Origin of the sequence: Brevibacterium jeotgali, assembly GCF_900169175.1 — a bacterium.
In the GTDB taxonomy this organism is placed as follows: Bacteria; Actinomycetota; Actinomycetes; order Actinomycetales; family Brevibacteriaceae; genus Brevibacterium; species Brevibacterium jeotgali.
In genome coordinates this window covers 57,672-112,994 of record NZ_FXZM01000011.1, presented here as the reverse complement: position 1 = coordinate 112,994, position 55,323 = coordinate 57,672, and the positions used below count along the sequence as shown (strand labels likewise).

Genomic DNA, 55,323 nt, shown 5'->3' with positions numbered 1-55,323 from the left:
GCCGTGGACCACGCGGGCGCCGGCGGCGACGGTGAGGGTCCGACAGAGTCCGTGGCCTTCGCAGAGGGGTCCTTCGACCTCGTCACGCTGAACCCGCCGTTCCACGACGGGACGAGCATGACGACCGACATCGCCCACGACCTCATCGATGCTGCGGCTGATCTGCTCAGACCCGGCGGACGCCTGGTCATCGTGTACAACTCGCATCTGCGGTACCGCTCGCACCTCCAGCACCGTTTCAGCGATGTGGAGCAGTGGGCGAGGGACCGTCGCTTCACGGTCGTGTCCGCGACGAGACCCGGGAGTGCGCGTGGGGAGACTCGAACTCCCACGTCCTGAGACACTGGAACCTAAATCCAGCGCGTCTACCGATTCCGCCACACGCGCGCTCCGGTGATTCTACAGCGGTGGCGACGGTCAGCCGTCGTCGATGCCCAGCTGCTTGCGGATGCGGGCCACATGACCCTTCGCGCGGACGTTGTACTGCGCGAGTTCGACCGTCCCCTCCGCGTCGATGACGATCGTCGAGCGGATGACGCCCTGGACGACCTTGCCGTAGTTCTTCTTCTCACCGAACGCGCCCCACGCGGTCATGACCGCCCTGTCCGCGTCGGACAGCAGGGGGAAGGTGAGTCCGTCGCGTTCGGCGAACTGTGCGAGCTTCTCCGGCTTGTCGGGGGACACACCCAGGACGGTGATCCCCTGGGCGGTGAGCGCGCCCAGAGAGTCGCGGAAGTCGCACGCCTGGGTGGTGCAGCCGGGCGTCATCGCCGCGGGGTAGAAGTACACGACGACGCGGGATCCGCGGAAATCGGACAGGCTCACGTCGTTCCCCTGCGCATCCGGCAGTGTGAAATCGGGTGCGGTGTCGCCGGGCTCGAAGCGCGTCATGGGAATGGTCTCCTCTGAAGAGTGGGTGTGTCGGTGTGCTCCCCACCCTACTGGGAGCGGCGGACGCGGTAGGCTCGGTTCTCGAAGGCGCACGACGCGCCGCGAACACCATCGCCTGTGAGGAAGTGAGCGCATGTCCAGCAACGTGTACACCTCTGAAGTGACCGTCGACAATGCCTCGCGCGACCAGCTCTCCGAATCGATCCGGCTGCGCGAACAGCGCCTTGCGGCCGGCATCGACGAGCTCGTCGGGCGACTGCACCCGAAGGCGCTCACGGCGAGCGCAGCGGATTCCGTGAAGTCCGTGGTCATCGACGAAGAGGGCCGCCCCAAGGTGGATCGTCTGGCGCTGGCCGGCGGAGTCCTGCTCGTCACGGTCGCGACGATCGGGATCTTCGCGTCCCGTGGCAAGCGTGGCTGATCCGACCGACGCCGCGTCAGACAGCAGCCCGGTGCCCGACACCGCACCGGACGTGCGGATACGGATGCTCCACGATCGCCTCCTGGTCCAGCCGGACAGGGACACGGGGGAGCGGAAGTCGTCTGCAGGCATCGTCATCCCGGCGACCGCCGCCGTCGGCAGGAGGCTCGCCTGGGGCGTCGTCGCAGCTGCGGGACCGCTCGTGCGGCAGGTCGAGATCGGGGATTCGATCCTGTTCGATCCGGAAGAGCTCGCAGAAGTGGAGATCGACGCCACCGCCTACCTGCTGCTGCGTGAACGCGACGTCCACGCGATCGCGGAGCCCGACGATGACCAGTCGACGGGCATGTACCTCTAGCGGCAGCCGCCGGATGTGACTCGCGCAGGCCCATGGCAAAGGCCCGTCACCAGGTCTGGAACCTGGTGACGGGCCTTCTTCTGTACACCCCCCGGGACTCGAACCCGGAACCCACTGATTAAGAGTCAGTTGCTCTACCAATTGAGCTAGAGGTGCGCAACGAGAGATAACTATACATATCCCGTGAGCCAGTTCCAACTCGGATCCCGGTCATCCGCGGAAGAGTGGCGGGCATCACCGGAGGGCGTGGTTTCGGATGCCCGCAGAGGTTCGCTCGAGACCGTGGTACTGTGTTCGTTTGTGAGCCGACTCTCAGCCGGTTCACAGTTCGGATGATGGCTGCGGCGCGGTGAAGAAGGCCGCGACAGCATGAGTCGGAGAGCTCCAGGCGGTGACGCGCTGTAGAGCCACGCCACTGGCGCCGACCCCGCACCACAGAGACCAGGGCGGTCGTGTGTCTTCTCACAGCGGCCCCGCCCTGCCCTCGAGCCGTCGAGCATCTCCGAGCCGGAAGCAGTCGAACACGAGAGCGTGAAGGGAAGTGATTGATCGAGCGAGGGGCATGTGCGCGTCGCTAGATGACCTTCCGCGGATCTTCGCCCCCGCGGGACGGGACGTGCAGGACCTGACCGCAGCCGGGAACCCCCGGTTGCGCAAGATTCTCACCCAACGTCGAAAGGGAGGTGGCGCATGAATGACTCTTCTGCAGTACAGTTCGGCGCCGTAACCATCGTACTGCTGCTCGTCGTCTTCTACGGAGGCACCTACGCGATCTCGCGGGTGATCCGGAAGAAGAAGGAGAACGCCGACGAGTACATGACAGCCGGCAATAAGATCGGCTTCGGCATCTCTGCCGCGAGTATGACTGCAACGTGGATCTGGGCCTCGTCGATGTACGCGTCAGCGTCATCAGGCTACGAATACGGGGTGTCCGGCCCCATCCACTACGGGCTCTGGGGTGCCCTGATGATTCTCTTCATCTACCCCTTCGGCAAGCGCATCCGCAGTGTCGCCCCCAAGGCGCACAGCATCGCGGAGGTCATGTACGCGCGCCACGGCCGCTCGAGCCAGCTCATGCTCGCGGGATCCAACGTGGTCGGCAGCGTCATCAGCCTCATGTCGAACTTCATCGCAGGCGGCGTGCTGATCTCCATGCTGTCGCCGTTCAATTTCATCCAGGGCGTCCTCGCAGTGGCCGCCGGTGTGCTCCTCTACACCCTGTGGTCGGGCTTCCGCGCGTCCGTGCTGACCGACTTCATCCAGGTCATGGCGATGCTCGGAGCGGTGGCGGTCATCGTGCCGTTCATCTTCTTCGCCGCAGGATTCCCCGCCGCATTCGAGACGGGTGCGCAGAACCTCACCCCTGCACAGGGCAGCTTCTTCTCCAGTGAGGCGTTCCTCGGACAGGGCGCTCCCTACATCGCGGCGGTGCTCGCATACGCGATCGGCAACCAGACGATCGCGCAGCGACTCTTCGCAGTGCGCGAAGACCTCATCAAGCCCACGTTCCTCACCGCGACGATCGGGTACGGCGCCATGGTGATCGGCGTCGGCATGATCGGTGTGCTCGCGCTGTACCTGGGCTTCGAACCCTCGAACGGCGATGTCAACAACATCATTCCGGAGATGGCCGCAAGCTATCTCCCGGGCATCCTGCTCGCAGTGTTCTTCGTCATGATCATCGGCGCGCTGTCGTCGACGGCGGATTCGGACCTCGCGGCCCTGTCCTCGATCATGATGGCCGACGTCTACGGCCAGAACGTCGCGGGCAAGGAGAAGGCGAACCCCAAGACGATGCTCTTCATCGGTCGTCTGACGATGATCCTGGCCTCCGCGGTCGCGGTCGCGTTCGCCAGCCTGCAGCTCAATATCCTCGACCTGCTGGTGTTCGTCGGTGCGCTGTGGGGAGCACTCGTGTTCCCCGTGCTCGCCAGCTTCTACTGGGGCAAGGTCACGAACAAGGCGTTCACGACTGCAGTGATCGCGGCACTCGTGATCTTCATCCCGGTGCGGTTCGAGCTGGTTCCGCTCGTCGGTCCGCTCGGGATCCTCGTCGACATCCTGTCGGCGGTCGGCATCGCCGTCATCCTGGGTCTCATGTCGTTCGGATTCTTCGGCCTGCGTGTGGCGAAGATCGTCGCGGGAGCGGCACTCCTGCTGTCGGCGCCGTTCGTCATCGGATTCCTGCACGACTACGCGACTCTCAGCGCATCGCTCGTCGCCTACGCGGTGAGCACGCTGGTCTGCTACTTCATGTCCTTCCGTCAGAAGGATGACTTCGACTTCTCGCTCATCCGCAAGCGCACGGGTGACTTCGACGAGTCGGAGGACGAGGACACAGTCGTGGCAGAGGCTGCAGACGCGCCCGGAGCAGCAGACCGCTCCGCTGTCGCGATCGACGACTCCCCGCGGAGCAGTGGGGGATCCGCATCCGTTCCCAAGAAGGAGGACAACTGATATGAGCGTAGGAATAGTGACACTCACCGCGTACAGCCTCGTGTGGCCCGTCCTGGTGGCCGTCGTGATGACCATCATCGGGCGCTCCTTCTTCAAGGAGTGGAAGGAAGCCCACGACGAGGGGATCTCCCTCGTCTGACCTGGTCTGATCACAGATGAGAGCGGGGCGCCACAGATCTCTGTGGCGCCCCGCTCTCATGTGCTGGGACTGTTCAGCGCGGCTCAGACGAGAGTCGCCCCCTTCGCGACGAGTTCGTCCAGTGCGGCGAGGGATGAGTCCTCTCCCACCCCGGCGATGAGGTCCGTGAGGACGCGGACCTCCGCGACGTGGTCGAGGGCGTCCAGACCTGACGCGCGCACGCAGTGGTCGGTGGCGAGGCCGACGATATCGAGCTGCTCGACGCCGACGAGGAGCTCCGCCAGACGCGTTCCGTCCTCCGTGACACCGTCGAACGCGGAGTATCCGTGCGCGCCCTGCCCCTTCTTCACGTGATGGGTCAGAGGAGCTGTGTCGAGTTCCGGATCGTACTCCGCCCCTGCTGTTCCCGCGACGCAGTGCACCGGCCAGTTCGTGACGAAGTCCGGCTCGCCGGTCGCGAAGTGCCCGTCGTTGTCGCCGTCGGCATCGTGCCAGTCACGGGAGGCGACGATCAGCTCGTAGTCGGCTCCGCTGTCGCGGAGCAGGACGGTCACGCCGGCGGCGACCGCATCGCCACCGCTCACGCCGAGAGCACCGCCCTCGGTGAAGTCGTTCTGCACGTCCACGATGAGCAGCGCCGTGCGAGTGGTCATGCCTCGACCTCTCCCGGCATCCTCTCGACGGGGAAGTGCAGTGCACGCTTCTCCGCTATGGCAGTCCGGAAGCGTGCGAGCAGTTCCTCGTCGGGTGCCGCTTCGTCCTGATCGCTGTAGGCGAAGTGGATCGGGGCCGCCGCGGTCAGATAGAAGGTCCGATATCCCGACGCTTTGCCGATGATCACGTGGAACGTCACGCGCACACCACGGCCGTGGTCGAATTCGTCGAACAGTGCGACTTCGAGTGTCCTGGCCTCATGCGCGGGGAAACTCAGTGCGAGTGAATTCTCCTTGTCGAGGCCGTAGACGAACGTACCCTTTGCGGTCATAGCGTCCCCTTCCGGGCGGTGGCGCCGACTGTGCGGCGGCTGAATGGACGGGAGCGCGGATCCGGCTCCCTCACCTCACACGGTACGGGACATCCGGGGGTCAGTCCTTGCGGCGTCGACCCGCCACGAAGAGTATGAAGCCGATCGCGGCCGCCCCGATCGCAACAACAACTCCGATCTGCCACGGCACGCCGTCGCGGCCGTCCCCGTCGTCGGAGGAATCGGTTGCGAGATCGTCGGAGTCCTGTTCGTCGTCTCCGGCCTGCGGCTCCGCACTCTCCTCGTCGTCCGGGGTGATCGAGTCGTCGTCGTCCGCACCCGGGGGCTGTGGGACCGGATCGGAGTAGTCAGGACGCTGCGGGCCCGTCGGCACCCAATCATCGTCCCCGCTCGGCACTTCTTCGCGGGAGTCGTCGCTGTCGCCGTCATCCGATCCGTTGCCGGTCGATGGATCGTCCAGGATGTCATCACCCCGGTCGTCCTCGGAGTCCTCCTCGTCCGATCCATCGCCGTCGCCCTCGTCCACAGGGTCGTCGCCGTCATCAGGGTCATCCGTCGGCGGAGGCGGAGAGGACGGCTCATCGGTGGGATCCGGGTCGTCGGGAGGACTCGGTGTGGGGTCCTGCGTGGGGTCCGGAGTGGGAGGCGGTGTGGGAGACGGTTCGGGGGGCGGGCCCGGCTCTGGACTTTCGGACTCCTGGGGCTCGTCCGGCTCGTCCGGAGTGGTCTCGGAGACCTCTCCTATCGTCCCGTCGTCGGCGACATCGAAGGCGAATGTCCTCTCGCCCTCCTCGTTGGCATTCGGGCGAAACCGTTCCCCCTCTGGGTGATCGGGGGTGACGAGATCGAGCGCAGCGCGGTTCTCCGTCAGAACGAAGTCGCGCTCTTCCCCCTGGGGGTCCGGGAGTGGGATGTGTATGTCGGAGTGATCGAAGTCCTCGTCCTCAGCGTCGAAGAGATCCCCGCTGCCGTCGTAGAGCGCGAAGGTGTCTCGGTCGGAGGCGCTGCGAACACCGAACGAGCCGTCCGGCAGCACTGATTCGTCCTCGTCCTGACCGGGCGACTCATCGCCTTCCGGTTCGTTCTGAGGCTCCTCCGACTGGTCGTCGTCGGGGGCGCCGCTGGGTTCGGGGGACGCGGAAGGCTCATCCGTCGGGGTCGCTGTGGCGATCGGCACCGCTGCAGTCGTACCCAGCACACTGATTCCGCTGCCCGCCACGGACCCGGAAGCGGGTGCGCCGATCATCGCGGGCGCGCTGACGAGCGCTGCCGTGACGGCAGCGGAGAGCGCCGTGCGAGCGAGCATGGGTGAAGACACGTGGGAGAACCTTCTGTGGCGGATGGGCCGGAGCGACCTCGTCATCCTATCCAGCGGGTGCGCGTCGGTGCGATCAGCGCGTGGACAATTCTTACACATCGCGTTGCAGGTGGCGACAAGCACATCGCGGGTGGTGCGGAATGGGGGCCAGGCAGAGCGACCGGAGGCACCGCACGGCGTGGATTCGGGTCATCCTGCAGGGTACGCGGTGATCCGGTCGGCACCCGTACGAGTGATGGCGAACCGCGAGTCGTCCGTGACGGCGAGGAGGTCTGCGTTGGTGGAGAATGCTGTCGGCGCGTCGGACTGGAGCCCTCCTGCGATGACCGGCTCGCCGTTCAGGGTGCCGGGCACGAGGTTGCCGCGGGGCTCTCCGAACTGCATGCCGGAATCCGTTCCGTCCAGAATGAGCAGCCCGGTGTCGAGGTCGTAGAGGTAGGGGCCGACCGATGCGAGCGAATACCCCTGACCTCGAGTCCACCCTGCTTCGCCGATGTCCGCGCTGGAGACTTCGTTGATGGAGGCGACCGCGCCGTCGTCCAGGCTGTGGACGACGAGCTGCAGTCGGTGGCCGCTGTTCGTGCTGGCGCCGGGGTCGCCCCACACGCTGATCGCGAGGCCGTGCCCGGCGGACTTCCACTCCTTGATCTCCAGGCCTTCCCCTGGGCTCTCCAGCTCGACCTCGGCCTTCTCGCCGGTGTCGATGTCTGTTCGCGAGAGGGGGCCGTTGAACGGTGAGCTGATGAGCTCGTCTCCGTCCAGGGCCATGGGGGTGGAGCCCGGTGCGGGTGTCGGAACGGACACGAGGCCCTCTTCGCCCAGAGTGCTGAGGGCGTTCCCGTCGCGGATCAGCACGGAGGTGCCCGCCGACGAGAGCCGGGCCTCAGGGGTCAGCTCGTATTCGATGGGTTGCGATTCTCCGTCGAGGAGGGCCTGCACGGTCTCGTCGTGCTGCCAGACGAGGGCCGGCTGACCGTCCACGGTGGTGTCTGCGGCGAAGGTCACGGACCCGTCGTACGACTCCTGGTGTCGCTCAGAGCCGTCTGCCGGATCGATGATCGTGACCTCGTCGCCGTCGACGACCAGCACGCCGCGGGAGGTCGCTGTCACGGACGCATTCTGCGGGACCCTGGTCTCCCATGCTGCGTCGGAGGCGAATCCGGGTACTGGAGTGGAGGCGTCCGCCTGTGTGAGAGGGGCGCGGGTGGGTGCCTGTGAGTTCTGCGCCGAATCCGAGTCGTCGGGCGTGGGAGTTCCGATGAAGTTCGGCAGGAAGAAGAGGACGGCGGCCAGGACCAGAAGCGCGATCAGCACGATGCTCGGTACGGTGAGTCGGGTACTGCTCCGCCTCCGACGAGCGGATGCGCTGCGCGGCGCAGTGGCCCGGCGAGTCACGGCACGTCGGGTGCCGGCGCTCCGTTCCGAGCCCATCGGTCCCGAACTCGTTCCGTTCGTGCCGTCAGCCGGAGTCGACTCCGCGTCCGCGGCGGAGGAAGCGCGTGCATGGTCCCCTGCCGGTGCCCGATCGATGCGCCGAGTGGACGGAGTGGGCTGGGGGGCTGCCGGTCCTGAGTAGGCAGTGCCGATCGGGTAGGCGGGGCCTTCAGCGTCGGTCGGCACGGACGACTCCGCCAGCGAGGTGGTCGACGCTGGGTCCGCGGCTGTCGGAGAGTCGCTGGGCGGTGACTGCGGCGACTGCGGCGACTGCGGTGCCGTGAGCGGCTGCGTCGGGACGTCGTCGTCCGGCTCCTCCAGGATATGCGGATGGCTGCGCGGTGGGGCGGCGGGATCCGTCTGCGGCCGTGGCGGCGCTGGCGACGGATCCTCGGGAGGCGCTGTGGGGGAGAGGGGGGCCGGTGAGCCTGCCTGTACCTGCCCGGTCGCAGCGATCGTGAGCGAACTGAGCGTCGTTCCGTCCGAGATGGCCACAGCGATGTCGTGGGAGGTCTCGCGGGCCCAGTGGGTCAGCTGCGTCATCGCCGACCCCAGATCCGGATGCTCCGTGCTCTGGCCGGCGATCGTCACCTGGGCGCTGCGGTCCGGCGCCACGGTGATGCTCGCATGATGCATGACAGTCGGGACCCTCTGACTCCAAAGTCGTAGTGGTGCGTTCTCCGGTGGCGCGGCCTGAGAACGGTAGTTCAGTTCGTGCGCGCCCGCGTCGGCAGCGCAGTCCAGTGTATGAGCGCAGATCCCTCGGAACAGCACTCGTGGGCGCACTGAGTCCGAAAAGTTACAGGCCCAGATGAGAGGGGTGGGGTGTGTGCCGCTGGGCGGACCGAAGGTGATGCACATCATCATCAGGGCGTCGCACGTCCCCGGGCGGGTTCGGCCCACCCTGCTGCCGGGCCCGCCCGGCCGACGAGCCCGCCCGGCCGACGAGCCCGCCCGGCCGACGAGCCCGCACCACGGGGCGGGGTCGGTCGAATCGAGACGAGTCGCACCGGAACCGGGAGCGCTTGTCCCTCGATTGGCGAACGGTGCGCAGAAGGTCTAAACTCTTCTCTGTCGCCTGCGTGCAAGCGACGATGGTGGCTATAGCTCAGTCGGTAGAGCACCGCGTTGTGGTCGCGGGGGCCGCGGGTTCAAGTCCCGTTAGCCACCCCATTTGTCCTGAGTCGCGACATCGTTGACAGACGATGTCGCGACTCAGGCTTTTTTGTGCCGTTTCGCCGGGGCGGCTCCCGCCGTTCCCGCCCCGGCTGGCGGGCGCCTCAGGTGAGCAGCAGGACTGCGCTGCAGGCGAGGAGGGCTGCTGCCAGGACGGCCGCCGCGATGAACCCGCCGCGAACAGGGCGTGCCTGCGACGGGAGAGGCGCATCCGCCGAGGTCGGACGCGCGCGACCTGAGTCGATGGCGTGCCGAGGTGGTGCGGGCGGTGCGTCATCGGTGACGGTGCGCCGATGGGCCGCTTCTCTCTGGTGTGGCCGGACGCGGTCGTCCGGAGGTGTCAGCGGCGGCGCCGGGTCGCAGTGCGCCGTGAACGTCCGGCGATGGTCGGCGGAGGCTCTCGACGGGACGGCGCTGGCGAAGCCGGCCGGCGTGGCCGGATCTTCCGGGGTCGCGGGGAGTGCTCGGGTGGGGGTCGAGGCGTCGGACCGTGCGCGTGTAGGCGCGTCTGTGAGTGCTGGCGCGTCCGGGGGTGTGTGCAGGCGACCTCCCGCGTCGATGACGAGGGTCAGTCGTGTGCCGGCGTCGTCGACCTCTACATGGATGCCGGTCTCGCACATGCGCGCCTGTGCGCAGAGGCGTGTGAGCGCATAGCCGATCGACGGCTCCATGATGCGGCGGCCGTCGATGTGGGCTTCGGGGAAGCGTCCCTCGGAGACGGAGATCGTCGCTCTCTGCATGCTGCTGCACTCCTGCTCGGGCGGTCAGGGGGCCGCCGGTTCGCTGGTGGCTCGGACTGTGCGCCGTGCGTGTCCGGCACGCGATCAGTGCGTGACGTGCATCACGCGATGTCGTTAGGGTTGAGGCATGACACGCACCTCACTGACCCGATCAGCCACGAAGCGCCTCGACACGCTCCACTCCGCCTCCTACTTCGCTCCCACCATGACGAAGGCGCTCGAGGGCGCCGGCGTCCCGGTGGAAGCGCACTACCTCGCGCAGAGGTCCGCGCCTCTGGGCGCGCCTTCGGCAGAGCTCGTCGTCGCGACGTTCTTCAACTACGCACCCGCCTATGTCGCCACCCAGGTCCCCGCCTGCTGGGAGGCGGTTCGCCCGGCGGAGGTCACGACGGCGCGGATCGCCGGAGTCGAGGCGATGAGCGCCGAGATCCTCGCTTCCGACGCAGCTGCGACGGCCGGTCTGGATCGGGCCGGCTTCGACGCGCTGGTGGAGCGGATCCTCGAGCGCCTGCAGCCTGTCCTGGACGCACAGTCGCTGAGCGGTCGCCCACTCTACGCGGCTCACGTCCGCGCCGTGGCCGAGGCTCGTGCTGAGGACCCGGGCCTGCAGTCCGCAGTCGATCTGTGGACGGCGGTCACCCTCCTGCGCGAGCACCGGGGCGACGCGCACATCGCGGCCCTCGTGACGGTGGGACTCAGCGGACTCGAGGCGATCGTGCTCGACAGCGCGTCGGGACGCTCCTTCTACCCGTGGTCGATGCGGAAGACTCGCGGATGGACAGAGGAGGAATGGCGGGAGACTGCGAAGGCGCTCGCCGCACGTGGTCTGCTCACCTCCGCCGGTGACGATGCTCACCTGACGGACGCCGGTGCGGCTCTCAAGGAAGACGCTGAGAACCGCACGGACGCTGCGGTCGCCGCTGCCTGGGACGTTCTCGATGACGACGCGCTGTCCGCGCTCGCAGATGATGCGAAGGTCGTGGCGAAGCTCGTCCTGGGCTCCGGCATCCTCCCGTCCAAGCTGTTCGGCCATGGGAGCGACTCGAAGCGCTGAGCGCCGAATCCGATACGGGCCGGCCCAGTCGGTGACCCGCCGCGCCGGCCCTGCCCGGAGTGGCAGGGCCGGCCCGTCGGACCACGTCCGAGTCCGGCCCGGTCAGTCCTGCTCGGACGCATAGGCGGCGACGACCTCGCCGGCGATGGCCCGGGCCTCGGCGGACGAGGGCTCCGTCTCCCGGAAGACCGCCCGACGATAGTAGGCGAGCTCCCGGATCGAGTCCTGGATGTCGCCCAGCGCGCGGTGGCCGCCCGTCTTCTCCGGGGACTGGAAGTACGCGCGGGGGTGCCACCGGCGCGCCAGTTCCTTGACGGAGGAGACGTCGAGGATCCGATAGTGCAGGTGATCGACCACCTCCGGCATCTGCTTGACCAGGAACGCCTTGTCCGTGCCGACGGAGTTGCCGCCCAGCGGCGCCTTCCCCGCCGTCGGGACGTGTGCGCGGATGTAGGCGAGCACCTGCGCCTGCGCATCCTCCACCGTCGTGCCGCCGTCCAGCTCCGTGATGAGCCCCGAGGTCGTGTGCATCGTGGTGACGAAGTCGCCCATGTTCTCGAGCGCCCGGTCGGAGGGGCGGATGACGATGTCGATGCCGTCGTCCTGCGGATTGAGGTCGAAGTCCGTGACGATCACGGCGACTTCGACGAGTTCGTCGACGTCCAGGTCCAGACCGGTCATCTCACAGTCGATCCAGACGATTCTCTCTGCAGCCATGAGCTGATCCTATGCCGTCGCCCCGGGTGCTTCGGGAGCGGCTGTGGTCGACGGCACCTCCTGACCGGATCGCGAAAGCTTCCTGACCGGCAGGTTCGAGTCCCGCGTCCGTGCGGTTCGCTAGACTCGGACTGTTCCAGGGAAGACTCTGACTGAGCTTCCGACGCCGACGAAGGGGACCAGCGTGCGCTACGTGCTGCCTGCCGTGATCGTCGTGATCGGGTTGATCACGGGGATGTTCGGTGTCCTGCAGAAGACGGTTTGGGCACCCGACGACACGAGGACCGCCTCCGTGCAGCTCGACGGACCGGGTCCCGTCGTCGTGGTCGAACCCGGGGTGCTCAACCTCTACGACACCCCCGCGACGCTCACAGCGACCGCGACCGCAGCGGACCAGGAGATCACGATCTCTCGGACCACGAAGGAGAATGCGGACTTCTGGGTGGGGGCATCGGACGCCACGCGGATCGTGGGGCTGGCGGAGGAGGACTCGCTCGAGTCGCGCACCTTCACCGGCGGCGAAGGTGCTCCCGAGGCCGGCCCGACTGATGTTCCCGCTGACGAGGCGGCCGAAGACGAGGCGGCCGAAGACGAGGCCGCAGAGCCGGACCCCGAAGAGCTCGCCACCGTCCCCGCCCCGGGCGGAGCGGACCTGTGGGAGGCCACGGAGTCCGGCGAGGGCACCGTGTCCTGGGATTTCGACGAGGACGCGGGCCGCACAGCATTCGTCATCGGCACGGACGGCGAGCAGCCCGCCGCCTCAGACGTCTCGATCACGTGGCCGAACGACACGGCGACCCCGTGGGCCATCCCGCTCATGATCGGCGGCGGTGTGATCGTGCTGATCGGACTGGGGGTGGGCTTCATGTCCCTCCGCAGCGCCAAGCGCGACAAGGAGCGCAGGACTGCGCGCCAGGAGCGTCGCCGCAAGCTCGCGGAGACGGGCTCCGCCTTCGCGATCGTCCCCGTCATCGCTCTGGCGGGCTGCGGACCCGCGGAGCTGCCTCAGCCGGACCCGGATCCCGCGCCCACCGACGCGGGTCCCGCAGTGACGGATGATCAGATCGCGTCCATCCTCGACAAGGCGCGGAGCACGGTCGCCGGGGCGGACGAAGAATTGGACGAGGACGCACTCGCGGAGCGCGCATCCGGGCCCTTCCTGGCGCAGCGGTCCGCCGCATACGACGTCAAGGACGCGTCCGAGGACTTCGAACTGCCACCGGGCGTCGCGGACGGCGACGTGGAGGTCAACTTCACCGCGGCGACCGACACGTGGCCCCGTGCGACGTCCGTGATCGTCGAGGACACGGAGATCGAGCAGAGCCGGCTGCTGGTCCTCGCGCAGTCCGATGCCCGCGCCGACTACACGGTGTGGTCGCAGACGGTGCTCCAGCCGGGTGCGGAGATCCCGGAGATCTCCGACCCCCGCGAGGGCTCCGCACTACTCGACCCGGAGGCCGGCGGCTACCGACTGCTCCCGAACGAAGTGCCCGCGGCCTATGCCGACGTCCTGTCCGAGGGCGACGAATCCGACAGCGCGGAGGCGTTCGAGGAGGACGCATTCGCCAGCCAGGTGCGGTCCAACCAGGCCTCGCAGAGTGACGAGCTGGAGGCCGGCGGGGCGGAAGTCACCTTCTCCTATGCAGGCGATGACTCGCAGCTCACCGCGATGGAGGCGGCGGACGGCAGTGCCGTGGTCACCGGAGTGGTCGAGGCCGAATCCACGATCTCGCCGGACAGCACCGAATCGACCACCGGCACTCTCACCATCCCCTCGCCAGCGGCGGACGTCATCGGAGAGACTGAGACATCGGAGGACCTCACGCAGACCAGTACGGTCATCGCGACGTGGGTGGTTCCGGCCGGCGCACAGGAACCGATCCGACTGGTGGGCGTGAATGAGACCTTCACAGGCGCGTCGGTGGGCACCGAGTGACGGCAGGAATGCCCCAGCCCCGCGCCTGAACGACGACCAGTCCGTCTCACGACCAGTTCAGAGGAGAGACACGTGACACAGTCACCGCACGACAGCCCAGCACACGCAGCACACGCAGGACACGCAGCGCAGCCCGGTCAGCCGGGTCAGCCCGGGCAGGAGGGCCTCGACCTCTCCGCTGTCCGGTCACGGAACACGCCCTCCGCGGAGTCGACCTCCGGAGCGGGCGCGGCACCCGCCGGAGGGTCGCTCCCGCCGAACGCAGTGAGGGTGTCGGGACTCGTCTTCGACAGCGACGAAGCACAGTTCGAGGACCTCGTCGCGCTGTCGAACGATGTGCCGGTCATCATCGACCTCTGGGCCGAATGGTGCGAACCGTGCAAGCAGCTGAGCCCGATCCTCGAACGCGTCGTCGAATCGTACGGGGGCAGGGTGGTGCTCGCGAAGATCGACGTCGACGCGAACCCGCGCATCCAGCAGGCCTTCCAGGTGCAGTCGATCCCCACCGTCGTCGCACTCCTCAAGGGCCAGCCCGCACCGCTGTTCCAGGGCGCGCAGCCGGAGCAGCAGATCCGCCAGGTGTTCGACCAGGTCATCGAGGTCGCAGGACAGCAGGGCATGACGAAGACCGCCGTCCCGCTGGACGACGCGGAGGCGCCGGAACCGGGTCCTGCTCATCCCGAGGCACTCGCCGCGCTCGAATCCGGAGACTTCGACGGTGCAGAGGCGATCTTCCGCGCCGCGCTCGCAGAGGCGCCGGCGGATGCAGAGGCGAAGCTGGGACTCGTGCGCGTCGCGATGCTCAAGCGGACGCAGGACCTGGATCCTGCAGCTGTCCTCGCCGCGGCGTCCGCCGCACCCAAGGACATCGACGCTGCGCTGCAGGCAGCCGACGTCGAACTGGTCCAGGGTGACCCGGCAGCTGCGTTCTCCCGCCTGCTGGGCCTCCTGCCGACGGCCGCACCTGACGACAAGGAGCGTCTGCGGCTGCGTCTGCTGGACCTGTTCGAGGTGGTGGGCGCTGAAGATCCCCGGGTCGTCAAGGCACGTGGCCGGCTGATGCGGGCACTGTTCTGAGGCGACCGCGATGATCCGTGTGGCCATCGGCCTGATCTGCGCTGTGGGTGGACTCGTCCTCGCGGCGCTGTCCGCATCCGCCTTGTCCGTCGTCGGCACCGCAGAGGTCACGGAGACGGAACCGTTCGCGGTGGAGGACGAGGCGTACGCCCTCCTGCTCGACCAGGCGATCGTGCCGTTCGAGAAGACCGAGGCGACACTCACGGTCGAATCCGATCAGGAGCTGTTCATCGGCACGGCGAACGGCGTGGATGCCGATGACTACCTCACGGGCGTCGCTCATGAGGAGATCACGGACGTCGACTTCCCGGATACCGCGGTCCACCGGACCGTCGCCGGGGAGCCGGCCCCCGTGAGCGCACCGGACTCCCGTGACTGGTGGACGCACACGGACACCGGCACGACTGTGAGCCACACCTTCGATCTCGAGGCTGAACCGCAGGTGATCGTGGTCGCTCCCGCTGCAGAGGACGGCAACCTCGCAGGTGCCCAGGTGACACTGTCGATGGACGTGCACGAGGTCCTGGGCCTCTCGATCGCCGGCTTCGCCGGTGCGGTCGCTCTGCTGGGACTCGGCGCGTTCTATCTGCTGCGCTGGTGGTTCGGCCGCTTCCGTCCCCGCCCCAGGCCGCGCCAGCGCCGTGGGGGAGCGGGCCGTGACCGTGCAGGCGTCGGTGCTGGCGCCGACGCCGCAGCCCGTGGTGCGACTGGAGGTGCGGTGTGAGGGCGTACGACATGAAAGGACCGCGATCCATGGGCCGACTCCTGCGCCGCCGTGGAATGAAACGGTTCGGGGCCCTTCTCTCCGGCGGCCTGGTGACCGGACTGGCGCTGAGTGCCTGCGCCGACATCCCCCAGCCCGCTCGGCCGCAGCTGACCCCGTACGAGCGACCCGCCGTGCGTTCCGGCGACGCCGGCAGCTTCCTCACGACCTATGCGGAGAGCCTCGACCAGGCGCTGGGTGAGGAGCCCAGCGCGCTCGAGCCGCTGCAGACGGGTCCGCTGCTCGAGCGGACGCGGGCGGAGATGCTCATCGCTGAGCAGTCCGGCACGACGCTCGGTGCATCGAGCTACACGGACGTGGTCGCGGGCGGGCCCCTGTTCAGCGAGTACCCGATGTGGTTCATGGCGTTCGCGACCCCTGAAGGGGATGACTCTGAAGAGGTCCAGGCGATGCTCGCGACCCGGGATTCGGCTGCTGCGGACTGGAAGGTCGCGGAGTCGCTGTTCGTCCCGGCGGAGGCGCAGCCGACGATCCTCGCAGACCAGCAGGGCGCCGTCGAGCAGGCTCCGGACGCGCACTCGGAGGCGGCGGACGCACTCGTGGGGCAGGCGAGTGAGTACCTCGCCTCGGGCGACGTACCCGAAGGTGGCCCGAACTTCGAAGAGGCGGGCTTCGCGGACTTCCGCGACTACGTCGCGGATCTGGGCGCCGATGACACGGGCTTCTCCGACGTGGGAGTCGAATGCGCACCGTACGAAGAGGTGCCGCTGGGGGACTACGCGCTCGCGACAGAGGGCGGCGGTGTGAGCTTCGCGGAGTCCCGCTGCACTCTCACGGTCAACGTTCCGGAGTCCTACTTCGTCGACCTGGGCGATGAGATCGAAGCCGTCATGACGACCGATTCGGAGGGCAGCGTCATCACGATCGATGTCGCCCAGCCGATGCTGATCACGACGGCAGGTGACACGGCATCGGTGTTCTCACCGGGCTGGTACATGCTGTCCTCGGAGACCTCCGACGGCGGAGGTGCCGACGAGGCCGGGGACGACGGGGAGGAGTGAGCGGGGCTGGACGTCGACGTGCTCAGCCGTGCCGAGTCTCGACACCGCGCCGGGCCTCGACACCGCGCTGGACCCGGCGCAGCCACCACAGGCCGATGAAGGGCAGCACGAGCGGAACGAACCCGTAGCCCAGCCCGAACGCGGACCACACGCTGTCGTGCGCGAAGTACTCAGGGTGCGTGAAGCTCAGCGTTCCGACGACCAGGACGCCGACGCCCTCGAAGATGCAGGCGGCGACGGCGATGTGGTGCGACGCGCGGCTGCCGATGACCAGGCAGACGGTCGCGAGGATGTACACGACGGCGGACAGTGCCGACAGGGTGTATGCGAACGGCGCCTCGGAGAACTTCAGCAGCAGCTGGTAGGTGACGCGGCCGACAGCGGCGAAGGCGAGCATCCCGTAGACGGCGGTGAGGAAGCGGCCGGGGCCGGTGTGGATCGCAGAGTACGGCGATCGCGCGGCACGGGCGGCGCTGCGTTCGGAACGCGCGGCGGCGCGCGCCTCACGTGCTGAGCGCGGGGTCTCGTGTGCCATGTCCCGGCCTCTCGTTCTATGCATCCTGTCAGTCCTCCGCTTCCTGCCGCACGGCACTGCCGGAGTGCGTCCTCGTCGTCCGGGTGTGCGCCGAGGCTCACATCCAGATCTGGTTCATCCGCTCGATCATGACCGCGACCGTCGCTCCGGCAGCGGCGAGGACCGCAGGCCCCCAGCGAGTGAGCTCCGCATACGCCCATGCTCCTGCGAGAGGAACCAGCATCAGTGCGGTGAGCAGGTAGCCGAAGAAGAGGATCCCGTCCGTGCTGGGCGACTGGCCCCACATCAGCACCGACACGACGGTCTGGATGAGGAGCATCGTCAGGAGCAGTCCTGTGCCGACGAGCGTCCACCGCCCGGCGGCGCGATTGCGCAGAGCGAGGATCAGGGACACGACTGCGAGCAGCAGCGAGAAGCCGATGAGGAGGTACGTGAGTTCCGGAATCACGGGAACATTCTACGGCGGTCGCGGCGGGCAGGGTTCTCCGCCCCTGACCCAGCGGTCTCCTCGTCACGGGCCCTGCGCACAGGCGCCTTCGGTACACTCCTGTGCAGTGCGAGCCTATTTCGATTTCGCCGCGACCTCCCCGATGGATGACGAGGTCCTCGCGGCATACACACAGGAGCTGCGTGCCGTGGGCAACCCGTCCTCACTGCACGCGGAGGGCCAGTCTGCACGCATGCGGATGGAGTCCGCCCGGGCGCGCATCGCCGCAGCCGTCGGGGCGGAACCCGCGGAGGTCGTCCTCACGTCCGGGGGGACGGAGGCGGACAACCTCGCGCTCAAGGGCATCCACGCCGCACGGAACGCTGAGGGGGCTCACCGGCCTCGGCTGCTCGTCTCCACGATCGAGCACCACGCGATCCTCGACCCCGCGGAGCACCTCGAATCCCACGGCGTCGACGTGGTCTGGCTGCCCGTCGACCGGCAGGGGCGCGTCGATCTCGAGGCGCTGAGAGCGGCGATCGAAGACGACCCGGAATCGGTGAGCCTGGTGTCCGTGATGCTCGCGAACAACGAGATCGGCACGGTGCAGCCGCTCGAGGAGATCGTCGCGCTCGCGCATCCGCACGGGATCCCCGTCCACACCGACGCGGTGCAGGCATTGGGACAGATCCCGCTGGACTTCACCGCGCTGGGCGTCGACGCGATGAGCCTCTCCGCCCACAAGGTGGCGGGACCGGTGGGGGTGGGCGCGCTCGTCCTGTCCCGCGGCCTGGCACCCGTGCCCCTTCTGCACGGCGGTGGACAGGAGCGCAGCGTCCGCTCCGGCACACTCGACGTGGCAGGTGCGACGGCGTTCGCGACCGCAGCAGAGCTCGCCGCCGCTCATCTCACCGACGGCACTTCCGCCCGCACGGCTGCCCTGAGGGACCGGCTGGCCGAGGGCATCCGCGGACAGATCCCGGATGCGATCCTCACCGGTGCAGGACTCGAGGGCGACGGCGATCATCCCCGCGAGGACGGTCGGCCCGGGCGACTGCCTGCGAACCTCCATGTCGTCTTCCCCGGGTGCGAAGGGGACTCGCTCCTCTTCCTGCTCGATGCGGCCGGTTTCGCGACGTCGACGGGGTCTGCCTGCCAGGCGGGAGTCTCGCGTCCCTCCCACGTGCTCATGGCGTGCGGATTCGACGAGGATCAGGCCCGCTCCACTCAGCGGTTCTCGCTGGGACCGGACACCACCCGCGAGCAGGTCGACGCGCTCCTTCGCGCACTGCCGGAGGTTGTGGAGCGTTCACGCCGGGCGGGTATGGTGTCCGCATCGCCGCGCTGGGCACATTCGGGAGGTGCAAGATGAAGGTTCTGGCTGCCATGTCCGGGGGAGTGGACTCTGCGGTCGCAGCCGCACGCGCAGTCGACGCCGGTCACGACGTCGTCGGCGTCCACCTCGCACTGTCGCGGATGCCGGGCACACTGAGGACCGGTTCGCGGGGCTGCTGCACCATCGAGGACTCCCGTGACGCTCATATCGTCGCTGGCATGCTCGACATCCCGTATTACGTGTGGGACTTCTCCGAGCGCTTCAAGGAAGACGTCGTCGACGACTTCATCGCCGAGTACGCGAATGGGCGCACACCGAACCCCTGCATGCGCTGCAACGAGCGGATCAAATTCGCGGCGCTGCTGGACCGCGCGCTCGCCCTGGGCTTCGACGCGGTCGCCACCGGGCACTATGCGGAGATCCGCCGGGCCGACGACGGCACGACAGAGCTGCACCGCGGGGTGGACCTCAACAAGGACCAGAGCTATGTCCTGGGCGTCCTGACCCCGGAACAGCTGGAGCACTGCCTGTTCCCGATCGGCGCATCCGCGTCGAAGGCGGAGGTCCGGGCGGAGGCCGAGCAGCGCGGGTTCCCCGTCGCGAACAAGCCGGACTCCTACGACATCTGCTTCATCCCCGACGGGGATACGAAGGCGTGGCTCACGGACAAGATCCCGATGCGGCCGGGGCTCATCGAGGACGAGTCCGGAGACGTGCTGGGCGACCACGACGGCGCGACGACCTACACGGTCGGCCAGCGCAGGGGACTGGGCATCGAACGCCCCTCTGCGGACGGTCAGCCGCGCTACGTCCTGGGCGTGGACCCCGCGCGCAACACCGTGACCGTGGGGCCCAGGGAGGCTCTCTCCGTCGATGAGCTGGAAGGTATCCGCACGTCCTGGGCCGGGCCGGCGCCGTCGGACATGGGCGCATCGGAGGACTCCGGCATCGACTGCGAGGTGCAGATCCGGGCGCACGCGGACCCCGTGCCCGCCCGCGTCTGGCTGGGCGAGCTGCGGACGGAGGCACCTGCCGCAGAGACCGACCCGCTGGGTCCGGTCGTTCCCCGACCGCGACCTGCCGGCCAGGTGCTGCGTGTGCTGGTGCAGGAGCCGCTGCGCGGAGTCGCTCCGGGGCAGACGATGGTGGTCTATCGAGGATCGCGGGTGCTGGGGCAGGCGACGATCGATCGCGCGCGCAACCGGGCACGGGCATGAGCAGACCTCCACGAGGACGTCGCATCGCGAGTATGACCGGGACATGAAGCGCTTCGCCCCCTACGGCACCTGGGACTCGCCGATCGACGTCTCCGCTGCGGTGGGCGACAGCCCGATCGGCCGAGGCCGGTTCGGTGCCGTCGACGGCAGACCCGGCGTGTGGTTCACACAGGTGGTGCCCGAACAGTGCGGCGCGCCGGCCCTCTTCTGGGTTCCACGGGACGACGCGTCGGCACGTGTGCAGATCACCGGCCTGGACGTGAGCGTCACCTCGCGGGTGAATGAATACGGCGGCGGGGCGTGGGCGATCATGCCGAGGACGAGCAGGCTCGTCTTCGTCGAGAACGACAGCCAGCGCATCTGCACCCTGTCGGCCGAGCAGATCGTGCAGATCGTCCGCTCCGGCGGCCGGGGGCTCGACGCGGTGCGCGCCGATGGCGCCCGTGGGCCGATCGTCGACCGCACCCGCCTCACTCCCGACACCGATGGCGCCGTCAGGTACGGCGACCTCACGGTGTCCCAGGGCGTCGTCCTCGCGGTGCAGGAGACCCACATCCCAGAGGTGCAGGGCGACCGCGTGACCCAGTCGCTCGTCGTCATCGCCCACGACGACGGCGAGCACGGTGCGCTGGACGAAGAGCCGCAGTCAGACCGGTGCCCGACGCCTCGTGTCCTCGTCGAGGCACCGGCGGACTTCCTCGCATGGCCGAGGCTCTCGCCGGACAGGACCCTGCTCGCCTGGGTGGGCTGGGACAGTCCCCACATGCCCTGGGACGAGAGCGGCATCTACGCGGTCCCCCTCGAACCGCGGTCCCTTGAACCGGTCGGCGACGCCCACCGGATCTGGCACAGCCCGGACGTGTCCGTGCTGCAGCCCGAATGGCTGTCCGGCAGGGATCTGGCCTTCAGCGAGGATTCGTCGGGGCACTGGACGGTCGTGTCGATCGATGCGCCGTCCGCCTACCGTCGAGCGTGCGGGGAGCCGGGCGTCCCACCCGCGGAGACCACGGTGCGCGCGCGACCCGTGGCCCGTGAGTTCGACGAGAAGCAGTTCGTCAGCGATCCGCCGGCAGAGGTCATGGGGGAGTCCGTGACGCTCACGGGGGAGATCGGCGGGCCGCTGTGGAAGCTGGGATCGCGGTGGTATCTTCCCGTCTCCCGCGGCACGCGGATCCTGGCAGAGAGCCGCTCTGCGGGATCGACGCTGCTGTGGGCCGATCCGCGCACCGGTGCCGAGCACGAGCTGGACTGCCCCCTGGACTGGCTGCGGATCCAGGACTTCGACGACAGCTCGGCGACGGCTCTGCTGGTCGGAGGCGCGGGCGATCGGGTCACCGGCCTGTACACATTCCATGTGGCGTCGGGCGACCTGCATCCGGTGGCACTCGAGACCGATGTCACGGACATCAGTCCCTGGTTCTCCACTCCGCGGCTGTGGTCGTTCGACACCGTCCACACGGTCGTCTATCCGCCGTTCAGCCCGCAGACCGACGGCCCGGACGCCGAGCGCCCGCCCTATGTCGTCTTCGTCCACGGCGGGCCCACGGATCAGGCGATGCCGTCGGCCCAGCCGTTCGGTGCGTTCTTCACGTCCCGCGGGATCGGCGTCGCCGTGGTCAACCACACCGGATCGACCGGCTTCGGCCGCCACCACAGATCCGCGCTCCACGGCCGCTGGGGCATCGACGACGTCGACGATGTCGTGACGGTCGCGCGTGGGCTCGTGGCAGCCGGCCTCGCCGACCCTGACCGGATCGCGGTGAGCGGCAGCTCTGCGGGTGGCTGGACTGTGCTGGGCGCGGTGACGGCCTCGGACGTGTTCGCATGCGGTGTGAGCCGCTGCGGGGTGGCGGACGCACTGGACTTCGCACGCGACACAGCGCGGTTCGAGGCGCACTGCAGCCATAGCCGCATCGCACCGCTGCCCGGGTCGGAGGAGCTCCACCGGCAGCGGTCGCCGCTCAGCCGTGCGGATCGGCTGACCGTTCCCCTGGCGCTCTTCCAGGGCGAGTGCGACACGGTCGTCCTCCCCTCCCAGACGCAGCGGGTCATCGACGCGCTCGAAGAGAACGGGACGCCCTACGTCGCGCGGTTCTACGAGGATGAGGGACACGGGTTCACGACGCAGGAGGTCCTCGCGGACACTCTCGTGACCGAGTTCGGCTTCTATGCGAAGATCATGGGCTTCACGCCTCACGGACTGCCGACGACACGTCTGCAGGGGCGCGGCCGCGGAGGCACCCGCTCGACGACGTGCCAGTGACGATGAAGACGTGCCAGTGACGATGAAGAGGACGACATGACTGAAGGCGCATCGATTCCCCGTGCGGCGACGACTGGGGTCTGGGCGGACGTGGATCCGCGGGAGGCGGCCTCCCGCGGAGCGACGCTCGCGGCGGAGGCATCCGGCCTGCTGCCGTTCCCGCTCATGAGCACTCCGGCGGCGGGCGGCACCCGCTGGGCCGCCGATGCGCTGGGAATGGCCACGCAGCTGCTGCCGGACCTGCCGGTCGATATCGGGCCGGTGGGATGGCGACTGCTGGGCGGGCGCGCGGCCACCGCGGCTCGCACCCTGGACGCCCGTCGGGAGCAGTCACGGATCGGTCGTGTCCTCGACGCCCTGGGCGAGTACGCCGAGTCCTCCGGACTTCCCGTGCTCGTGTCCGTGCCGGGGCCCTGGACGCTGGTGCGGCGCCTGGGCCTGCCTGACGAGTCCCCGGTCCTGCGCGATGCGGGTGCCCGCAGGGATGTCCTCCAGTCCTATGCGCAGGGCCTGCTCGACCTGCGCGAGCGGATCCACCGCATCGTCGGAGGAGGAGCCGTCCCCGAGGTCCCGGCTGATTCTGAGGTCCCGGCTGAGTCCGAGGCCGCGGCTGCTCTCGCTGCTGCCGCTGTGGATCCGGCCGGCTCGCCGGCCACGGCGACCGGTTCGTCAGGCGCCGACTCACCCGCGGCCTCTTCTTCGGCCTCACCTGCAGCCTCGCCCACGGCCTCGTCTGCAGCCTCACCTGTAGCCTCGTCTGTGGATCCGCTGAACCGGATCCGGATCCGGCTGGTCGAGGAGGACCTCGACGCGATCCTCACCGGCACCGTCCCGACGGTGTCCGGCTTCCGCACCCTGCCGGCCGTGCCGGACACCCAGGTGCTGGCCGCACTGCGGTCCGTGGTCGCCCGGACCGGCCCCGGCACGATCCTGTCGCTGCCGGATGCCGGCACCGTGAGGGTCAGTGGCAAGGACGTGGCACACACGCAGCTCGCCGCCGACGCCGGCATCGACCACCTCGCGATCCCGGCGCCCCGTGCCACGGACGCGGCAGCAGCACAGCTGAGCCGCTGGGAGCGGCTGGCCGAGTGGACCGAGGCGGGCAGGCGACTCTGGCTGCGAGTGCCGGCGACCGCGGCCTCGGCGCCGGAAGCCGTCAGCAGCTGGGTCGAGACGATCGCCCGCCCGTGGACCGCGGTCGGCATGGGCCGATCGGGGCTCGCCGACTTCGGTATCCTCACGGGGGAGGAGCTGCCGATCGGCGCCCGCCCGCTGCTGCCGGAGATCGCCCGTCCCGCGCGCAGCCGCACACACGTGCAGATGGCCGCAGCGCTCGCCCGGGCGTTCGAGGACCAGGCGGAGTGACCAGCGCGAGGAGACGAACCGATGACCACGGAGTCGACGAACACCGCACCCACGACGGCTGAGCCGGCGACGTCCGACTCTGCGGGTCCGCGGACAGCGGAGGATGAGGCGGCGGGGACCGAGGTGACGGAGACAGAGGGCCTCGCGAAGCGTGTCCATGAGCTCACCGCGCGCATCGAGGAGCTGCGAGAGCAGTACTACCAGCAGAACACCTCGACCGTCCCGGACGCGGACTACGACGAGATGGTGACCGAGCTCGAGGAGATCGAGCGGGCCCATCCCGAACTGGCGAAGGAGGACTCGCCCACGCAGCATGTGGGCGGAGCGGTCGATACGACGACATTCGACGCGGTGGAGCATCTGGCGCGGATGTACTCGCTGGACAATGTGTTCTCGCTCGACGAGCTGCGCACGTGGTTCTCGCGGGAGAGGAATGCGGTTCCCGACGGCACCCGCTGGCTCACGGAGCTCAAGATCGACGGCCTGGCGGTCAACCTCCTCTACCGGGATGGACACCTGGTGCGCGCCGCAACCCGGGGCGACGGGACGACGGGTGAGGACATCACCCCGAATGTCCGCACCCTGGACGACGTGCCCCAGGAGCTCGCGACGGAGCATCCGCCGCTGGAGGTCGAGATCCGCGGCGAAGTGTTCTTCCCGATCGAGCGGTTCGCGGAGCTGAACGCCGGTCTCGTCGAGTCCGGGCAGAAGCCGTTCGCGAATCCCCGCAACGCGGCGGCGGGCTCCCTGCGGCAGAAGGATTCGCGCGTGACCGCGCGCCGACCGCTGCGGATGCTGGTCCACGGCATCGCTGCGTGGACGCCTGCAGACGATTCGCACCCGGAGCCGGCCACCCAGTCGGAGGTCTACGAGACGCTGCGCGACTGGGGCCTGCCGATCAGCGAGTACTACCGGGTCTGCGACTCCGCGGCAGAGGTCGAGGAGTTCATCGAGCACTACGGGGAGAACCGCCACTCCGTCTCGCACGAGATCGACGGCGTCGTCATCAAGGTCGACGACATCGCCGCTCAGGAGCAGCTGGGGTACACGTCGCGGGCGCCCCGCTGGGCGATCGCATACAAGTATCCGCCGGAGGAGGTCACCACCCGTCTGCTCGACATCCAGGTGCAGGTGGGGCGCACCGGGCGGGTCACGCCGTTCGCAGTGATGGAACCGGTGCTCGTGGCGGGGTCGACGGTGGAGAAGGCCACCCTCCATAACTCCTATGAAGTCGAGCGCAAGGGCGTGCTGATCGGCGACCGCGTCGTCATCCGGAAGGCAGGGGACGTGATTCCCGAGGTGCTGGGGCCGGTCGTCGACCAGCGCGACGGGACGGAGCGCGCCTTCGTCATGCCCACGGAGTGCCCGGCGTGCGGAGCGACACTGTATGAGCAGAAGGCCGGAGACAAGGACAGACGCTGTCCCAATGCGCGGTCGTGCCCCGAACAGCTGGTCAACCGTGTGATCTACCTCGCGTCGCGGTCCGCACTGGACATCGAGGCACTGGGGGAGAAGGCGGCCTACGCACTCACGGCCCCGGGCGAGTACGACGGCGTGCTGAACGTCGACTGGGACACCGACTCCGGGCTCGCGCAGCGCACGGGCGACGAGATGCGTGCCCCGCTCACCTCCGAGGCGTTCCTCTTCGATCTCGCGGCGGAGGACCTCGCAAGCCTCAAGACGTGGCAGACGGTGCGGGCAGACGGGGACGAGCGCAGCGAGCTGGTGCCCTACTTCTGGACCCGCCCCGAGCTGTACAAGACGAAGGCGAAGAAGGGTGAGGTGAAGACCCCCTCGCGTCCGCGCAAGAACACGGAGACGCTGTTCGCGGAGCTGGAGCGGGCGAAGCAGTCACCCCTGTGGCGGATTCTCGTCGCACTGTCGATCCGGCACGTCGGTCCTGCGGCGGCGCGGGAGATCGCAGCGGCGTTCGGGTCGATGGAGGCCGTGCGGTCCGCACCGCTGGAGGAGCTCGCCGCGATCGAGGGCGTGGGCGAGGTGATCGCCCAGAGCCTGCACGACTGGTTCGCGGTGGACTGGCACGGGGAGATCGTCGATCGGTGGCTGGCCGCGGGCGTCGTCATGGACGACGCGACGACGGGTCCAGCGACCGGTGGTGCGGCAATGATCGGTGGGGCGGCAACGGGCGCTGCGGGGGCCTCGGCGGCCTCGGCGGAGGGGATCGAGACCGGGGTCGCAGACGAGGTCAGTGACGCCGCCCAGGCGCAGACCCTCGCAGGGCTCACGATCGTCGCGACCGGCTCGCTGGAGCTCTTCACCCGCGACGGCATCGCCGAGGCGATCCGTGCGGCCGGCGGCAGGTCGTCCGGGTCGGTGTCGAAGAAGACCGACTATCTGGTGGCCGGTGCGAATGCCGGGTCGAAGCTGACGAAGGCGGAGTCGCTGGGCGTCGCGGTGCTGGACGAAGAGCAGTTCGTGGCGCTGCTGAAAGACGGTCCTGCCGCCTCCGCATGACGCAGTCCGTCACATCCTCAGCAGTCGCACAGCAGGATTCTGCCGGGACTTCAGATTCGCGTGGGAGGCTTGCGTCATGAATATCGGGACCCGTCTTCTCCTGTCTGCGGCTCTTGCGGTCGGCTCGACCGTCGGGGCCGCCGCTCTGGGTCAGAACGCCGTCCGGGACGCCCACGCAGAGGTCGGCCCGTCCGCGCCGCCGTCGATCCCCGCATCCGCCGCTCCGCCGACCGGTGCGGACGGCGGGGGCGGTGAGCTCGGGGACGGTGCCGGACGCAGTGCCGCAGACGGTGCTGAAGCAGATGCAGAGTCCGAGGCTGAGCGTGAGGCCGACACCGACACCGATGCCAGTGCCGACGTCGATGCAGATGCAGATGCCGGTGCCGACGTCGACGCCGATGACCGGGTCGCCGGGGTCCGTGCCGAACTCGCAGCCGCAGCGGCAGCCGGGGAGATCTCCTGGGATGCGGCCGAACGCGTGAGCGACGAGCTGGGCGGCTACATCCGCGGTGAGGTCAGCATCGCCGACGTGGCCTGATCGGCTCCTTCTCCGCCTGCACACACCGGAACCCCCACCTTTCATCACACCGCATACCAAAGAAGCTGGTTGGTCTGATGAAAGGTGGGGTTTCGTGTGCTGGCGCGGGGCCGGGTCGGGAGGATGCCCGGGGTGGACAGCGAGCAGATCGCGACGCCGATGTTCGCACTGAGCAGCGCGGTCTCCGAACCCGATACGACGGGGGAGGAAGCGATGGGCAGGATTCAGGGGCTGAGCCCGCCGCACTCGCACCCCTCACCTGCATCCCGCACCCGCACCCCGCACACCGCACGGTGCCTGTCGTTGCGCCTGCGCCCGCGTCGTAGACTGGCCTGCGATACGACATCGTTTGAGAGAGGGTGGGGATGGCTGACGCAGCCGCGATCACCGCTGGACAGGTCGAGCACCTGGCGGAACTCGCCAGGATCGCCATGACCAGCGAAGAGCTTGAGAAGACAGCAGGGGACTTGAACGAGATCCTCGCCAACGTCGCCCGAGTGGCGGAGGTGGCGACGGACGACGTCCCCGCGACCAGCCACCCCATCCCGCTGACGAACGTCCTCCGCGACGACGTCGTGGGAAGCCCCCTCACCGCGGAGCAGGCGCTGTCCGGCGCCCCCGCGTCGGAGGACGGCAAGTTCCTCGTCCCCCAGATCCTCGGGGAGGACTGACATGAGCCAGGACCTCACTCGACTCACCGCCGCGCAGCTGGCGGACGGCATGCGCGCAGGGGAGTACACGTCGACCGACGTGACCCGTGCGCACCTGGATCGCATCGAGGCGACGGACGACGTCATCGGCTCGTTCATCTCCGTCACCCCGGACGTCGCGCTCGCCACTGCCGCAGACGTGGACCGCAGACGCGCAGCTGGTGAGGACCTCCATCCGTTCGCGGGCGTGCCCGTGAGCCTCAAGGACGTCGTCGTCACCGCAGGCATCCGCACGACCGCCGGCTCGAAGATGCTCGAGGACTGGGTGCCGCCCTACGACGCGACCGTCTACACGAAGATCAAGGCCGCGGGCCTGCCCGTCCTGGGCAAGACCAACATGGACGAGTTCGCGATGGGATCGACGACGGAGCACTCCGCGTTCGGCCCCACGCGGAACCCGTGGGACACGACCACGGTCCCCGGGGGGTCTTCGGGAGGTGCTGCGAGTTCGGCAGCGGCCTTCCAGGCACCGCTGGCAGTCGGCACGGACACCGGCGGCTCCGTCCGCCAGCCCGCCGCATTCACCGGCACAGTGGGTGTGAAGCCCACGTACGGCTCCGTGTCCCGCTACGGGATCGTGGCGATGGCCTCGAGCCTCGACCAGGTGGGTCCGCTGGGCCGCACCGTGGCCGATGCCGCCGCCCTCCACCAGCTGATGGCCGGTCACGATCAGCGTGACTCGACGTCGCTGTCGGACGGTGTGCCGGACTTCCTCGCCGCAGTCGAGGCCGGAGCCCGCGACGGTTCGCTCCAGGGCAAGCGCCTGGGCACGATCCGGGAACTGTCCGCCGACGATTACGACGAGGGTGTGCGCGCGGCGTTCGTGTCCGCACTCGAACTCGCCCGGAAGGCCGGTGCGGAGGTCGTCGAGGTCGACATGCCGTCCCTGCGCTACGCCCTGGACGCGTACTACCTGATCATGCCGTCGGAGGCATCGTCGAACCTCGCTCGCTACGACGGGATGCGGTTCGGTCTGCGTGCAGAGCCGGAGACCGGCCCCGTCACTGCCGAGACCGTGATGAGCACGACCCGCGCGGCCGGATTCGGCGCGGAGGTCAAGCGCCGCATCCTGCTGGGCACCTACGCGCTGTCGGCCGGCTACTACGACGCCTACTACGGCTCTGCGCAGAAGGTGCGCACCCTGGTGCAGCGCGATCTGGCGGCAGCCTTCGAGAAGGCGGACGTGCTCGTGTCGCCGACCGCTCCCACGACGGCTCTGCCGTTCGGGGTGGAGAACGACGACGACCCGATGGCGCTCTACCTGGGTGACGCGGCGACGATCCCGGCGAACCTGGCCGGCATCCCCGGCATGAGCCTGCCGGCGGGCCTGGCGAACGGCATGCCCGTGGGCTTCCAGCTGCTGGCACCGGCCCGCGAGGACGCTCGCCTCTACGAGGTGGGCTCCGCGATCGAGGCCCTGGTCACCGACGCTGCGGGAGCACCCCTCTGGGCCGGAGTGCCGACGGACTATGCGGCCGAATCCGCAACGACGAGTGCTTGAGGCCGGGAGGACACGCACATGAAGTATGAGGACGCAGTCGCGACGTACGACCCGGCTCTGGGCATCGAGGTGCACGTGGAGCTGGGCACCGCGACGAAGATGTTCGATGACGCCCCCAACACGTTCGGCGGGAGCGCGAACGAGAACACGACCCCCACATCGCTGGGTCTGCCGGGCGCTCTGCCGGTCGTGAACCGGATGGCGATCGAGTACGCCATCCGCATCGGCCTGGCGCTGGGCTGCCAGATCGCGGAATCGTGCCGGTTCGCGCGGAAGAACTACTTCTACCCGGATCTGGCGAAGAACTTCCAGACCTCGCAGGCGGATGAGCCGATCGCCTTCGACGGCAGCATCGACGTCGAGCTGGAGGACGGCACGATCGTGCCCGTCGCCATCGAGCGGGCGCACATGGAGGAGGACGCGGGCAAGAACACGCACGTGGGCGGGGCCTCCGGCCGCATCCACGGCGCCGATCACTCGCTGGTCGACTACAACCGCGCCGGTGTGCCGCTCGTGGAGATCGTCACCCATCCGATCACCGGGGTGGGGGACCGCGCTCCCGAGGTCGCAGCCGCCTACGTGCGCACGCTGCGGGACATCTTCCGGGCCCTCGGGGTCTCCGAGGCGCGGATGGAGCAGGGCAACGTCCGCGCGGACATCAACGTGTCGCTGCGGAAGGACGCGGATGCGCCGCTGGGGACGCGCACGGAGACGAAGAACGTGAACTCGTTCCGCTCGATCGACCGGGCGGTCCGGTACGAGATCGCCCGCCAGGCGGAGATCCTCGACCAGGGCGGTGCCATCGTGCAGGAGACGCGCCACTTCCACGAGTCGGACGGATCGACCTCGTCGGGACGCCCGAAGTCCGATGCGGACGACTACCGCTACTTCCCGGAGCCCGACCTGGTCCCCGTCGCTCCGTCGCGGGACTGGGTCGAGGAGATCCGGGCGGGTCTGCCGGAGCTGCCGGCCGCACGCCGCCGCCGTCTGCTGGACGATTGGGGGATCAGCGAGCTGGAGATCCGCGACATCATCAACGCGGGACTCCTGGATCCGGTCGAGGCCACCGTGGTCGCCGGCGCCACGCCGGATGCGGCGCGCAAGTGGTGGATGGGTGAGATCGCACGCGTCGCCAAGCAGCGTGAGGTGGAGGCCGACGGGCTCGCGACGCCAGCGAACGTCGCAGAGCTCCAGCAGCTCATCGACGATGGAAAGCTCAACGACAAGCTGGCACGGAAGGTGCTCGCGGGAGTCGTCGAGGGTCGTGGCACACCGTCTCAGGTGATGGAGGCCGACGGCCTGCAGATCGTTGAGGACACCGGCGCGCTCGAGGCCGCCGTGGACGAGGCGATCGCCGCGAATCCGGACGTGGTCGAGAAGATCAGGGGCGGGAAGATGCAGGCGGTCGGTGCGCTCATGGGGCCCATCATGAAGGCCACCCGGGGCCAGGCGGACGCGGGCACGGCGCGCGAGATGATCCTGGCGCGCATCAACGGCTGACCTGGCCGGCTTCGCCGCGATCCTTCGCAGGGCCCCTTCGCAGCGACCGCCGCGTGAGTGCACTGTGGCCCGGTTCCGCACGGAACCGGGCCACAGTGCACTCACGCGTCTCACCGGCACCCGGCTGGCCGAACGGTGCGGCGGTGCGGGGCGGCCGAGGCCGGCTCTCAGTCCAGCGCGACGGTGGCCGGCTGGTCGAAGATCCCGCCCTGGAACTCCAGCACGTTCGGAGTGACGTCCGCGGGAACGTCGTAGACGATCACACCGGTGGCGGTGTTGCCGGGATTGATCTCCTCCAGCAGCATGACGTCACTGTCGGTGGCGGCGTAGATCCCGGCCTCGGTGTCCGGCGAGTACGTGTTGCCCTCCGCGTCCTGGAGGCTCACGTCGCTCTCGAAGAAGAACGACGGCTCGCTGCCCGTATTGGCGACGGACATGTCCACGAGGATGAACTGTCCCTGCGCGGTCGTGCCGAGGAACTCGTCGCCCAGCTCGGAGACCCCGGATGCGACGTCGTTGACCGTCACCTCCCAATCACCGGTCGCAACCGCATCGCCGACGCCGTATTCGGATGCGGCCTCGGCGGGAGCCTCGTCCTCGCCTTCGTCCGCATCATCCTCGCCCGAGGCGTCGGCAGCCGATTCGTCGGCGGTGCCGCTGTCTGCGGAGGCACTCGCATCCTCGGCGGAGTCATCGCCGCCGCCGGCGGAGATGATGATGAACAGCGCGATGATCGCGAGCAGCCAGAACCACCAGCGCTTCCACAGCGGCTTCCTGCGCTTCGCCGGGGTCGGCTGGCCGGGGTGAGGAGGCTGTCCTCCCTGCGGATGCGCGCCCTGCTGCTGACCGTTCTGGGGATGTCCCGCAGCCTCCATGTATGTCGAGGCGCCGGGGTGCTGTGCATACCCGGGGGCACCCGGCTGCTGTGCGTAGCCGTGCGGGCTGGGCTGCTGGGTGTAGCCGTAGTGGGCCGGCTGCGGGTCGTACTGCTGCCCCGGATGCTGCCCTGCGGGGTGACCGGGGCCCGCCTGCGGATCGGGCTGAGGGGTGGGGTGCTGGGGGTTCGTCATGATTCTCCTGAGGTGTGGCGGTGGTGATTGCGACGGTCTCGCCGCGACACCTCAAGCGTCCGTCGACGACGTCCGGTGGCGCGTCGACCGACCGGATGGATCGGACCAGCCGAGTGGTTGGTCTGCGGTGCTCAGCAACCGACCGGACGGTCGAGGCGTGCGTCCGTGCCCCCGGATACCGTGAGGGTGTGAACACAGAGACCTTGGCGACGCCGAACAGTGATGTCGCCCATCGGATGCGCGGTGAACGCCGCCGGCGCGTGCTGCGCATCATCGGCGACGTCGCGGTCGGACTGGTGCTGTTCGTCGTCGGGATCTTCGTGAGCTCGCTGTCGACGGTCGGTGTCCCCGGCGCGTTCGACGCGAGCGGAGAGCTCTCCACGATCGGTGTGCTCGTCGTGCTGGTCTTCTGGATCCTCTGGGCCACCGTCTTCGTCCGGACGCGATGGCCGTGGATCCCGCTGGCCGCAGGGGCTCTGTCAGGACTCGTCGGAGGTGATGTCCTCCTCCTGCTCATCGGGATGTTCCACAGCGTGATCCGTCTTCCTCGTCGTACAGCGATCATCACGACCGCCGCAGGCGCCGTCGTGGTGGTCTGGGCAACCGTCTGGGCGTGGCTGCGTCACCCCGCCCTCAACCCGCTCGCATTCGTCTTCGTGTCGGAGCCGCAGCACCTGATGGGTGTCGACACCCCGGTGCCGCCGCCGGGCACGGCGCTGGGGGTCGATCTCCTGACGATCGGTGCAGGAGTCATCTCCCTCGCGATCGCCGTGGGCGGCGGATGTCTGGTCCGACGCACACGGAGGATGCGCACGGTGGAGGCGGTCGCGGTCCGGCAGACGCAGCGCAGCGAGTCCCTGTCGGATCAGCTGGCCCGGCAGTCGGAGCGCCAGCTCCTCGCACAGGAGCTGCACGACACCCTGTCGCATCGCCTCTCCGTCATCTCCCTGCACAGCGGTGCACTCGAAGTGGCCGGCGACGACCAGCGTTCGGTCGCGGCGGCCGCGGCGCTCCGGCATGAGGCGAAGGCGTCCCTGGACGATCTGAGGAACCTCGTGAGCGGTGTGCGCGAGGGGACGCCGGGTGCACCGCGACCCGCAGCGGGGGAATCGAGCTCACCGGTGGTCGCGGCCGTCCGCACCGTGCCGGACCTCGTCGAATCGGTCGCGGCCGCAGGCGTCGATATCCGCCCGGTGCTCCTGCTGCAGGACCTCGAGAGTGTGCCGACCGTGCTGGACCGGGCGGTCTACCGCATCGTGCAGGAGGCCCTCACGAACGCGATGAAGCACGCCCCCGGAGTGCCCGTCACCGTCGATGTGCGGGTCAGCGCTCACGGGGGAGCACGGGTGCTCGTGTCGAACCCTCTCGGAGCGCCGCACCCTGGCGAAGACGCCCGCGCGGCAGGGCGCCGCGTCGACCTCTCGGGCACCGGGGGCGGCATGGGAGTGCCGGGCATCGAGGAGCGGGCGCGGATGCTCGGCGGCCAGGCTGCGGTGGGTCCGCGCGGAGACCTCTTCGTCGTCGATATCCGGATGCCTCCGTTCGCCGGTCGGGGAGAGCCGCCGGTTCCCACAGCCTGAGAGCGATCCGCAGTCGGAGTGCGCACGGACGGATCGTGTCCACGAGGCGAATGCACGACGAGCTGTGTCCGTCCCCTGTTCTAGGGTGATGGCATGTCGTCTGAGCAGCCGATCCGTGTCCTCCTCGTCGATGACGACCCGATGGTCTGCTCGGCGCTCGGCCAGATCCTGTCCTACGCGGAGGACATCACAGTCGTCGGCCATGCGGGCACGGGAGCTGAAGCCCTCGAACAGGCGACTCGCCACTTCCCGGACGTCGTCCTCATGGACATCCAGATGCCGGTGATGGACGGGATCGAAGCAGCGGGCCGGATGCGGAACATGCCGCGGGCCCCGGAAGTCGTCACCCTCACCAGCTTCGACACGGACGACAACCTGTTCCGCTCCTTGGAAGCAGGCGCAGCCGGTTTCATCCACAAGGAGATCGCACCGCAGGATCTTGCAGAAGCGATCCGCACGGTGCACGGAGGCGAAGGCTTCGCGTCTCCGCGGGCGACGACCCGGCTCATCGCCATGCACCGAGGACGTCAGGAGAGTACCCGCCGCTACGAAGCACGCGAACTGCTGGCCGGGCTCACTGCCAAGGAGCGCGAGGTCGCAGAGCTCGTCACGCAGGGGATGGGCAACCGGGAGATCGCAGAGGCGACCTATTCGAGCGAAGCGACGGTGAAGACCCACCTCAACCGGGTCATGGCGAAGCTCGACGCGCCCAATCGTGTCGGCGTCGCCGTCACCGTGACGCTCTCCGGTCTGATGGGCTGATGGGAGTCGTAGCGACAGTATCGTGCGGGGCGGACCCGTGCTGACAGAGCTCCACCGGACCTCTTCCCACTCACCCCTGCGAAGAGGATACTGAGTGGATGGGCACCATCGTCCCGCACATCTGGCACGACCGCACCGCGGCGGAAGCCGCGGCACTCTACACGGGCGCGTTCCGGCAGGCGCGTGAGACAGCGCGGTCCCATTATCCGACTGACGGCCTCCCCGACTTCCAGACGTCATTCGCCGGTGAGGTCGTGGGCATCGACCTGGAGATACACGGACGTCCCCTCGCCCTCATCAACGCCGACGACACCTTCCGTCCGAACCCGTCCGCCGGCTTCATGCTGCACTTCAGCCCTCACGTCGCTGATGACCCGCGCGCATACCTGGACGAGGTGCACGATCGCCTGTCGGTCGGTGCCACGACACTGATGCCGCTGGACGAGTACCCCTTCTCTCCGCGCTACGCCTGGATCGAGGACCGCTACGGGGTGAGCTGGCAGCTCTTCCTCTCCGAGCCGGGCGCCCCTGCGCGCCCGTTCCTCGTCCCGGCGCTGATGTTCTGCGGATCCGCACAGAACCGCGCAGCCGAGGCCGTCGCCGCCTACACGTCCCTCTTCCCCGGTTCTGAGGTCGGCACCGTCGCCACGTACCCGGAGCAGACCGGGCCCGCCACCGCGGGCTCCTGCATGTACTCCGATGTCCGACTGGGGCCCGGAAAAGAGGACCCGCGGACGGACGAATGGCTCACCGCGATGGATTCGGGGGTGGAACAGCCCTTCACCTTCAGCGAAGGCTTCTCACTGATGGTGAAGGCTGAGGGGCAGGATGACCTCGACCGGCTGTGGGCCGTGCTGTCGACCGATCCGTCCGCGGAGCAGTGCGGGTGGTGCCGCGATGAGTTCGGTGTGAGCTGGCAGATCGTCCCGCGCGACATCGAGGACCTCATGGCACGACCGGGCGCCTACGCACGGCTGATGGAGATGAAGAAGATCGACATCGCCGCACTGCGCGGATAGAGGACCCTTCCGACCGATCATCCAGACTGTTTCATTACCATGGTGGCACCGCGTTCGAGGGAGGGGCCGATGGCACGTCACCGGTGGAAGAAGCTGTGGCGAGAGCAGTGCGCCGGGCGCATGCCCGCCTACCGCATCCTGGTGCCCGATTCCGTGACGGATACAGTCCTCCGCACGTGGGAGGCGCGCGGGTACGCCCTGCCTGCGTCGCGACAGACGAATCCCGCCCGCGCGCTCGGTACACCGGGTGAGACCCGCAACCTCATCCGTTCGAACGTCCTCTTCCGTGCTCTGACGGGCGCAGGTGCTGTGACGACCGGTGTGGTGGGGCTCGGCACCTTCGGCGTCTCGTGGCTCGCCGGTGATCCGTTCGCCGGAGGAATCGCGGCCACTGGCCTGCTCGCAGCAGGCACCGGAGCCACAGGTGCCGTGACCGGCACGAAGTATCTGCGCGATCCCAAGCGGCTGTCGCGCAAGGACCGCGAGGTCGCCCGCAGTGCTCGGTGGGTCACCCCGACCGCGCTGGGGTTCGTCCCCGGCGTGAAGAACGCGCAGGACACGGACGAGCAGCGACTGTTCCACCTCGCAGTCACGTTTGCGACGCGCATCGCGGCGACCCGTGCGTGGACCCACCCGATCCTCGCCGACCACGTGGCCCGGGTGGACCTGGACGAGATGGTCGCGAACGTGGGTGTGCGGCTCGTCGAACTGGTGAACGTCCGCACGGAGCTCGACGCGATGCGCGACGGCACGGAGGCGGTCCGGGTCAGGGCGTATCTGGGTCGGCTGGCGGAGGCGTTCGAATCGATCGCGGACCGGGTCCTCTCGATGCACGAATACCTCGAGCACCTGCGCGCACTCGACGCCCAGCTCATCGCGCTCGACCATTCGGAGCGCACGCGCGAGGTCGGGGAACGGGTGCTCGACATCGTGTCGCGCACGGCGGGCGACGAGACGATCGGCTCGCAGTTCCGCGATCTCAACCTCGAGGCGGAGTCCCACGCGGAGTCGATCGCGAAGCTCCTCGAGGATCTGGACGAGACGGCAGACGACTTCGACGACCTGGACTCGCAGATCGCGAAGGCAGCGCAGAGCGGCGGTGCGGGGACCGACGACCCGTCCGCAGCGCTCACGGCAGAGGCCGACCCGGCGACTCGGGTCGACGCCTATCTCGACGGTGAGGCGCAGAAGACGCGCGTGAACGTGCGCAGGCCGCACTCCGGCGACGCCTGAGGCAGCCTGCTGCCTGAGTCCTGCCACAGGACCACGCCCTGCAGGCCTATGTCCCTGCAGGCCCACGTACCCGCAGGCCCGCATCCCGCCAGAGACGTGGCAGTCGCACCGCCCGCCGCTTCGTCAGCCGTCGTGCTCGAGGATCCTGATCGCGAGCTGCACCCGGTTCGTCACCAGCAGCTTGTCGAACAGATGGCTCACGTGGGTCTTCACCGTCGGCAGGCTGAGGACGAGTGCGTCGCTGATCTCCGCGTTCGTCAGTCCCTGCGCGACGAGGCGGCCGACGTCCCACTCGCGCGGAGTCAGGGCCGCCGGTGGCGCAGAGCCCCCGGAACCGGCCTGAGTCGGCACTGCCGCGCGCCCGGATGCCTCTGTCGAGGCGATGCGGACCAGCCGGTCCAGGACGGACGGAGAGAACCGGGCACGGCCCCGCACGGCACCGTGGATCGCCTCGATGACCGCTTCCGGTGCCGACTCCTTGAGCAGGAAGGACACGGCTCCTGCACGCAGGGCCTCGACGAGGAACCCATCGGCGTCGAAGGCGGTGAGCACGACCACGCGTGCCCGTGCCCCCGTGCGGGTGAGCTCCGCGGTCGTCTCGATGCCGCTCATGCCGGGCATGCGGATGTCCATGAGGACGACATCGGGATCGAGGACACGGGCCTGGGACAGTGCTGTCGGGCCGTCGGCGGCCTCGCCGACGACGGTGATCCCGGCGGTGTCGTCGACCATGAGGCGAAGCCCCGCGCGCATGAGGCTCTCGTCGTCGACGATGAGCACGCGAATCGGTTCAGTCGCCTGCGTCTCAGTCATCAGGTCCACGGGATCCTCGCCTCCAGTGCGAATGTGCCTCCGTCGGCTCGTGACGGCGGGTCGGCTCCCGGCCGCAGGTCGGTGCCCCAGTGTGCGGAGCCGCCGAGCAGTCGGGCGCGCTCCGTGACCCCCGCGAGGCCGAATCCCGTGCCGGTGGGCTCGGCCGCAGCCTCCTCCACCGGCCCGGGACCGCGGGTGGCGAGCGGATTCGTCACACGGAGGACGACCTCGGCGGCCGAGGCGTCGGGCGAGTCCCGCGTGCGCGCGAGGGTGACGGTGACAGGCGCGCCCGGTGCGTGCTTCCGAGCATTGACGAGCGATTCGGCGAGGATGCGCTCGAGCGCAACGGCGAGGGGCCGTGGCGCCTCGGCGAGATCGGCGATGGAGACGCCCTCCCACCTCACGCTGATGGTGGCCCCGCGATCCTGCTCGCGGATGAGAAGGGCCTCGATCGAAGTCGCGTCGGCCAGCGGCGCGGCGTCCACCCCGGTGGCGACGGACTCTTCGCGCAGCGAGAGGAGGAGGTGGCGGAGATCGGTGTGGGCGGCGGTGGCGGAATCGCGCAGAGTCTGCCCGATGTCCCGCACCCGGGCGGCAGGCAGGTCATCACGGTAGGCCAGCGCCCCCGCGTGCATCGAGATGAGCGAGAGGTGATGGGAGAGACCGTCGTGCATGTCGCGGGCGAGTGCGACGCGCTCTTCCGCGAGGACGCGCTGGACCTCGGCCGACCGTTCGCGCTGAGCCGCCTCGGCCTGGGCCCGCAGTGAGGCGATGAGAGCGGCACGGGTGGAGCGGACACGGCCCCACAGCAGGAGCGAGACGGTGAGCACGACGACGATCGCCGCCTCCACGAGGGCGTCGGCGAGGCCACCGGCGAACCGCGGCACCACGAAGGAGTGGGCCAGCCAGGCCGCGAGCGCGACGAGGACGGCGGCCACGTCCGTGCGCAGAGTGCGCAGACGGCCGATCCGGACTGCGGCGACGACGAACGCCGGGAGCGCCCACGCGCTGGGGACGCCGACGAGCATGATCAGGAGGTTCCAGGCGCCCGCACGCCGCATCGGGCCGATCGCGGCAGCCGCGGCGATGCCGACCACGGCATCGAGGACGAGGACGGCCGAGACGACGGAGGGGACCGGCTGGGGCGATTCGTCGAGTGTGAACCCCGTGCCCACGAACCAGCACCCAGCGCCGAGCAGGAGGCACGTGAGGGATGTGAGGAGGGTGAGGCCTCGGCGGCGGGCTGCCGAGGGCGGTGCAGTGAGGTCGGTGGACACCGGCTCAGTCTAGGGACCGCCCCGGGCGGGCGGGATCGTGCTTTCGTATGAGGACGGAGGATCAGCCTTCCGCCTGATCCGGCGCCCTCCGACAGCGGGAAGCCTGGAGGCATGACCTCGAATGCGCCGTCCAGAGCCCTGCCCTACCACCGCCTCGCCCACGTCCGGCCGGAGGCCGCGCGCTGGTGGCGACCCATCGTGGTCGTGATCTGCGCCGCAGTGATCGCCGTGGCCCTGTTCGCCGCCCTGCTGATCAGCGCCGTCCTCCTCTCGCTGATCCCCGGAGTCCCGGATGCGAGCCCGGAGCTCGACGATCCGAGCAATCCGATGGACACGGCGATGGGCCTCGGCATCCTCGCAGTGATGCTGCCGGCGGTGCTGGGAGCGCACCGGCTCCTCGGCGGACGTCGAGGAGCTGCTGCAGGCACGGTCCACTCGGTCGCAGGCGGGTTCCGGTGGTCGCTGGCGCTCACAGCGGCCGCTGTGGTGATCCCCGTCTTCGCAGTGGTGAACGGCGCGTTGGTCGTGTTCTCCGGGGCACCGTTCAGCGAGCCACCGCAGCGTGGCATGGTCCTCGCCGTCCTGCTCATCGTCGTGGTGGCCGTGCCGTTGCAGTGCGCGGCCGAGGAGTACGTCTTCCGAGCGCTGCCGATGCAGGTCTGCGGTACGTGGCTGCGCTCGCCGCTGTGGGGGATCCTGCTGCCGGTGCCGTTGTTCGTCATCGGCCACGAGTACGACGTCTGGGGACAGATCGACATCGCCGTGTTCGCTGTGGCGATGGGCCTCCTCGCCTGGAAGACCGGCGGGATCGAGCTGCCGATCGTGGTGCACACGGCGAACAACCTCACGCTGTTCCTCATGTCCCCGTTCGCACCAGCCACCGTCGCGCAGGGCGCGGTGGATCCCCGCATGCTGCTCGTGTCGATCCCCGTCACGGTGCTCACGACGGTCGGGCTCTGGCTGTGGGTGTCGCACCGTGAGGGGATCGGCTTCCTCACACCTGTGCGAGGCGCGGGCACCTCATCTGCTGACGGCGATCACCTGGGTGCTGCAGTACTCGAGCAGCCCCTCGATCCCGTTCTCGCGGCCGATGCCCGATTCGCGGTGCCCGGCCAGGGGGAACTGCGGTGACAGTCGGTGGATCTCGTTGACCCAGACGACTCCGGACTCGATCCGCTCTGCGACGGCGACCGCCCGGTCGACGTCCGTGCCCCACACGGATCCGCCCAGCCCGTAGCGGCTCGCATTGACACGCTCCACGACGTCGTCGACGTCTGTGTAGGTGAGCACTGGGACGATCGGGCCGAACGGCTCCTCCTGCACGAGCCAGGCGTCCTCGGGCGGCTGGTCGACGATCACGGGACCGATGAAGAACCCCTCGTCGGGGTGCCTGGTCCCGCGGTAGGCGATCGTGTGCCCGGCGGCTTCGGACTCCGCGATGACCTCGAGCACCCGTTCGTACTGCTTCCGGTTCTGCAGCGGGCCCATCTGCGTCCCCGCTTCCGCACCGTCGCCGACGACGACGGAATCCGCGTACTGCACCAGCGCACGGAGGAACGATTCGTGGACGTCCTCGTGGACGTAGACGCGCTTCGTCGCCAAGCAGTACTGGCTCGTGTTCGCGAAGCACGCCCAGAAGAGCGCGGGCGCGAGCTCCTCCACGTCCGCATCCGGCAGGATCACGGCCGCATCGTTCCCGCCCAGCTCCAGGGTGACCCGCTTGAGGTCCGCAGCAGCAGACGCCATGACGGCCTTGCCGGTCGCGGTGGACCCCGTGAAAGCGATCTTGTCGACGCCGGGGTGCGCGGTCAGGGCGGGGCCCAGGTCGTCGTCGCCGGTGATGACGTTGAGGACGCCCGGGGGCAGGACCCCGCGGGACAGCTCTCCCAGCATCAGGCCGGTCAGCGGCGTGAAGGGAGAAGGCTTCAGGACCACCGTGTTCCCGGTGAGCAGTGCGGGGGCGATCTTCCACATCGCCAGGGTGACGGGGAAGTTCCACGGGACGATGCCCGCGACGACACCGATCGGAACGTGGCGGACACGGGCGGTGTGGGTGTCGTCGTCGACCGCGGTGCGGGTGGGGATCTCGAGGTCCGCCAGGCTGCGGGTCCAGTCGATCGCCCGCGCGACCTCACCGCGGGCGGCGGCGAGTGGCTTGCCCTGTTCCGCGGTGAGGAGGCGGGCGAGGGAATCGGCCTCGGCCTCGAGCACGGCGGCGTACGCGAGCACAGCGTCACGGCGCTCCTCCCACGGACGCTTACGCCACGTCGTGAAGGCGTCCCGCGCCGCGGTGACCGCAGCGTTCAGCTGGGAATGGTCTGCGGAGGGGGCCTCGGCGAGGGGCTGCGCCGTCGCGGGATTCACCACGGTGAGCGGATCGGCCGCTCCGGCGATCGGTTCGCCGGCGATCGTGAGCGTGAAGGTGTGGGACTCGTCGAACATGGTTCTCCAGACGTGTGGTCGGGTCAGGTGGGGATGCAGGGGCGGGCGACTGCGGGGACGCGCGACTGCGGGGACGGGCGGGCGACTGCGGGGACGCGCGACTGCGGGGACGGGCGGGCGCCGTCAGCGGGTGACCGGGGGCGACTTCTCGCCGGGGAGCGGGATCTCGTCCACCGTGAGCCCGGCAGTCTCCGGGGTGAACCGCAGCGTGATGAGCGTGACGATCGCGAGCACGATGATGTAGGCGGAGAACACCCATTCGAGCCCCATCCCGGTCAGCCACGTGTTGAGGTACGGAGCGGTGCCGCCGGTGAGTGCGGCACCCACCGATGACCACACGCCGACGCTTGTCGAACGGGCCTCCGTGGGAGCCTGCTCCGCCATGACGGTCGAGTGGATCGAGGCCTGCATCGCCCACACGACCAGTGCGATGGACTGGGCGAGGAAGAGTGTCCAGGGCTCGTCGGTGAGGATCCAGCTGACGGGGAAGACGATGACCATGACTGCCAGCGCCCAGAGCTGCATCTGCCGCTTCCTGCCGATGCGGTCGGACAGTGCGCCCCAGAGCGGCAGGACGATGATGGCGACGACCTGGGCGCCCAGGCTGGCGAGGTAGGCGCCCTGCTCCGCCATGCCCTTCGAACTGATCGCATAGGCGGAGAAGAAGCTCATCCACGTGTAGTACAGCACCATGGTGAGGGAGGTGAGCAGCACGATGCGCAGCGCGATGATGGCGAGGTGCTTGCGGCTGATCTGGCGGGCGGCGGACGTGTCCTCGTCAGCCTTCGCATCTTCGAAGAACTGGCTCTCCTCGGCCTGACGACGGACGAAGAGCGCGAAGATCGCGAGCAGTGCGCCGATGCCGAACGCGATGCGCCAGCCCCACGAGTTCATCGCGTCCTCCGCGAGCACGGAGGTCAGGAGTGCTCCCAGGGCTGTGGCGGCCATGACGCCCAGCGTGACGGTGACCATGATGCTCGAGCCCCAGAGGCCGCGCTTGTCCTTCGGCGCGATCTCCGCGAGGTAGGTGTACGCGTTCCCGGACTCACCGCCGTGGGCCATGCCCTGGATGAGTCGGGCGGCGAAGAGACCGACCGAAGCCCAGACGCCGATCGATTCGTAGGTGGGCATGACGGCGATGATCGCGCTGCCCAGGCCCATCATGACCATCGCGAGCACCAGGGCGGTCTTCCGTCCCAGCCGGTCACCGATCCGCCCGAAGACCAGACCTCCGATGGGCCGGGCGAAGAACCCGCCGGCGAACACTCCCAGCGTCATGAGGACGGCGGACGTGCTGTCCCCGGAGTCGAAGAAGTTCGCAGCGATGTACGTCGTGAAGATCGCGTACACGGTCCAGTCGAACCATTCGAGGAAGTTCCCGGACACGACCGCGACGAGCGATGTGCGGCGCTGCTTCTTCGACAGCGCGTGCTCAGGGGCGAGGGGCGGATTCTGCGAGGGGGGAGTCTGTGAGGAGGTTGTCGGCTGCGCCATCGCAGCGAGCCCTTTCGTCGGGGTCGTCCGGCCTCCGTGCGGCGGCCGGCGTCCAGGTGGGGCGTCCGGTCTGCTGGTCGTCGATTCGTCGGTCAGCCGACGAGGACGGTGCGGCCCGTGGCGGTTCCAGCGGTGAGTTCGGCGAGGCTGTCCGTCGTGTCCGCAAGTGTGAACGGACGCTCGATGATGGGGACCTTCGGCAGGTCCTGCGTCTTCGCCATCTCCACGAGCGTTCGCAGATCCGTCAGATTGCCCACGTAGTTGCCGATGACGGACACGGCTTTGAGCGGCAGGAGCGCGGTGGAGACCTGCGCGCTGCCGCCGAACAGCCCCACCGGAACGATCGTGCCGCCCTTGTCGATCGAGGCGAAGGCGAAGGTGAACGTATCGCTGGAGTTCACGAAGTCGACGATCGCCTGCACAGGGCCACCCAGGTGCTCTGCGAGCGACGTCGCCCCCAGATTCCGTGAGTTGACGGTGACGTGGGCTCCCAGGCCGGCGGCGCTCTCCAGGTTGGCGTCGTTCACGTCGACGGCGACGATGCGGGAGGACGTCATCCGGGACAGGAGCGCGATCGCTGCGAGCCCGACACCGCCGGTGCCGATCACGGCGACCGTCTCGTCCTCATCGAGGGGGAGGATGCGGTTCACAGCGGAGAACGAGGTCAGACCGCTGCAGGCGAGAGTGGCGGCCCAACTGGGGTCCAGTCCCTCGTAGTCGACCAGGAAATCGGAGTCGCGGATCAGGACCTCGGTGGCGAAGCCTCCCCAGCGGAAGACACCGGTCGCCTCACTGGTGCGGCACAGATTCGAATGTCCCGCCGCGCAGCGTCCGCAGGTGCCGCATCCGACCCAGGGGAACACGATGCGGCTGTCGCCCGCTGTCACATCTGCTGCATCTGGTCCGACTGCGATGACTTCGCCGACGATCTCGTGGCCGAAGACGGCCGGGTACTCCAGACCGCGGTCGGCGATGGACAGGCTGGCTCCTCCGCCCAGGTCGTACTGTCCCGAGTGGCTGTGGGTGTCTGTGTGGCAGACACCGCTGTGGGTCACACGGAGCAGAACCTGACGGCCCGTGGGAGTGGGGGACTCGACCTCCATCTCCTCGAACGGTGCGTCGGGACCCGGGGCGGCGAAAACCTTCATCCTGCAACTCCTCGTCATCGATGTCTTGAGCAGGCTGGTGACGGATGAGAACTTAACGGATGTTCAGGCGGTCTGTCTATGAGTTTCATGCAGATGAGAAGAATAAGTCGACTTTATTGGTCTGGCGGACGGTATTGATGTCCTGCGGCGTCCTACACTCGGACGATGCCTGACATGACATCGCTGATCCCCGTCCTCGACTGCCACAACGACCTGCCCTTCGCCCTGCGGGAGAAGGCCGGCTACGACGTGCAGAGGCTGAACCAGGTCCGGGAGGAGCTGCACACCGACCTGGTGCGGATGCGCCGTGGGGGAGTGGGCGCACAGTTCTGGTCCGCATGGGTGCCGTCCTCCATCCCCCAGGAGGACGCGGTCGTCGCCACACTGCAGCAGATCGATGCGATCCACCGGCTCACGGCCGCGTTCCCGGAGACCCTGCAGCCGGCGCGCACGGCGGATGACGTCGAATCCGCGCTCGCCACCGGCCGCATCGCCAGCCTCATCGGGCTGGAAGGCGGCCAGTCGATCGCTGATTCCCTGGCGGTGCTGCGGCAGATGTTCCACCTGGGCGCCCGCTCTATGACGCTCACCCACAACGACGACCTCGCCTGGGCGACGGCGGCGACGGGAGCCGCGGAGGCGCAGGCCGAGGCCGACGGCACCGCGGGCTCTCCGGGCGCCCGCTCCACCTGTGGGCTCACCGGAGAAGGCCTGGCGGTGGTCGCGGAGATGAACCGACTCGGCATGCTCGTCGACCTGTCCCACACGAACGAGCGCACGCAGCTGGACGCGCTCGGTGCCTCGACCGTGCCGACCCTGTTCACCCACTCATCGGTCCAGTCCGTGAACCCGCACCCGCGGAACGTCACCGACCGCGTGCTCGAGCGGATCGCCGCGACCGATTCAGTCCTCGGCCTCACCTTCGTCCCCGCGTTCGTCTCCTCCGACGTGCGGCAGTGGATCCTGGATCGATCCCAGGCCCGGATCGACCTCGGCATCGACGACCCGAACCGGTCGAACAGCCTCACCCGGCCGTACAGCATGCCCGCGGCACCCCGTCCGGGGCAGAGCTGCGAGGACGCCCGGGCCCACAACACAGCCCACCACGCCGGATTCGACTACGGCGACACCGACGCCGAGGTCCCGCCGGCTGCCGCTGCGCGGCTGGCCGACTGGGAGGTCGCCCACCCGGAGCCGCGGGCCACGCTCGACGGCGTCGTCGCTCACCTCGAGGCCGCGCGCGAGGCCGTGGGCATCACCCGGATCGCCCTGGGCGGTGACTACGACGGGGCGGCGACCCTTCCCGCGGGGCTCGAGGACGTCTCCCGCTATCAGGATCTGCTGCATGCACTCGCTGACCGGGGATGGTCGCGGGGTGACCTGGAGGCCCTCGCGTTCCGCAACGTCCTGCGTGTCATGCGGGCGGCGGAGGACGGCGCAGACGAACCTGCGGAGGCCGCCCCGCAGGTGTGACGACGGTGTCGTGGCAGGTGCGGGAGATCCGGAGGCGTACGGACAGTTCCTTCCTGCCGGCAGTGCTCGTCCCCGCGACCGCGAACGAGGTCGTGGGCATCCTCATGGGATGACCACTCATGATGTGCCCTCGCGGTCCCTCACCCCGTAAGCCCCGGGCGTCTCGCCGGTGACGGTGCGGAAGTCGCGGACGAAGTGCGACTGGTCGAACCAGCCCAGGTCATAGGCGAGAGCGGTCGTCGAGCGCGGGTCGCCTCGGTCGATCGCTGCGACCGCGTCCATGACGCGCGCCCGCACGAGCATCCGCTTCGGCCCCACCCCGACGAATCTGCGGAAGAGTCGTTGCAGGGTGCGCGCGCTCATGCCGGTCCGCTCTGCCAGCGCCGCGAGGGATGGGACGTCGGGCGATTCGAGAACGGCGAGCACATGCCGGAAGGTGTCGGCGCCGGCGGGCTCGCGCGGAGCGAGCGACAGGAGCCACGCGTCGAGTGCTGGAGCCGCATGCTGTGCGTCCAGCGGCAGGCCCGCGGACGGGGTGTGGTCCCCGAACCATGCGTGCGCGGGGACCGTGCGATCACGAACGGCGCCGAGGTCGTAGTCGCCGAAGGCGCTCACCCCGCCCACTCGGAGCTTCACACCGATGACACCGCCGGTGCCCGTGAGGCTCACGTCGAACCGGCCCTTCGAGACCGGTCCCGTCACCCAGACGCCGGCACCGCTGGTACCCGCGCGCAGGACTCCACCGCGTTCGACGGTGACGTGGACGGAGGGGTCGTCGAGGGTGGAGGTGTGGAAGATCTCGTCGTCGGCGAACTCCCATCGCACAGACCAGTACCGTTCGACCCACCGGGCCAGGCGGGGATCCGGCTCTGCGAAGCCGTACGCGGCGCGAGCAAGCAGCTCATCGGGCCGCAGGACATGACCGTACATCTGCGGTGGTGTCGCGTTCGTCCAATCCGGACCGGGGCCCATGCCGGAAGTATGGCAGGCATGACGAATACACAGACAGGCACGCAGACAGACATGACCACAGGCACGACGACGGAGACGACGGCAGAGAATCCGACTGCGACGCTGGCCATGGTGACCCTCGATGCGGCGGAGACGAAGCCGATGGCCGACTTCTGGTCCGCTGTCCTGGGCTGGCCGATCGTCTACCTCGACGAGGACTACGCGATGCTGACCGGTCCCAGCCACGCTCTGGGCATCGGCGCCATCCCCGACTACCAGCCGCCCGCCTGGCCGAACGACGGAAGCAAGCAGTTCCACTTCGATGTGGCGGTTGAGGACGTCGATGCCGCTGCGGAACGCTTCGTCGATCTGGGAGCGGAACGGCCCGCAGAACAGCCAGGAGACACGTGGATCGTCCTCCTCGACCCGGCGGGCCACCCCTTCTGCCTCACGAATGCCTCCGCGTGGGGGTGAAGACGGCTGACGCTGGACCGTTCCCATCTCGTGGGGCGGTTCCGATCGATGGCACGATCGCCGCTGAGAGAGCGGTGATCCTCAGCGCAGCCGCCTCGGCTCAGCGCTCTGCTCAGCGCAGGTCGAGGAACCGGCGCAGCTCGTCGAAGGCGTCGCGGGTCACCGTGTAGTGGGCCCACTTGCCGCGCTGCTCCCGCGTCAGCAGGCCCGCCTCGACCAGCTTCTTCATGTGGTGGCTGATCGTGGGCTGACTGATATCGAGCACATCGACCAGGTCGCAGGCGCACACCGCGTCGCACCCCTGGGCCGCGACGTGCGACAGGAGTCGCAGGCGCGTCGGATCCGCGAGGGCCTTGAGCTTCTTCGCGACCCGACCGGCATCGTCCGCACCGAGCGGCGCAGCGTCGAGGGTGCAGCACTCAGAGGTGGCGTCGACGCCCGCGTCCATCCTCTTCAGCGGAATACTCATGGCCCCACCATACATTGACGTTCGTCGATGTATGCGCATACTCTCACTCATAGACGTCCATCGATCTAGAGAGTGGAGTGCTGATGAGCACGACGGCATCGGCTGCTGCGCAGACGGGGGCCCGCCCCGTCGGGCAGGAGATGTCCTTCCTCGACCGCTGGCTGGCGATCTGGATCCTGGCGGCGATGGCTGTGGGGCTGCTGCTGGGGCGCTTCGTGCCCGGGCTGGATACAGCGTTGGATGCGGTGAAGATCGGCGGGATCTCCGTGCCGATCGCGATCGGCCTGCTGGTCATGATGTATCCCGTGCTGGCGAAAGTGCGCTACGACGAGATGCATCGGGTGACGGGTGACCGGAAGCTGCTCATCCTGTCGCTGTTCCTCAACTGGATCGTCGGCCCGGCCTTCATGTTCACGCTCGCCTGGGTCTTCCTGCCAGATCTGCCGGAGTTCCGCACCGGACTGATCATCGTCGGCCTGGCCCGCTGCATCGCGATGGTGTTCATCTGGAACGACCTGGCCTGCGGTGACCGGGAGGCCGCTGCGGTGCTCGTGGCCATCAACTCCGTCTTCCAGGTCGTGGCCTTCGGTGCGCTCGGCTGGTTCTATCTCCAGGTGCTGCCGTCCTGGCTGGGACTGGAGACGACCTCGGCGCAGTTCTCCGTGTGGGCGATCGTGGCATCGGTGCTCGTGTTCCTCGGCATCCCCCTCCTTGCGGGCTACCTCACGCGCACGCTGGGGGAGAAGGTCAAGGGCCGCCAGTGGTACGAGGAGTCGTTCCTGCCGACGATCGGCCCGTGGGCGATGTACGGCCTGCTGTTCACGATCGTGCTGCTGTTCGCCATGCAGGGAGAGGCGATCACCTCGCAGCCCTGGGACGTGGCCCGCATGGCGGTGCCGCTGCTGCTGTACTTCGTGCTCATGTTCGCCATCAGCCTGTTCGCCTCGAAAGCGGTGGGGCTGAACTACGCGAAGTCGACCAGCGTGGCCTTCACCGCCTCGGGCAACAACTTCGAACTGGCCATCGCGGTGTCGATCGGGACCTTCGGCATCACCTCGGGCCAGGCTCTGGCGGGTGTCGTCGGCCCGCTGATCGAGGTCCCCGTCCTCGTCGGCCTCGTCTACGTGGCACTGTGGGCCGGCCCCAAGCTCTTCCGCAACGACCCGACCGTCCCCCACCGCCGAACCCCGGACGTGAGCTCATGAACCCTTCAGTCGACAGCAAGCCCAGTGTCCTGTTCGTCTGCGTCAAGAACGGCGGGAAATCCCAGATGGCCGCCGCGCTGCTGCGCAGCCATGCCGGCGACGCCGTGGAGGTGCACTCGGCCGGCACCAGGCCCGGCACGTCCCTCAACGCGCTGTCGGCCGAGGCGGTCGCCGAGGTCGGTGCCGATATGTCCGGTGAGCACCCCAAGCCGATCGCACCCGATCTGCTGCGCCGGGTCGACCGGGTCGTCGTCCTCGGCGCCGACGCTCGCGTCGAACCTGTCGCGGACATGAGCGCCACGATCGAGACCTGGAACACCGATGAACCCTCGGAGCGCGGCATCGAGGGAATCGAGCGGATGCGGCTGGTCCGCGACGACATCGACGCCCGCGTCCAGGCTCTGCACTCCACATTGCTCGATGACTGACCCCCACTCCAGATCGGACGGTCCGATGACCCCTGCCCGTGATGCCACCAGCACGACCATCAAGCCCAGCGTCCTCTTCGTCTGCGTCCACAACGCCGGCCGCTCGCAGATGGCCGCCGGATATCTGAGTCACCTGGCAGAGGGGCGGATCGAGGTTCGCTCCGCCGGGTCCGAGCCAGCCGACCAGATCAACCCTGTGGCGGTCGAGGCGATGGCCGAAGAGAACATCGACATCACGACGAGCTCGCCGAAGGTGCTCACCACCGAGGCGGTGCAGGCCTCCGACGTCGTCATCACGATGGGCTGCGGGGACGCCTGCCCGATCTTCCCCGGTAAGCGCTACGAGGACTGGGAACTGACCGATCCTGCAGGCAGGGGACTCGACGACGTCAGGCAGGTCCGCGACGACATCAGAGCCCGTATCCAGCAGCTGATCGGCGAGCTGGAGTCGACGACCAGCTGACCGGCTCACCCCTCTGACGCGCAGCGGGCCTCCCCGCTGCCGACCTCGCGGCTACCGACCTCCCTGCCACCGACTTCACCGCACGACTGACTCCAGGAGACGAGACATGCAGGACAGCGCCGCAGAGCCCCACGATCTGCCCGTCGTCATCATCGGTGCCGGCCCCGTCGGGCTCGCCGCAGCCGCCCACATCCGTGAACGCGGACTCACTCCGATGGTGCTCGAGGCCGGAGACTCCGTGGCGGCCGCGATCCGCACGTGGGGACACACGCGGCTGTTCTCGCCGTGGCGCTACAACATCGACGAGGCCGCCAGGCGCCTGCTGGAGGCCAGCGGCTGGCAGGAGCCGGACCTGGACGTCCTGCCCACCGGCCACGACCTGGTCGATGACTACCTCATCCCGCTGGCTGCGGCACTGCATGACGCCATCCGCACCGACTCGCGCGTCGTCGCAGTCTCCCGGGAGGGCATCGACAAGACGCGCAGCGCGAACCGTGATGCCACTCCGCTCCTCGTGCGCATCGCCCGTACCGATGGATCGCACGAGGACGTCCGTGCCCGAAGCGTGATCGACGCGTCCGGCACCTGGTCACAGCCGAACCCGCTGGGACGATCGGGTCTGCCCGCAGCCGGAGAGAAGCGCGCCGCGGCGCAGGGACTCATCACCCAGCCCCTGCCCGCGGTCAACGGCACCGAGCGCGAACGGTTCGCGGGCCGTCACGTCCTCGTGGTCGGGGCCGGGCATTCGGCGGCGAACACACTGCTCGACCTGGCCGAGCTGGCTGCAGACGTTCCCGAGACCCGTGTCAGCTGGGCAGTGCGCTCTGCTGACGTCGCCGGCACGTACGGCGGCGAGGCCGATGTCGAGCTCGCGGCACGCGGTGCGATCGGGTCCCGACTGCGCACACTCGTCGAATCCGGCGCCATCGACGTCCACACCTCCTTCGTGATCTCAGGATTCGAAGCCGCCGGTGACCGGCTCCGTGTCCTGGCGACGGGGGCCGCTGGACCCGAAGACCTGACCGTGGACGTGCTCGTGCCCGCCACCGGCTTCCGCCCTGACCTGTCGATCCTGAGCGAGCTTCGCCTCGACCTGGATCCTGCAGTCGAGGCCCCGCGACAGCTCGGCCCGCTCATCGACCCGGAATTCCATTCGTGCGGAAGCGTCGAACCGCACGGCGAACAGGTCCTGTCCCACCCCGAACCGGGCTTCTACATCGTCGGGATGAAGAGCTACGGCCGGGCGCCGACTTTCCTCATGGCCACCGGATACGAGCAGGTCCGTTCCATCGCAGCGGCACTGGCGGGCGACCGCGCGGCTGCGGACGCCGTGCACCTGGACCTTCCTGAGACCGGCGTGTGCAGCGCCGACCTCGGACCGTCCTGTGACGCGTCTGACGAGCCCCTGCTGGTAGCGGTCGGCGGGGCTGCGCCGGCATCGTCCACGTGCTGCTGAGCCGTCGGCCTTCCACCCGCCCGCGATCGCACGGACATCGACCGGCACAGACCTATCGACCGGCACAGACATACTGGAGAGATGAGACCACCTTCAGGCTCGGCGGACGATCCCTCTCATGACTGATCGTCCCCGTGGTGGTCTCCCCGCACTGTGCGCGGCACAGATCGTCAGCTGGGGGCTGCTCTACTACTCCCTCCCGGTGGCCGTCGCTCCGATCTCGGAGGAGACCGGCTGGAGCCATACCGTCATCACCGCGGCGCTGTCCGCGGGACTGATCGTGTCCGCGCTGGCGGGGATCCGCGTGGGCCGGCTCCTGGACCGTCAGAGTCCGCGCGCTGTCATGACGACCGGCTCCCTCGTCGGGGTCGGCGCGATGCTGCTGGTCGCGTGGTCACCGAATCTGGTGATGTTCTTCGTCGCGTGGGTCGTGGCCGGCTTCGCCCAGTCCGCGGTGCTCTATCCACCGGCATTCGCGGTCATCACCCGCTGGTACGGGCCGCGCAGGGTGGGCCCGCTGACGACGGTGACGCTGGTCGGCGGCCTGGCTTCGACGGTGTTCGCACCACTGGTCGCGTCCCTGATCGACCAGTTGGGGTGGCGGATGAGCTACGTCGTGGTGGCGGGCATCCTGGCTGTCACCACCGTGCCCCTGCACGCGCTCTTCCTCAACAGTCGGTGGACCGATGCCTCTGCAGCGCGTGCGGAGGAGAATCCGACTGCGACGATCCGGGCGGTGACCAGGTCGCGGCAGTTCATCACCCTGCAGATCACGATGGCGACTGCGACCTTCACCCTCTTCGCCGTCACTATCAACATCATTCCGATGTTCTTGGAGCGCGGCATGTCCTACGGCACCGCCGCCTGGGCGCTGGGGCTCATCGGTGCCGGCCAGGTCGTCGGAAGGCTCGGCTATCCGCAGTTCGCCCGAGTGACGAGTGCAAGGGCGCGGACGGTCGTGATCTTCGCCGCCGGTGCGGCAGGGCTCTGGGCGCTGGCACTGCTGCCCGGACCGGTCTGGCTGCTGATCGTCGTCGCCGTGCTGGCCGGTGCAGTGCGCGGGTGTCACACGCTGCTCCAGGCGACTGCGGTGTCGGATCGGTGGGGAACGCAGAACTTCGGAACGATCAACGGCGTCTTCACGGCACCGATGACGTTCGTCGGAGCCTTCGCGCCAGTGGCCGGTCCTGCAGTCGCCGGCCTGCTGAACGGCTACCCGATGATGGCTGTCGTCATGGCCGTTCTGCTCACCGGGGCAGCCGTCGTCACCTCCCGGACCTGATCCGTGACCAGGTATGCGTCTGTCACCGGACGGGGACGCCGGGGCCCAGTGGGATGCCGATCACGTACCAGAGCAGGAAGAACGCGGTCCATCCGACGAGCACTGCGATGCAGATCGGCAGTGTCATGGACACGAGGGTGCCGATGCCGGCATCCCTCCGGTATCGCTGGAGGTAGGTCAGCATGAGGGCGAAGTACACGTTGAGCGGGGTGATGAGGTGCGAGCCCGAATCACCGATGCGGAAGAGCACCTGGCTCACTTCTGGATTCACATTCAGCAGCATCATCGCCGGCACGATGACCGGCGCCATGAGCGTCCACTGTGCTGACCCGCTCGTGATGAACAGGTTCAGCAGGAACGTCATGAGGATGACGCCGATGAAGAGCAGCGGCGTGGCGACTCCCAGCGCTTCGACGAGGTCCGCTCCGGTGACGGCCAGGACGGCACCGATGTTGGACCATTCGAACCAGGCTATGAACTGGGCGGCCACGAAGAACAGGACCAGGACGGGGGGCGACGTCCTTCATCCCGTTCACCATGAACTCCGGGAGCTTCGCCCACGTGACGGTGCCGACGGTCGCCCCGTAGGCCACACCGAGCACGACGAACATGATCGCGATCAGTATGGAGACATGCATGAGCGCGGGGCCCGTGAGGATGCCACCGTCCTCGCCGCGCAGAGGTGAGCCCGGGAGGGCGACCGCGCCGGCCACCAGCGCCAGGAAGGCGAGCAGCGCGATGAGCGCATTGCGGACTCCGCGCTTCTCTGCGGAGCTCAGTTCCATCGATTCCTCGTCCGCTCGCTGGGCGGAGTCCGCGGTGTCGTCCGTGCGCTCCGTCGAATCGGCGGCAGCCGTGCTGCCGGCGGTCCCGAGCGAGGACTTCTCACGATTGCCCGGCGCCCGAGGCCCGTCCAGTTCGAGTCCTTCGACCCGCGGTGCCACCCATCTCTCCACCACCCACGAGATAAGAGCTGCGAGGAGGATCGACGACGGCACCGTGAAGTAGATGTTCGACAGGGGAGAGACCACGTACTCCGGGTCGACCAGCTGCGCGGCACTTGTGCTGATGCCCGCATAGAGCGGTTCTGCCGCAGTGATGACCAGGGACGCGTTGAAGCCCGCGTCCACGCTCGCGAAGGCCAGAACGATGCCGAGCAGCGGGTTGCGGCCGGCGGCGAGGAAGGCCATCGCGGCCAACGGCGGAAGGACGATGATGACGGCGTCGGACGCGACGGAACCTGTGATTCCGGTGAGTGCGACGGCGAAGGTGAGCCACCGGCCCGACACTGTGGAGACGACCCTGCGCACCGCTGCGGCGATCAGCCCGCTGCCTTCGGCGACGGCCACCCCCATCATGACCACGAGCACGATGCCCAGCGGTGGGAACGCTGTGAAGTTGGTGATCGCCTCCGACACGATCTGCCGGATTCCGTCCACGGACAGCAGATTGACGACCTGAATCGTCCCCTCGCCGGTGGGCGACCTGACACTCACCCCCAGTGCTGAGAGCACCAGGCTCAGCACCAGGACGACCAGGCCGAGGATCAGGAACAGCCAGAACGGGTGCGGGATGCGATTGCCCGCCCGCTCGATGACGTCGAGTATCCGGGCGGTGACGCCGTTCCGCCGTACGGAGCCGTCCTGGCGAGCGGATCCTTGCGCGTGCATGCTCCTCCTCGGCATCCCGCTCCTCGTCCTCGAGGAGGGACACTCACCGCCGTCGGTCAGCCGGTGTGCCGGCTCGTGAGTGCGTCGCGCAGGCGGTCCACCATGCCCAGACCCGGGCCTGCCGTCTTGTGGAACAGCTCCGCATGCGGCGCGCTCGGGTGCGGTCGCGTGGGAGCCACCTTCTTCGCGTTCTCCACCTTCGCGCCCATCTCGACGAGTTCCCGCCGGGGGATGCTCTCGCGGAGCTTGGGGAACTGCTCATCCTCTTCGTCATGCGCGTGGTGGTCCAGCAGTTCCGCAAGCTCGCGGACCCTCTCCGTGAAGGCCGGTTCGGAGGCGTCCACGTCCTCCAGCTGCTTCATCACGCTGACAAGCTCTTCGTGCTCCTCCTTGTCGTGAGCGACTTCCTCGGAGCCGTTGGGAACGTACTCCTCGACGACGGGGTAGACGATCATCTCCTCGGCGACGGAATGGCGCATCACCTCAGCGATCACCGTGTCCACGATGTCTCGTCGGAGTTCTGCTTCCGCAGTGGTCTCGACCTGCCGCAGCAGATCCAGCATGTCCCGGTGGTCGGCGGTGAGGATGTCAACGACATCCATGATGGCGTTCGCTTCTTCATCCACAGTGACCCCTCCTTGCGTCACATCGCAAGCCTACTTGTCGTTGGATGTCAGCGCCAGAGTACGGGCCCTAGACTGTCGCTTGAACGAGGCAACGGGGCCTCGCGCAGAGGAGGCCAGAATATGCAGTCAATACTCCACGGCACGAGCACAGACCAGTTCGACGGACTCCGCTCCGCGTTCGCAGCGAACCTCGAGACCGGGGAGGACCTCGGCGGATCCCTCGTGATCAATCTGGACGGGGAGAACGTCGTCGACCTGTGGGGCGGCTATCGGGACGCAGACCGCACCGTTCCCTGGACGAGTGACACCCTCGTGAACGTGTGGTCGACGACGAAGACCGTCACCTACCTCGCCGCGCTCATGCTCGCCGATCAGGGGGAGATCGACCTGCACGCCCCAGTGGCCACGTACTGGCCGGAGTTCTCGGCCAATGGGAAAGCCGATATCGAGGTGCGCCACCTCATGGCACACACCTCCGGGGTCTCCGGCTGGGATGCACCCTTCACCCTCGAGGACATGTACGACTGGGAGAAGTCGACAGCGGCGCTGGCCGCGCAGGCGCCGTGGTGGCAGCCGGGAAGTGCAGGCGGATACCACGCCCAGAACCAGGGGCACCTCATCGGTGAGGTCGTTCGACGCACCACTGGCTTGACGTTCAAGCAGTTCGTCGATGAGGAGATCGCCGGTCCACTGGGCGCTGACTTCCAGATCGGCGCCCGCGAGGAGGACTGGGGGCGGATCTCCGACGTGATCCCTCCGCCTCCACTGGAGATCGATCCGTCGATCCCCGCTGACCATCCGATGATCAGAACCTTCACCCAGCCGGCGGCGGACGCGTCCGCCGCCAATACGGCGGCGTGGCGCAATGCCGATATGGGGGCCACGAACGGCCACGGCAACGCCCGCTCGGTCGCTCGCATACTCTCAGCGATCTCCCTCGGCGGAGAGGTCGACGGCATGCGCCTGCTGTCGCCGGACACGATCGAGCAGGTGTTCGAGGTGCAGACCACCGGCCCGGACCTCGTCCTCGGCGTTCCGATTCGTCGAGGGATGGGCTTCGCGCTCGCCGATCCTGAGGCGATGCCCTCCCTGCCGGAAGGCCGCATCTGCTACTGGGGCGGCTGGGGCGGATCCGTCATCATCATGGACCTCGACCGGCGGATGACCATCTCCTACATGATGAACAAGATGGGGCCGGGAGTCGTCGGCTCCGAGCGAAGCGAGCAGTACCTCCGCGAGATCTACAGAGCGCTGCCCTGACGGTCGCGACCGTCAGGGCAGCTGAAGGGCAGATCCGGGTGCGGCGATTGCCGCACCCGGCGAGTGATCAGGCGCGGGTGACGGTGGTCGTGACCGGAGTCGGATTCTGGAAGATGTCGAGCACCGGGCAGTGGGCATCGACGGCCTCGCGCAGCTCGTCGTAGCGCTCGTCCGACTCCGGTCCCGAGAGCTCGATGGCGAGTCGGACCTCGGAGAACCCGGCGCGGACGGACTCGTCGGCGCCGAACAGTCGCGCCGCGTCCAGATCCGCCTCGGCCCTGACGACGATGTCGTCGAAGGGTATGCCGAGCTGCTGCGCGTAGAGGCGGTAGACGACGACCTGGCAGCCGGCCAGCGCGCCGAGGGCGTACTC

Annotated in this window: 52 protein-coding genes, 3 tRNA genes and 1 pseudogene (2 of these 56 running past the window's edge); 33 read left to right on the top strand and 23 right to left on the bottom strand. The window is 68.6% G+C overall.

Features of this window, described 5'->3' with window-relative positions; all coding sequences use genetic code 11:
* Positions 1-339, top strand: the 3' portion of a protein-coding gene (locus BJEO58_RS11640) for a class I SAM-dependent methyltransferase (protein WP_101589642.1). The gene continues 1,140 nt to the left of window position 1, outside the view; only the last 339 of its 1,479 coding nucleotides appear in the window; its start codon lies off the left edge, out of view; it ends in the stop codon at positions 337-339.
* Here BJEO58_RS11640 and BJEO58_RS11635 read toward each other — a convergent pair.
* A tRNA-Leu gene (locus tag BJEO58_RS11635) sits at positions 306-387 on the bottom strand. The genes BJEO58_RS11640 and BJEO58_RS11635 overlap by 34 nt on opposite strands.
* 30 nt (positions 388-417) lie before the next feature.
* On the bottom strand, positions 418-891 hold the full coding sequence (gene bcp, locus BJEO58_RS11630; RefSeq protein ID WP_101589641.1) for a thioredoxin-dependent thiol peroxidase: 474 nt from the start codon (positions 889-891) through the stop codon (positions 418-420).
* A gap of 133 nt (positions 892-1,024) precedes the next feature.
* Here bcp and BJEO58_RS11625 point away from each other — a divergent pair, with 133 nt between their 5' ends.
* Together BJEO58_RS11625 and BJEO58_RS11620 are read left to right on the top strand one after the other, a co-directional pair.
* Positions 1,025-1,312, top strand: coding sequence for a DUF3618 domain-containing protein (locus tag BJEO58_RS11625; protein WP_101589640.1), 288 nt, complete (start codon positions 1,025-1,027; stop codon positions 1,310-1,312).
* A gap of 64 nt (positions 1,313-1,376) precedes the next feature.
* Positions 1,377-1,670, top strand: coding sequence for a GroES family chaperonin (locus tag BJEO58_RS11620; RefSeq protein ID WP_101589666.1), 294 nt, complete (start codon positions 1,377-1,379; stop codon positions 1,668-1,670).
* Between the two features lie 83 nt (positions 1,671-1,753).
* On the opposite strand, the gene BJEO58_RS11615 is transcribed toward BJEO58_RS11620, so the two are convergent.
* Positions 1,754-1,826 (bottom strand) — tRNA-Lys (locus BJEO58_RS11615).
* Positions 1,827-2,360: 534 nt separating this feature from the next.
* Between BJEO58_RS11615 and BJEO58_RS11610 the strand changes: the two genes are divergently transcribed.
* Complete coding sequence (locus BJEO58_RS11610) at positions 2,361-4,127, top strand: sodium:solute symporter family protein (protein ID WP_101589639.1); 1,767 nt, start codon at positions 2,361-2,363, stop codon at positions 4,125-4,127.
* A 1-nt stretch (position 4,128) separates the two neighbouring features.
* Positions 4,129-4,266 (top strand): putative transporter small subunit, encoded by a 138-nt coding sequence (locus tag BJEO58_RS15000; protein ID WP_180951935.1) that lies wholly within the window; start codon positions 4,129-4,131, stop codon positions 4,264-4,266.
* Positions 4,267-4,349: 83 nt separating this feature from the next.
* Here BJEO58_RS15000 and BJEO58_RS11605 read toward each other — a convergent pair whose 3' ends face one another.
* The 4 genes from BJEO58_RS11605 to BJEO58_RS11590 form a co-directional block, all read right to left on the bottom strand.
* Positions 4,350-4,919 carry an isochorismatase family protein gene (locus BJEO58_RS11605; protein WP_101589638.1) on the bottom strand — a complete coding sequence of 190 codons (570 nt, stop codon included), beginning with the start codon at positions 4,917-4,919 and terminating at the stop codon, positions 4,350-4,352.
* Complete coding sequence (locus tag BJEO58_RS11600) at positions 4,916-5,251, bottom strand: hypothetical protein (protein WP_101589637.1); 336 nt, start codon at positions 5,249-5,251, stop codon at positions 4,916-4,918. The genes BJEO58_RS11605 and BJEO58_RS11600 overlap by 4 nt, the downstream gene beginning before the upstream one ends.
* A gap of 100 nt (positions 5,252-5,351) precedes the next feature.
* Entirely contained in the window at positions 5,352-6,569 is a 1,218-nt protein-coding gene (locus BJEO58_RS11595; protein WP_144573805.1) for a hypothetical protein, read from the bottom strand.
* Between the two features lie 189 nt (positions 6,570-6,758).
* Positions 6,759-8,639 carry a hypothetical protein gene (locus tag BJEO58_RS11590; protein WP_101589635.1) on the bottom strand — a complete coding sequence of 627 codons (1,881 nt, stop codon included), beginning with the start codon at positions 8,637-8,639 and terminating at the stop codon, positions 6,759-6,761.
* A 461-nt stretch (positions 8,640-9,100) separates the two neighbouring features.
* Here BJEO58_RS11590 and BJEO58_RS11585 point away from each other — a divergent pair.
* A tRNA-His gene (locus tag BJEO58_RS11585) sits at positions 9,101-9,176 on the top strand.
* Positions 9,177-9,283: 107 nt separating this feature from the next.
* Here the strand turns inward: BJEO58_RS11585 and BJEO58_RS11580 are convergent.
* Positions 9,284-9,919, bottom strand: a complete 636-nt coding sequence (locus BJEO58_RS11580) for a hypothetical protein (protein ID WP_101589634.1) — start codon at positions 9,917-9,919, stop codon at positions 9,284-9,286.
* Between the two features lie 127 nt (positions 9,920-10,046).
* On the opposite strand from BJEO58_RS11580, the gene BJEO58_RS11575 reads away from it, so the two are divergent.
* Complete coding sequence (locus tag BJEO58_RS11575) at positions 10,047-10,973, top strand: SCO6745 family protein (protein WP_101589633.1); 927 nt, start codon at positions 10,047-10,049, stop codon at positions 10,971-10,973.
* A 102-nt stretch (positions 10,974-11,075) separates the two neighbouring features.
* Here BJEO58_RS11575 and orn read toward each other — a convergent pair whose 3' ends face one another.
* Positions 11,076-11,690: an oligoribonuclease gene (gene orn / locus BJEO58_RS11570; protein ID WP_101589632.1), complete on the bottom strand. Its 615-nt coding sequence runs from the start codon at positions 11,688-11,690 to the stop codon at positions 11,076-11,078.
* A 184-nt stretch (positions 11,691-11,874) separates the two neighbouring features.
* Here orn and BJEO58_RS11565 point away from each other — a divergent pair, with 184 nt between their 5' ends.
* From BJEO58_RS11565 to BJEO58_RS11550, 4 genes are all read left to right on the top strand, one after another.
* Positions 11,875-13,626, top strand: a complete 1,752-nt coding sequence (locus tag BJEO58_RS11565) for a DUF8094 domain-containing protein (RefSeq protein WP_246075945.1) — start codon at positions 11,875-11,877, stop codon at positions 13,624-13,626.
* 72 nt (positions 13,627-13,698) lie between these two features.
* Positions 13,699-14,703, top strand: coding sequence for a tetratricopeptide repeat protein (locus tag BJEO58_RS11560; RefSeq protein WP_101589631.1), 1,005 nt, complete (start codon positions 13,699-13,701; stop codon positions 14,701-14,703).
* A gap of 10 nt (positions 14,704-14,713) precedes the next feature.
* Complete coding sequence (locus BJEO58_RS11555) at positions 14,714-15,427, top strand: hypothetical protein (protein WP_101589630.1); 714 nt, start codon at positions 14,714-14,716, stop codon at positions 15,425-15,427.
* A 29-nt stretch (positions 15,428-15,456) separates the two neighbouring features.
* Positions 15,457-16,488: a DUF8094 domain-containing protein gene (locus tag BJEO58_RS11550; RefSeq protein WP_101589629.1), complete on the top strand. Its 1,032-nt coding sequence runs from the start codon at positions 15,457-15,459 to the stop codon at positions 16,486-16,488.
* A 22-nt stretch (positions 16,489-16,510) separates the two neighbouring features.
* On the opposite strand, the gene BJEO58_RS11545 is transcribed toward BJEO58_RS11550, so the two are convergent.
* Both BJEO58_RS11545 and BJEO58_RS11540 read right to left on the bottom strand, forming a co-directional pair.
* Complete coding sequence (locus BJEO58_RS11545; protein WP_101589628.1) at positions 16,511-17,023, bottom strand: hypothetical protein; 513 nt, start codon at positions 17,021-17,023, stop codon at positions 16,511-16,513.
* Between the two features lie 97 nt (positions 17,024-17,120).
* A complete protein-coding gene (locus BJEO58_RS11540; protein ID WP_101589627.1) occupies positions 17,121-17,471 on the bottom strand; it encodes a hypothetical protein in 351 nt (116 codons plus the stop codon).
* Positions 17,472-17,577: 106 nt separating this feature from the next.
* Between BJEO58_RS11540 and BJEO58_RS11535 the strand changes: the two genes are divergently transcribed.
* The 9 genes from BJEO58_RS11535 to gatB all read left to right on the top strand — a co-directional run bounded on the left by BJEO58_RS11535 (position 17,578) and on the right by gatB (position 30,355).
* Entirely contained in the window at positions 17,578-18,822 is a 1,245-nt protein-coding gene (locus BJEO58_RS11535) for a cysteine desulfurase family protein (RefSeq protein WP_101589626.1), read from the top strand.
* Positions 18,819-20,003, top strand: a complete 1,185-nt coding sequence (gene mnmA, locus BJEO58_RS11530) for a tRNA 2-thiouridine(34) synthase MnmA (protein ID WP_101589625.1) — start codon at positions 18,819-18,821, stop codon at positions 20,001-20,003. The genes BJEO58_RS11535 and mnmA overlap by 4 nt, the downstream gene beginning before the upstream one ends.
* 43 nt (positions 20,004-20,046) lie before the next feature.
* Positions 20,047-22,266 carry an alpha/beta hydrolase family protein gene (locus BJEO58_RS11525; RefSeq protein ID WP_101589624.1) on the top strand — a complete coding sequence of 740 codons (2,220 nt, stop codon included), beginning with the start codon at positions 20,047-20,049 and terminating at the stop codon, positions 22,264-22,266.
* Positions 22,267-22,302: 36 nt separating this feature from the next.
* Positions 22,303-23,631: a uroporphyrinogen decarboxylase/cobalamine-independent methonine synthase family protein gene (locus BJEO58_RS11520; RefSeq protein WP_101589623.1), complete on the top strand. Its 1,329-nt coding sequence runs from the start codon at positions 22,303-22,305 to the stop codon at positions 23,629-23,631.
* 21 nt (positions 23,632-23,652) lie between these two features.
* Positions 23,653-26,106, top strand: a complete 2,454-nt coding sequence (gene ligA, locus BJEO58_RS11515) for an NAD-dependent DNA ligase LigA (RefSeq protein ID WP_101589622.1) — start codon at positions 23,653-23,655, stop codon at positions 26,104-26,106.
* Between the two features lie 76 nt (positions 26,107-26,182).
* A complete protein-coding gene (locus BJEO58_RS11510) occupies positions 26,183-26,644 on the top strand; it encodes a hypothetical protein (protein WP_101589621.1) in 462 nt (153 codons plus the stop codon).
* Positions 26,645-27,009: 365 nt separating this feature from the next.
* On the top strand, positions 27,010-27,315 hold the full coding sequence (gatC, locus tag BJEO58_RS11505) for an Asp-tRNA(Asn)/Glu-tRNA(Gln) amidotransferase subunit GatC (RefSeq protein WP_101589620.1): 306 nt from the start codon (positions 27,010-27,012) through the stop codon (positions 27,313-27,315).
* A 1-nt stretch (position 27,316) separates the two neighbouring features.
* Entirely contained in the window at positions 27,317-28,855 is a 1,539-nt protein-coding gene (gene gatA / locus BJEO58_RS11500) for an Asp-tRNA(Asn)/Glu-tRNA(Gln) amidotransferase subunit GatA (protein ID WP_101589619.1), read from the top strand.
* 18 nt (positions 28,856-28,873) lie between these two features.
* On the top strand, positions 28,874-30,355 hold the full coding sequence (gene gatB, locus BJEO58_RS11495) for an Asp-tRNA(Asn)/Glu-tRNA(Gln) amidotransferase subunit GatB (RefSeq protein WP_101589618.1): 1,482 nt from the start codon (positions 28,874-28,876) through the stop codon (positions 30,353-30,355).
* 167 nt (positions 30,356-30,522) lie between these two features.
* Here gatB and BJEO58_RS11490 read toward each other — a convergent pair whose 3' ends face one another.
* Positions 30,523-31,425 carry a DUF4352 domain-containing protein gene (locus BJEO58_RS11490; protein WP_101589617.1) on the bottom strand — a complete coding sequence of 301 codons (903 nt, stop codon included), beginning with the start codon at positions 31,423-31,425 and terminating at the stop codon, positions 30,523-30,525.
* A gap of 188 nt (positions 31,426-31,613) precedes the next feature.
* Between BJEO58_RS11490 and BJEO58_RS11485 the strand changes: the two genes are divergently transcribed.
* The 4 genes from BJEO58_RS11485 (at position 31,614) to BJEO58_RS11470 (ending at position 36,019) form a co-directional block, all read left to right on the top strand.
* Entirely contained in the window at positions 31,614-33,005 is a 1,392-nt protein-coding gene (locus BJEO58_RS11485; protein ID WP_246075946.1) for a sensor histidine kinase, read from the top strand.
* A 93-nt stretch (positions 33,006-33,098) separates the two neighbouring features.
* Positions 33,099-33,767: a response regulator gene (locus tag BJEO58_RS11480; protein WP_101589616.1), complete on the top strand. Its 669-nt coding sequence runs from the start codon at positions 33,099-33,101 to the stop codon at positions 33,765-33,767.
* 98 nt (positions 33,768-33,865) lie between these two features.
* The gene (locus tag BJEO58_RS11475) at positions 33,866-34,786 is read left to right on the top strand and encodes a VOC family protein (protein WP_101589615.1); all 921 of its coding nucleotides are present in this window, start codon (positions 33,866-33,868) and stop codon (positions 34,784-34,786) included.
* A gap of 69 nt (positions 34,787-34,855) precedes the next feature.
* Positions 34,856-36,019, top strand: a complete 1,164-nt coding sequence (locus tag BJEO58_RS11470) for a vacuolar protein sorting family 37 protein (RefSeq protein ID WP_101589614.1) — start codon at positions 34,856-34,858, stop codon at positions 36,017-36,019.
* Between the two features lie 123 nt (positions 36,020-36,142).
* On the opposite strand, the gene BJEO58_RS11465 is transcribed toward BJEO58_RS11470, so the two are convergent.
* Together BJEO58_RS11465 and BJEO58_RS11460 are read right to left on the bottom strand one after the other, a co-directional pair.
* The gene (locus tag BJEO58_RS11465; RefSeq protein WP_101589663.1) at positions 36,143-36,832 is read right to left on the bottom strand and encodes a response regulator; all 690 of its coding nucleotides are present in this window, start codon (positions 36,830-36,832) and stop codon (positions 36,143-36,145) included.
* A complete protein-coding gene (locus BJEO58_RS11460; RefSeq protein ID WP_101589613.1) occupies positions 36,832-38,109 on the bottom strand; it encodes a sensor histidine kinase in 1,278 nt (425 codons plus the stop codon). Before BJEO58_RS11460 ends, BJEO58_RS11465 begins: the two co-directional genes overlap by 1 nt.
* Positions 38,110-38,220: 111 nt before the next feature.
* Here BJEO58_RS11460 and BJEO58_RS11455 point away from each other — a divergent pair, with 111 nt between their 5' ends.
* Positions 38,221-39,240, top strand: a complete 1,020-nt coding sequence (locus BJEO58_RS11455; protein WP_101589612.1) for a CPBP family intramembrane glutamic endopeptidase — start codon at positions 38,221-38,223, stop codon at positions 39,238-39,240.
* On the opposite strand, the gene BJEO58_RS11450 is transcribed toward BJEO58_RS11455, so the two are convergent.
* The 3 genes from BJEO58_RS11450 to BJEO58_RS11440 all read right to left on the bottom strand — a co-directional run bounded on the left by BJEO58_RS11450 (position 39,130) and on the right by BJEO58_RS11440 (position 43,193).
* The gene (locus BJEO58_RS11450; RefSeq protein WP_101589611.1) at positions 39,130-40,551 is read right to left on the bottom strand and encodes an aldehyde dehydrogenase family protein; all 1,422 of its coding nucleotides are present in this window, start codon (positions 40,549-40,551) and stop codon (positions 39,130-39,132) included. The two genes, BJEO58_RS11455 and BJEO58_RS11450, sit on opposite strands and share 111 nt — an antisense overlap.
* A 123-nt stretch (positions 40,552-40,674) precedes the next feature.
* Positions 40,675-42,045, bottom strand: coding sequence for an MFS transporter (locus BJEO58_RS11445; protein ID WP_101589610.1), 1,371 nt, complete (start codon positions 42,043-42,045; stop codon positions 40,675-40,677).
* Between the two features lie 92 nt (positions 42,046-42,137).
* Positions 42,138-43,193 carry an alcohol dehydrogenase gene (locus tag BJEO58_RS11440; protein WP_180951934.1) on the bottom strand — a complete coding sequence of 352 codons (1,056 nt, stop codon included), beginning with the start codon at positions 43,191-43,193 and terminating at the stop codon, positions 42,138-42,140.
* A gap of 165 nt (positions 43,194-43,358) precedes the next feature.
* On the opposite strand from BJEO58_RS11440, the gene BJEO58_RS11435 reads away from it, so the two are divergent.
* Complete coding sequence (locus BJEO58_RS11435; protein WP_101589608.1) at positions 43,359-44,666, top strand: dipeptidase; 1,308 nt, start codon at positions 43,359-43,361, stop codon at positions 44,664-44,666.
* 117 nt (positions 44,667-44,783) lie between these two features.
* Here the strand turns inward: BJEO58_RS11435 and BJEO58_RS11430 are convergent, their stop codons facing one another.
* Positions 44,784-45,638, bottom strand: coding sequence for a helix-turn-helix domain-containing protein (locus BJEO58_RS11430; protein WP_246075947.1), 855 nt, complete (start codon positions 45,636-45,638; stop codon positions 44,784-44,786).
* 18 nt (positions 45,639-45,656) lie between these two features.
* Here BJEO58_RS11430 and BJEO58_RS11425 point away from each other — a divergent pair, with 18 nt between their 5' ends.
* Positions 45,657-46,091, top strand: coding sequence for a VOC family protein (locus tag BJEO58_RS11425; RefSeq protein WP_246075948.1), 435 nt, complete (start codon positions 45,657-45,659; stop codon positions 46,089-46,091).
* A gap of 112 nt (positions 46,092-46,203) precedes the next feature.
* Here the strand turns inward: BJEO58_RS11425 and BJEO58_RS11420 are convergent, their stop codons facing one another.
* Positions 46,204-46,560 carry an ArsR/SmtB family transcription factor gene (locus tag BJEO58_RS11420; RefSeq protein WP_246075949.1) on the bottom strand — a complete coding sequence of 119 codons (357 nt, stop codon included), beginning with the start codon at positions 46,558-46,560 and terminating at the stop codon, positions 46,204-46,206.
* Positions 46,561-46,643: 83 nt separating this feature from the next.
* On the opposite strand from BJEO58_RS11420, the gene arsB reads away from it, so the two are divergent.
* From arsB to BJEO58_RS11395, 5 genes are all read left to right on the top strand, one after another.
* Positions 46,644-47,765 carry an ACR3 family arsenite efflux transporter gene (gene arsB / locus BJEO58_RS11415; protein ID WP_101589605.1) on the top strand — a complete coding sequence of 374 codons (1,122 nt, stop codon included), beginning with the start codon at positions 46,644-46,646 and terminating at the stop codon, positions 47,763-47,765.
* Entirely contained in the window at positions 47,762-48,193 is a 432-nt protein-coding gene (locus BJEO58_RS11410; RefSeq protein ID WP_101589604.1) for an arsenate-mycothiol transferase ArsC, read from the top strand. The genes arsB and BJEO58_RS11410 overlap by 4 nt, the downstream gene beginning before the upstream one ends.
* A 25-nt stretch (positions 48,194-48,218) precedes the next feature.
* The gene (locus BJEO58_RS11405) at positions 48,219-48,656 is read left to right on the top strand and encodes an arsenate reductase ArsC (protein WP_101589603.1); all 438 of its coding nucleotides are present in this window, start codon (positions 48,219-48,221) and stop codon (positions 48,654-48,656) included.
* 106 nt (positions 48,657-48,762) lie between these two features.
* Positions 48,763-50,112 (top strand): FAD-dependent oxidoreductase, encoded by a 1,350-nt coding sequence (locus BJEO58_RS11400; protein ID WP_101589602.1) that lies wholly within the window; start codon positions 48,763-48,765, stop codon positions 50,110-50,112.
* 118 nt (positions 50,113-50,230) lie between these two features.
* Positions 50,231-51,394, top strand: a complete 1,164-nt coding sequence (locus BJEO58_RS11395) for an MFS transporter (protein WP_101589601.1) — start codon at positions 50,231-50,233, stop codon at positions 51,392-51,394.
* A 22-nt stretch (positions 51,395-51,416) separates the two neighbouring features.
* Here the strand turns inward: BJEO58_RS11395 and BJEO58_RS15260 are convergent, their stop codons facing one another.
* The 3 genes and pseudogenes from BJEO58_RS15260 to BJEO58_RS11385 form a co-directional block, all read right to left on the bottom strand.
* Positions 51,417-51,884 carry an AbgT family transporter gene (locus BJEO58_RS15260; RefSeq protein WP_257904213.1) on the bottom strand — a complete coding sequence of 156 codons (468 nt, stop codon included), beginning with the start codon at positions 51,882-51,884 and terminating at the stop codon, positions 51,417-51,419.
* 82 nt (positions 51,885-51,966) lie between these two features.
* Positions 51,967-53,064, bottom strand: a pseudogene (locus BJEO58_RS11390) (AbgT family transporter); the annotation flags it as partial.
* Positions 53,065-53,120: 56 nt separating this feature from the next.
* Positions 53,121-53,690: a hemerythrin domain-containing protein gene (locus BJEO58_RS11385; RefSeq protein WP_246075950.1), complete on the bottom strand. Its 570-nt coding sequence runs from the start codon at positions 53,688-53,690 to the stop codon at positions 53,121-53,123.
* 120 nt (positions 53,691-53,810) lie between these two features.
* Between BJEO58_RS11385 and BJEO58_RS11380 the strand changes: the two genes are divergently transcribed.
* Positions 53,811-54,950 carry a serine hydrolase domain-containing protein gene (locus tag BJEO58_RS11380; protein ID WP_101589600.1) on the top strand — a complete coding sequence of 380 codons (1,140 nt, stop codon included), beginning with the start codon at positions 53,811-53,813 and terminating at the stop codon, positions 54,948-54,950.
* 67 nt (positions 54,951-55,017) lie between these two features.
* Here the strand turns inward: BJEO58_RS11380 and BJEO58_RS11375 are convergent, their stop codons facing one another.
* Positions 55,018-55,323, bottom strand: the 3' portion of a protein-coding gene (locus BJEO58_RS11375) for an OsmC family protein (RefSeq protein ID WP_101589660.1). 252 nt of this gene lie beyond the right edge of the window; the window shows 306 of its 558 coding nt (coding positions 253-558); its start codon lies off the right edge, out of view — the gene reads right to left on this strand; its stop codon occupies positions 55,018-55,020.

What these genes read in the sequence shown, in the direction of transcription:
- bcp (WP_101589641.1), bottom strand. Translation starts at nt 891, where the DNA reads ATGACGCGCTTCGAGCCCGGCGACACCGCACCCGATTTCACACTGCCG.
- BJEO58_RS11625 (WP_101589640.1), top strand. Translation starts at nt 1,025, where the DNA reads ATGTCCAGCAACGTGTACACCTCTGAAGTGACCGTCGACAATGCCTCG.
- BJEO58_RS11620 (WP_101589666.1), top strand. Translation starts at nt 1,377, where the DNA reads ATGCTCCACGATCGCCTCCTGGTCCAGCCGGACAGGGACACGGGGGAG.
- BJEO58_RS11610 (WP_101589639.1), top strand. Translation starts at nt 2,361, where the DNA reads ATGAATGACTCTTCTGCAGTACAGTTCGGCGCCGTAACCATCGTACTG.
- BJEO58_RS15000 (WP_180951935.1), top strand. Translation starts at nt 4,129, where the DNA reads ATGAGCGTAGGAATAGTGACACTCACCGCGTACAGCCTCGTGTGGCCC.
- BJEO58_RS11605 (WP_101589638.1), bottom strand. Translation starts at nt 4,919, where the DNA reads ATGACCACTCGCACGGCGCTGCTCATCGTGGACGTGCAGAACGACTTC.
- BJEO58_RS11600 (WP_101589637.1), bottom strand. Translation starts at nt 5,251, where the DNA reads ATGACCGCAAAGGGTACGTTCGTCTACGGCCTCGACAAGGAGAATTCA.
- BJEO58_RS11590 (WP_101589635.1), bottom strand. Translation starts at nt 8,639, where the DNA reads ATGCATCATGCGAGCATCACCGTGGCGCCGGACCGCAGCGCCCAGGTG.
- BJEO58_RS11580 (WP_101589634.1), bottom strand. Translation starts at nt 9,919, where the DNA reads ATGCAGAGAGCGACGATCTCCGTCTCCGAGGGACGCTTCCCCGAAGCC.
- BJEO58_RS11575 (WP_101589633.1), top strand. Translation starts at nt 10,047, where the DNA reads ATGACACGCACCTCACTGACCCGATCAGCCACGAAGCGCCTCGACACG.
- orn (WP_101589632.1), bottom strand. Translation starts at nt 11,690, where the DNA reads ATGGCTGCAGAGAGAATCGTCTGGATCGACTGTGAGATGACCGGTCTG.
- BJEO58_RS11555 (WP_101589630.1), top strand. Translation starts at nt 14,714, where the DNA reads ATGATCCGTGTGGCCATCGGCCTGATCTGCGCTGTGGGTGGACTCGTC.
- BJEO58_RS11550 (WP_101589629.1), top strand. Translation starts at nt 15,457, where the DNA reads ATGGGCCGACTCCTGCGCCGCCGTGGAATGAAACGGTTCGGGGCCCTT.
- BJEO58_RS11545 (WP_101589628.1), bottom strand. Translation starts at nt 17,023, where the DNA reads ATGGCACACGAGACCCCGCGCTCAGCACGTGAGGCGCGCGCCGCCGCG.
- mnmA (WP_101589625.1), top strand. Translation starts at nt 18,819, where the DNA reads ATGAAGGTTCTGGCTGCCATGTCCGGGGGAGTGGACTCTGCGGTCGCA.
- BJEO58_RS11525 (WP_101589624.1), top strand. Translation starts at nt 20,047, where the DNA reads ATGAAGCGCTTCGCCCCCTACGGCACCTGGGACTCGCCGATCGACGTC.
- BJEO58_RS11520 (WP_101589623.1), top strand. Translation starts at nt 22,303, where the DNA reads ATGACTGAAGGCGCATCGATTCCCCGTGCGGCGACGACTGGGGTCTGG.
- ligA (WP_101589622.1), top strand. Translation starts at nt 23,653, where the DNA reads ATGACCACGGAGTCGACGAACACCGCACCCACGACGGCTGAGCCGGCG.
- BJEO58_RS11510 (WP_101589621.1), top strand. Translation starts at nt 26,183, where the DNA reads ATGAATATCGGGACCCGTCTTCTCCTGTCTGCGGCTCTTGCGGTCGGC.
- gatC (WP_101589620.1), top strand. Translation starts at nt 27,010, where the DNA reads ATGGCTGACGCAGCCGCGATCACCGCTGGACAGGTCGAGCACCTGGCG.
- gatA (WP_101589619.1), top strand. Translation starts at nt 27,317, where the DNA reads ATGAGCCAGGACCTCACTCGACTCACCGCCGCGCAGCTGGCGGACGGC.
- gatB (WP_101589618.1), top strand. Translation starts at nt 28,874, where the DNA reads ATGAAGTATGAGGACGCAGTCGCGACGTACGACCCGGCTCTGGGCATC.
- BJEO58_RS11490 (WP_101589617.1), bottom strand. Translation starts at nt 31,425, where the DNA reads ATGACGAACCCCCAGCACCCCACCCCTCAGCCCGATCCGCAGGCGGGC.
- BJEO58_RS11480 (WP_101589616.1), top strand. Translation starts at nt 33,099, where the DNA reads ATGTCGTCTGAGCAGCCGATCCGTGTCCTCCTCGTCGATGACGACCCG.
- BJEO58_RS11475 (WP_101589615.1), top strand. Translation starts at nt 33,866, where the DNA reads ATGGGCACCATCGTCCCGCACATCTGGCACGACCGCACCGCGGCGGAA.
- BJEO58_RS11470 (WP_101589614.1), top strand. Translation starts at nt 34,856, where the DNA reads ATGGCACGTCACCGGTGGAAGAAGCTGTGGCGAGAGCAGTGCGCCGGG.
- BJEO58_RS11465 (WP_101589663.1), bottom strand. Translation starts at nt 36,832, where the DNA reads ATGACTGAGACGCAGGCGACTGAACCGATTCGCGTGCTCATCGTCGAC.
- BJEO58_RS11455 (WP_101589612.1), top strand. Translation starts at nt 38,221, where the DNA reads ATGACCTCGAATGCGCCGTCCAGAGCCCTGCCCTACCACCGCCTCGCC.
- BJEO58_RS11450 (WP_101589611.1), bottom strand. Translation starts at nt 40,551, where the DNA reads ATGTTCGACGAGTCCCACACCTTCACGCTCACGATCGCCGGCGAACCG.
- BJEO58_RS11445 (WP_101589610.1), bottom strand. Translation starts at nt 42,045, where the DNA reads ATGGCGCAGCCGACAACCTCCTCACAGACTCCCCCCTCGCAGAATCCG.
- BJEO58_RS11440 (WP_180951934.1), bottom strand. Translation starts at nt 43,193, where the DNA reads ATGAAGGTTTTCGCCGCCCCGGGTCCCGACGCACCGTTCGAGGAGATG.
- BJEO58_RS11435 (WP_101589608.1), top strand. Translation starts at nt 43,359, where the DNA reads ATGCCTGACATGACATCGCTGATCCCCGTCCTCGACTGCCACAACGAC.
- BJEO58_RS11430 (WP_246075947.1), bottom strand. Translation starts at nt 45,638, where the DNA reads ATGGGCCCCGGTCCGGATTGGACGAACGCGACACCACCGCAGATGTAC.
- BJEO58_RS11425 (WP_246075948.1), top strand. Translation starts at nt 45,657, where the DNA reads ATGACGAATACACAGACAGGCACGCAGACAGACATGACCACAGGCACG.
- BJEO58_RS11420 (WP_246075949.1), bottom strand. Translation starts at nt 46,560, where the DNA reads ATGAGTATTCCGCTGAAGAGGATGGACGCGGGCGTCGACGCCACCTCT.
- arsB (WP_101589605.1), top strand. Translation starts at nt 46,644, where the DNA reads ATGAGCACGACGGCATCGGCTGCTGCGCAGACGGGGGCCCGCCCCGTC.
- BJEO58_RS11410 (WP_101589604.1), top strand. Translation starts at nt 47,762, where the DNA reads ATGAACCCTTCAGTCGACAGCAAGCCCAGTGTCCTGTTCGTCTGCGTC.
- BJEO58_RS11405 (WP_101589603.1), top strand. Translation starts at nt 48,219, where the DNA reads ATGACCCCTGCCCGTGATGCCACCAGCACGACCATCAAGCCCAGCGTC.
- BJEO58_RS11400 (WP_101589602.1), top strand. Translation starts at nt 48,763, where the DNA reads ATGCAGGACAGCGCCGCAGAGCCCCACGATCTGCCCGTCGTCATCATC.
- BJEO58_RS11395 (WP_101589601.1), top strand. Translation starts at nt 50,231, where the DNA reads ATGACTGATCGTCCCCGTGGTGGTCTCCCCGCACTGTGCGCGGCACAG.
- BJEO58_RS11380 (WP_101589600.1), top strand. Translation starts at nt 53,811, where the DNA reads ATGCAGTCAATACTCCACGGCACGAGCACAGACCAGTTCGACGGACTC.